This window comes from Cellulomonas sp. (assembly GCF_017744555.1).
Classification (GTDB): Bacteria; Actinomycetota; Actinomycetes; order Actinomycetales; family Cellulomonadaceae; genus Cellulomonas.
The window spans coordinates 1-57,671 of record NZ_JAGIBD010000019.1 but is presented as its reverse complement, the minus strand read 5'-3'; the positions used below and the strand labels follow the sequence as shown (position 1 = coordinate 57,671).

Annotated in this window: 47 protein-coding genes (1 of these 47 running past the window's edge); 28 read left to right on the top strand and 19 right to left on the bottom strand. The window is 73.6% G+C overall.

The genetic code is table 11. The features are described 5' to 3' along the window. The 4 genes from J7523_RS13160 to J7523_RS13145 all read left to right on the top strand — a co-directional run. Positions 1–617, top strand: the 3' portion of a protein-coding gene (locus tag J7523_RS13160) for a DUF4350 domain-containing protein (RefSeq protein ID WP_291887262.1). 583 nt of this gene lie to the left of the window's left edge; 617 of the gene's 1,200 nt are visible here — the last part of the coding sequence; its start codon lies beyond the left edge, outside the window; the stop codon is at positions 615–617. Positions 618–934: 317 nt separating this feature from the next. After that, entirely contained in the window at positions 935–1,948 is a 1,014-nt protein-coding gene (locus J7523_RS13155) for a MoxR family ATPase (protein WP_291887309.1), read from the top strand. 7 nt (positions 1,949–1,955) lie between these two features. Beyond that, on the top strand, positions 1,956–3,248 hold the full coding sequence (locus J7523_RS13150; protein ID WP_291887260.1) for a DUF58 domain-containing protein: 1,293 nt from the start codon (positions 1,956–1,958) through the stop codon (positions 3,246–3,248). Between the two features lie 120 nt (positions 3,249–3,368). Then, on the top strand, positions 3,369–4,553 hold the full coding sequence (locus J7523_RS13145) for a winged helix DNA-binding domain-containing protein (protein WP_291887257.1): 1,185 nt from the start codon (positions 3,369–3,371) through the stop codon (positions 4,551–4,553). Positions 4,554–4,597: 44 nt separating this feature from the next. Here the strand turns inward: J7523_RS13145 and J7523_RS13140 are convergent, their stop codons facing one another. Next, the gene (locus J7523_RS13140) at positions 4,598–5,587 is read right to left on the bottom strand and encodes a stage II sporulation protein M (protein ID WP_291887254.1); all 990 of its coding nucleotides are present in this window, start codon (positions 5,585–5,587) and stop codon (positions 4,598–4,600) included. Between the two features lie 87 nt (positions 5,588–5,674). Here J7523_RS13140 and J7523_RS13135 point away from each other — a divergent pair, with 87 nt between their 5' ends. Then, positions 5,675–6,490: an RDD family protein gene (locus tag J7523_RS13135; protein ID WP_291887252.1), complete on the top strand. Its 816-nt coding sequence runs from the start codon at positions 5,675–5,677 to the stop codon at positions 6,488–6,490. Between the two features lie 69 nt (positions 6,491–6,559). Here the strand turns inward: J7523_RS13135 and ahcY are convergent, their stop codons facing one another. The 6 genes from ahcY to J7523_RS13105 form a co-directional block, all read right to left on the bottom strand. Continuing rightward, positions 6,560–8,041, bottom strand: coding sequence for an adenosylhomocysteinase (gene ahcY / locus J7523_RS13130; protein ID WP_291887249.1), 1,482 nt, complete (start codon positions 8,039–8,041; stop codon positions 6,560–6,562). Positions 8,042–8,094: 53 nt separating this feature from the next. Further along, positions 8,095–9,012, bottom strand: a complete 918-nt coding sequence (locus J7523_RS13125) for a cation diffusion facilitator family transporter (RefSeq protein WP_291887246.1) — start codon at positions 9,010–9,012, stop codon at positions 8,095–8,097. A 99-nt stretch (positions 9,013–9,111) separates the two neighbouring features. Further along, positions 9,112–9,324, bottom strand: coding sequence for a hypothetical protein (locus J7523_RS13120; RefSeq protein WP_291887243.1), 213 nt, complete (start codon positions 9,322–9,324; stop codon positions 9,112–9,114). Next, positions 9,324–10,784, bottom strand: a complete 1,461-nt coding sequence (locus tag J7523_RS13115; RefSeq protein ID WP_291887240.1) for a phosphomannomutase/phosphoglucomutase — start codon at positions 10,782–10,784, stop codon at positions 9,324–9,326. Before J7523_RS13115 ends, J7523_RS13120 begins: the two co-directional genes overlap by 1 nt. 67 nt (positions 10,785–10,851) lie before the next feature. Further along, positions 10,852–11,127 carry a hypothetical protein gene (locus tag J7523_RS13110; protein ID WP_291887237.1) on the bottom strand — a complete coding sequence of 92 codons (276 nt, stop codon included), beginning with the start codon at positions 11,125–11,127 and terminating at the stop codon, positions 10,852–10,854. 4 nt (positions 11,128–11,131) lie between these two features. Beyond that, entirely contained in the window at positions 11,132–11,506 is a 375-nt protein-coding gene (locus J7523_RS13105; RefSeq protein ID WP_291887234.1) for a DUF3499 domain-containing protein, read from the bottom strand. A 62-nt stretch (positions 11,507–11,568) separates the two neighbouring features. Between J7523_RS13105 and J7523_RS13100 the strand changes: the two genes are divergently transcribed. Both J7523_RS13100 and J7523_RS13095 read left to right on the top strand, forming a co-directional pair. After that, positions 11,569–12,078, top strand: a complete 510-nt coding sequence (locus J7523_RS13100) for a metallopeptidase family protein (RefSeq protein ID WP_291887231.1) — start codon at positions 11,569–11,571, stop codon at positions 12,076–12,078. A 12-nt stretch (positions 12,079–12,090) separates the two neighbouring features. Continuing rightward, on the top strand, positions 12,091–12,948 hold the full coding sequence (locus J7523_RS13095; protein WP_291887229.1) for a glycosyltransferase family 2 protein: 858 nt from the start codon (positions 12,091–12,093) through the stop codon (positions 12,946–12,948). A gap of 28 nt (positions 12,949–12,976) precedes the next feature. Here J7523_RS13095 and J7523_RS13090 read toward each other — a convergent pair whose 3' ends face one another. From J7523_RS13090 to J7523_RS13080, 3 genes are read right to left on the bottom strand one after another with little or no spacing between them, the layout of a single operon-like run. Beyond that, entirely contained in the window at positions 12,977–14,668 is a 1,692-nt protein-coding gene (locus J7523_RS13090) for a DUF5719 family protein (RefSeq protein ID WP_291887227.1), read from the bottom strand. Beyond that, positions 14,665–18,192 (bottom strand): glycosyltransferase, encoded by a 3,528-nt coding sequence (locus tag J7523_RS13085; RefSeq protein WP_291887224.1) that lies wholly within the window; start codon positions 18,190–18,192, stop codon positions 14,665–14,667. Before J7523_RS13085 ends, J7523_RS13090 begins: the two co-directional genes overlap by 4 nt. A 50-nt stretch (positions 18,193–18,242) precedes the next feature. Further along, positions 18,243–18,575 carry a WhiB family transcriptional regulator gene (locus J7523_RS13080; protein WP_291887221.1) on the bottom strand — a complete coding sequence of 111 codons (333 nt, stop codon included), beginning with the start codon at positions 18,573–18,575 and terminating at the stop codon, positions 18,243–18,245. Positions 18,576–18,812: 237 nt separating this feature from the next. Here J7523_RS13080 and J7523_RS13075 point away from each other — a divergent pair, with 237 nt between their 5' ends. From J7523_RS13075 to J7523_RS13050, 6 genes are all read left to right on the top strand, one after another. After that, positions 18,813–19,553, top strand: a complete 741-nt coding sequence (locus J7523_RS13075) for a TIGR03089 family protein (RefSeq protein WP_291887218.1) — start codon at positions 18,813–18,815, stop codon at positions 19,551–19,553. Positions 19,554–19,632: 79 nt separating this feature from the next. After that, positions 19,633–20,502 carry a glucose-1-phosphate thymidylyltransferase RfbA gene (gene rfbA, locus J7523_RS13070; RefSeq protein WP_291887215.1) on the top strand — a complete coding sequence of 290 codons (870 nt, stop codon included), beginning with the start codon at positions 19,633–19,635 and terminating at the stop codon, positions 20,500–20,502. Further along, positions 20,499–21,743: an acyltransferase gene (locus tag J7523_RS13065; RefSeq protein WP_291887212.1), complete on the top strand. Its 1,245-nt coding sequence runs from the start codon at positions 20,499–20,501 to the stop codon at positions 21,741–21,743. Before rfbA ends, J7523_RS13065 begins: the two co-directional genes overlap by 4 nt. After that, a complete protein-coding gene (gene gmd / locus J7523_RS13060) occupies positions 21,740–22,762 on the top strand; it encodes a GDP-mannose 4,6-dehydratase (protein WP_291887209.1) in 1,023 nt (340 codons plus the stop codon). Before J7523_RS13065 ends, gmd begins: the two co-directional genes overlap by 4 nt. Before the next feature lie 69 nt (positions 22,763–22,831). After that, positions 22,832–23,761, top strand: a complete 930-nt coding sequence (locus J7523_RS13055) for an NAD-dependent epimerase/dehydratase family protein (RefSeq protein ID WP_291887206.1) — start codon at positions 22,832–22,834, stop codon at positions 23,759–23,761. 23 nt (positions 23,762–23,784) lie between these two features. Further along, the gene (locus J7523_RS13050; protein WP_291887204.1) at positions 23,785–24,969 is read left to right on the top strand and encodes an aminotransferase class V-fold PLP-dependent enzyme; all 1,185 of its coding nucleotides are present in this window, start codon (positions 23,785–23,787) and stop codon (positions 24,967–24,969) included. A gap of 45 nt (positions 24,970–25,014) precedes the next feature. Here J7523_RS13050 and J7523_RS13045 read toward each other — a convergent pair whose 3' ends face one another. Continuing rightward, positions 25,015–26,064, bottom strand: a complete 1,050-nt coding sequence (locus J7523_RS13045; protein WP_291887201.1) for an NAD-dependent epimerase/dehydratase family protein — start codon at positions 26,062–26,064, stop codon at positions 25,015–25,017. 125 nt (positions 26,065–26,189) lie between these two features. Further along, entirely contained in the window at positions 26,190–27,092 is a 903-nt protein-coding gene (locus J7523_RS13040; RefSeq protein ID WP_291887198.1) for a glycosyltransferase, read from the bottom strand. A gap of 84 nt (positions 27,093–27,176) precedes the next feature. Here J7523_RS13040 and J7523_RS13035 point away from each other — a divergent pair, with 84 nt between their 5' ends. The 4 genes from J7523_RS13035 to J7523_RS13020 all read left to right on the top strand — a co-directional run bounded on the left by J7523_RS13035 (position 27,177) and on the right by J7523_RS13020 (position 31,044). After that, positions 27,177–28,463, top strand: a complete 1,287-nt coding sequence (locus tag J7523_RS13035) for a hypothetical protein (RefSeq protein WP_291887195.1) — start codon at positions 27,177–27,179, stop codon at positions 28,461–28,463. A gap of 184 nt (positions 28,464–28,647) precedes the next feature. Then, positions 28,648–29,856: a glycosyltransferase gene (locus J7523_RS13030; protein WP_291887192.1), complete on the top strand. Its 1,209-nt coding sequence runs from the start codon at positions 28,648–28,650 to the stop codon at positions 29,854–29,856. A gap of 61 nt (positions 29,857–29,917) precedes the next feature. After that, a complete protein-coding gene (locus J7523_RS13025; RefSeq protein ID WP_291887189.1) occupies positions 29,918–30,664 on the top strand; it encodes a glycosyltransferase family 2 protein in 747 nt (248 codons plus the stop codon). Beyond that, entirely contained in the window at positions 30,661–31,044 is a 384-nt protein-coding gene (locus J7523_RS13020; RefSeq protein WP_291887187.1) for a DUF2304 domain-containing protein, read from the top strand. The genes J7523_RS13025 and J7523_RS13020 overlap by 4 nt, the downstream gene beginning before the upstream one ends. A 52-nt stretch (positions 31,045–31,096) precedes the next feature. On the opposite strand, the gene J7523_RS13015 is transcribed toward J7523_RS13020, so the two are convergent. Beyond that, on the bottom strand, positions 31,097–33,124 hold the full coding sequence (locus J7523_RS13015) for a hypothetical protein (RefSeq protein WP_291887184.1): 2,028 nt from the start codon (positions 33,122–33,124) through the stop codon (positions 31,097–31,099). Between the two features lie 197 nt (positions 33,125–33,321). Here J7523_RS13015 and J7523_RS13010 point away from each other — a divergent pair, with 197 nt between their 5' ends. After that, positions 33,322–36,117, top strand: a complete 2,796-nt coding sequence (locus J7523_RS13010) for an N-acetylmuramoyl-L-alanine amidase (RefSeq protein WP_291887181.1) — start codon at positions 33,322–33,324, stop codon at positions 36,115–36,117. 19 nt (positions 36,118–36,136) lie between these two features. Here the strand turns inward: J7523_RS13010 and J7523_RS13005 are convergent, their stop codons facing one another. Then, positions 36,137–38,191 (bottom strand): hypothetical protein, encoded by a 2,055-nt coding sequence (locus tag J7523_RS13005; RefSeq protein ID WP_291887178.1) that lies wholly within the window; start codon positions 38,189–38,191, stop codon positions 36,137–36,139. A 182-nt stretch (positions 38,192–38,373) separates the two neighbouring features. On the opposite strand from J7523_RS13005, the gene J7523_RS13000 reads away from it, so the two are divergent. Further along, on the top strand, positions 38,374–38,931 hold the full coding sequence (locus J7523_RS13000; protein ID WP_291887176.1) for a hypothetical protein: 558 nt from the start codon (positions 38,374–38,376) through the stop codon (positions 38,929–38,931). A gap of 2 nt (positions 38,932–38,933) precedes the next feature. Further along, positions 38,934–41,027 (top strand): hypothetical protein, encoded by a 2,094-nt coding sequence (locus J7523_RS12995; RefSeq protein WP_291887172.1) that lies wholly within the window; start codon positions 38,934–38,936, stop codon positions 41,025–41,027. A 58-nt stretch (positions 41,028–41,085) separates the two neighbouring features. Here J7523_RS12995 and rfbD read toward each other — a convergent pair whose 3' ends face one another. Continuing rightward, the gene (gene rfbD, locus J7523_RS12990) at positions 41,086–41,931 is read right to left on the bottom strand and encodes a dTDP-4-dehydrorhamnose reductase (RefSeq protein WP_291887169.1); all 846 of its coding nucleotides are present in this window, start codon (positions 41,929–41,931) and stop codon (positions 41,086–41,088) included. A gap of 120 nt (positions 41,932–42,051) precedes the next feature. Here rfbD and rfbC point away from each other — a divergent pair, with 120 nt between their 5' ends. Next, a complete protein-coding gene (gene rfbC / locus J7523_RS12985; protein ID WP_291887166.1) occupies positions 42,052–42,669 on the top strand; it encodes a dTDP-4-dehydrorhamnose 3,5-epimerase in 618 nt (205 codons plus the stop codon). Positions 42,670–42,678: 9 nt separating this feature from the next. Here rfbC and J7523_RS12980 read toward each other — a convergent pair whose 3' ends face one another. Continuing rightward, entirely contained in the window at positions 42,679–43,803 is a 1,125-nt protein-coding gene (locus J7523_RS12980; protein WP_291887163.1) for a glycosyltransferase family 1 protein, read from the bottom strand. Positions 43,804–43,898: 95 nt separating this feature from the next. Between J7523_RS12980 and J7523_RS12975 the strand changes: the two genes are divergently transcribed. Continuing rightward, positions 43,899–45,008, top strand: coding sequence for a glycosyltransferase family 1 protein (locus J7523_RS12975; RefSeq protein WP_291887161.1), 1,110 nt, complete (start codon positions 43,899–43,901; stop codon positions 45,006–45,008). Between the two features lie 26 nt (positions 45,009–45,034). Here the strand turns inward: J7523_RS12975 and J7523_RS12970 are convergent, their stop codons facing one another. Further along, positions 45,035–47,569, bottom strand: coding sequence for a glycosyltransferase (locus J7523_RS12970; protein ID WP_291887158.1), 2,535 nt, complete (start codon positions 47,567–47,569; stop codon positions 45,035–45,037). Positions 47,570–47,751: 182 nt separating this feature from the next. On the opposite strand from J7523_RS12970, the gene J7523_RS12965 reads away from it, so the two are divergent. Both J7523_RS12965 and J7523_RS12960 read left to right on the top strand, forming a co-directional pair. Further along, entirely contained in the window at positions 47,752–48,657 is a 906-nt protein-coding gene (locus J7523_RS12965; protein ID WP_291887156.1) for an ABC transporter permease, read from the top strand. Further along, positions 48,657–49,853: an ABC transporter ATP-binding protein gene (locus tag J7523_RS12960; protein WP_291887154.1), complete on the top strand. Its 1,197-nt coding sequence runs from the start codon at positions 48,657–48,659 to the stop codon at positions 49,851–49,853. Before J7523_RS12965 ends, J7523_RS12960 begins: the two co-directional genes overlap by 1 nt. Before the next feature lie 38 nt (positions 49,854–49,891). On the opposite strand, the gene J7523_RS12955 is transcribed toward J7523_RS12960, so the two are convergent. Together J7523_RS12955 and J7523_RS12950 are read right to left on the bottom strand one after the other, a co-directional pair. Further along, positions 49,892–51,475, bottom strand: a complete 1,584-nt coding sequence (locus J7523_RS12955; protein WP_291887153.1) for a glycosyltransferase — start codon at positions 51,473–51,475, stop codon at positions 49,892–49,894. Positions 51,476–51,558: 83 nt separating this feature from the next. Beyond that, complete coding sequence (locus J7523_RS12950; protein ID WP_291887151.1) at positions 51,559–52,578, bottom strand: class I SAM-dependent methyltransferase; 1,020 nt, start codon at positions 52,576–52,578, stop codon at positions 51,559–51,561. A 158-nt stretch (positions 52,579–52,736) separates the two neighbouring features. Here J7523_RS12950 and J7523_RS12945 point away from each other — a divergent pair, with 158 nt between their 5' ends. The 4 genes from J7523_RS12945 (at position 52,737) to J7523_RS12930 (ending at position 57,314) form a co-directional block, all read left to right on the top strand. After that, positions 52,737–53,837 (top strand): glycosyltransferase family 1 protein, encoded by a 1,101-nt coding sequence (locus J7523_RS12945; RefSeq protein WP_291887149.1) that lies wholly within the window; start codon positions 52,737–52,739, stop codon positions 53,835–53,837. Beyond that, entirely contained in the window at positions 53,834–54,934 is a 1,101-nt protein-coding gene (locus J7523_RS12940; RefSeq protein ID WP_291887146.1) for a glycosyltransferase family 2 protein, read from the top strand. The genes J7523_RS12945 and J7523_RS12940 overlap by 4 nt, the downstream gene beginning before the upstream one ends. Before the next feature lie 42 nt (positions 54,935–54,976). Then, positions 54,977–55,972 carry a dTDP-glucose 4,6-dehydratase gene (rfbB, locus tag J7523_RS12935; protein ID WP_291887143.1) on the top strand — a complete coding sequence of 332 codons (996 nt, stop codon included), beginning with the start codon at positions 54,977–54,979 and terminating at the stop codon, positions 55,970–55,972. Between the two features lie 73 nt (positions 55,973–56,045). Beyond that, on the top strand, positions 56,046–57,314 hold the full coding sequence (locus tag J7523_RS12930; RefSeq protein ID WP_291887140.1) for an LCP family protein: 1,269 nt from the start codon (positions 56,046–56,048) through the stop codon (positions 57,312–57,314). Positions 57,315–57,671 lie beyond the last annotated feature (357 nt).

Here is a 57,671-nt window from a genome sequence, read left to right as displayed (position 1 = left end):
GCGGCGCGTACGTCGTCGTCGACGGGGAACGGCCGCTCACCGCGCTGACCGACACCGCTCCCCTGACCAACGCGCACCTCGCCGAGGAGGGCAACGCCGCGCTCGTGCTGCGGATGCTCGGCAAGCACGAGCGGCTCGTGTGGTTCGTCCCGTCGCTCGACGACATGAGCACCGGCGGCGGAGGGTCCAGCCCCGCGCTCGGCGACCTCGTCCCACCACGCGTCCGCCTCGTCGGTCTCATGCTCGTGCTGGTCGTGCTCGTCACGGCGCTGTGGCGCGGACGACGGCTCGGCCGCCTGGTCACCGAACCGCTGCCCGTCGTCGTCCGGGCGGGCGAGACCACCCGCGGACGCGGCCGGCTGTACCGGCGCTCGCGCGCGCACGGCCACGCGGCGGCGGCACTGCGCGCCGGCGCGGCGAGCCGATGCGCGACCCGGCTCGGCCTGCCCCGGTCAGCCGGCGCCGTCCCCTTGGTCGACGCCGTGGCCCGGGCCACGGGGCGCGACCCCCGTTCCGTCGAGCACCTGCTGTACGGTCCCCCACCGCGGGACGACGCCGGCCTGGCACGGCTGGCCCTGGACCTGGACCACCTGGAGAGCGAGGTTCACCGACCGTGACCGAGGAGACCCCCGGCATGCCCACGCCCGAGCACCCGCCCGCACCGGCGACCGCGCCCGGCGGCGCGCAGGCGCCCGCCCCCACCGCACCCCCCGCACCGCCGGCACCCGCGTGGCCGGCCGGCCCGGTGGCGGCTCAGGCCCCGAGCGTGCCGCCCGCTCCTGCCGGCCCGGCGAGCGCTGGTGCTGCAACGCCGTCCGCACCCCAGCACCGCGCGCCGCAGTCCCACCCGGCGCCCGGCGTGCCCGCACCCGTGACCCCCACGGCGCCGGCACCGGCGCCGGTCGCGCCCACGCCCACGGCACCTCCGGCGGCGATGCATGCCCCCGCGGCGCCCGCGCCGTTCCCGGCGGCGGGCCACGCGCAGCCGTCCGCCCCGTCGCACGAGCTGCGTGCGGCGCTCGCGGGCGTCCGGACCGAGGTCGCGAAGGCAGTCGTCGGGCAGGACGCAGCGGTGAGCGGGCTCGTCATCGCGCTGCTCTGCCGCGGCCACGTGCTCCTCGAGGGCGTCCCGGGCGTCGCGAAGACGCTCCTCGTCCGGTCGCTGTCGGCGGCGCTCGACCTCGGCACGAAGCGGGTCCAGTTCACGCCGGACCTCATGCCCGGCGACATCACGGGGTCGCTCGTCTACGACGCCCGCACCGCGGAGTTCTCGTTCCGCGAGGGTCCGGTGTTCACGAATCTTCTGCTCGCGGACGAGATCAACCGCACGCCCCCGAAGACGCAGGCGTCGCTCCTCGAGGCGATGGAGGAGCGTCAGGTGTCCGTCGACGGCACCCCGCGCCCGCTGCCCGACCCGTTCCTGGTGATCGCCACCCAGAACCCCGTCGAGTACGAGGGCACGTACCCGCTGCCCGAGGCGCAGCTCGACCGGTTCCTGCTCAAGCTCACGCTCCCGCTGCCCGAGCGGGAGGACGAGGTCGAGGTGCTCGCCCGCCACGCGGCCGGCTTCGACCCGCGCGACCTGACCGCCGCGGGTGTCCGGCCCGTCGCGGACGCCGCGCTGCTCGCCCACGCGCGGGCGGAGGTCGCCCAGGTGCAGGTGTCGCGCGAGGTGCTCGGGTACGCGGTCGACGTGTGCCGGGCGACGCGGCGGTCGCCGTCGCTGTCGCTCGGGGTCTCGCCGCGTGGCGCGACCGCGCTGCTCGCGACGTCGCGTGCGTGGGCGTGGCTGTCCGGCCGCGGGTACGTCACTCCCGACGACGTCAAGGCGCTCGCCCACCCGACGCTGCGGCACCGGGTTCAGCTGCGGCCCGAGGCCGAGCTCGAGGGCGTCAACGCCGAGGCCGTGCTCGACACCGTGCTGGGCTCCGTCCCCGTCCCCCGCTGAGCGCGTCGTGATCTTCACGTGGCGGGCGGTGGTGCTCGCGGCGCTCGGCGTGCCGGTGGTGCTCGTGCTGCCGGCGGCGGGCACCGTGCTGGCGTGGACGCTCGTCGTCGCGGCGGTGTGCGTCGTCGACGCCGTGCTCGCCGCGTCGCCCCGGCAGGTCGCCGTCGAGCGCGACGTGCCTGTCTCCGTCCGGCTGACCGAGCCCGCGGACTCGACGCTCGTCGTGACGAACGTCGGGACCCGTCGGCTGCGTGCGGTCGTGCGGGACGCGTGGCCGCCGTCCGCGTCGGCCCGGACCGACCGGCACACGGTCGACGTGCCGCCGGGCGACGGCCGGCGGCTGCGGACGACGCTCGTGCCCACCCGACGCGGTGACGCGCACGCCGACCGCGTGACGATCCGGACGGCCGGGCCGCTGGGCGTGTCCGGACGGCAGGCGTCGCTCACGGTCCCCGGGCGGCTGCGGGTGCTCCCCGAGTTCGCGTCGCGCCGGCACCTGCCCAGCAGGCTCGCCCGCCTCCGCGAGCTCGACGGGCGTGCGGCCGTGCAGGTCCGCGGGCCGGGCACGGAGTTCGACTCGTTGCGCGAGTACGTGATCGGCGACGACGTGCGGGCCATCGACTGGCGCGCCACGGCCCGCCGGGGCGACGTCGTCGTGCGGACGTGGCGGCCCGAGCGGGACCGGCGCGTGATGATCGTGCTCGACGCGGCGCGGACGTCGGCGGTACGGGTGCTCGACGCGCCTCGCATCGATGCCTCGATCGAGGCCGCGCTGCTGCTCGCCGCCCTCGCGGGGCGGGCGGGCGACCGGGTGGAGCTCCTCGCGTTCGACCGCCGCGTGCGGGCCCGCGCGGCCGGTGTGTCCGGGGCGCGGCTCATGCCGGCGCTCGCAGACGCGCTCGCGAACGTGCACCCCGAGCTCGTCGAGACGGACTGGTCGGGCGTCGTCGGCGAGGTGCGGCGGCGGATGAGCCAGCGCGCCCTCGTCGTCCTGCTCACCGCGCTCGAGCCGGCCGCCGTGGAGCAGGGGCTGCTCGGCGTCGTCGGCCAGCTCACCGAGCGTCACCAGGTGGTCCTCGCGTCCGTGCAGGACCCCGAGGTCGACGCGCTGCGCACCGGCCGTGCCGACGCCGCCGCCGTGTTCGACGCCGCCGCGGCGGAACGCGCGGGGCTCGAGCGGGCGGCCGTGGCCCAGCGGCTGCGGCAGCGTGGCGTGGAGGTGCTCGAGGCCCTGCCCGACGAGCTCGCGCCGCGGCTCGCCGACACGTACCTCGCTCTCAAGGCGGCCGGGCGGCTCTGACCTGCGGTGTCGGCGCCGCGGGTCGCGCCCCCTTGCACGGCCGCCATGGGTCGGCCTCGACGCGGCCCGGGCACGGAGGCGTACCGGCGGTGTGTCGGCGCGTGCCGATACCGTGCCACGGTGACGGTCGACGCGCCCCTGACGAACGCCGAGCTCAACCGTGCGCTCCTCGCCCGTCAGCACCTCCTGGACCGCGCCGACGTCCCCGTGCTCGCGATGGTCGACCATCTGGTCGGCCTGCAGGCGCAGAACGCGTGGTCGCCGTACGTGGGCCTGTGGAGCCGCGTCCAAGGGTTCGTCCACACGAGCCTCGGCGAGACCCTCGTCGACCGCACCGCGGCCCGCATCGCCGTCATGCGCGGCACGATCCACCTCGTCACGGCACCCGACGCGCTGCTGCTGCCCGCGCTGATCGAGCCGCTGTTCCGCAAGGACCTGCTCGTCAACGCGCAGCACGCGGCGCCGCTGCGCACGCTCGACGTCGGCGACGTCACCGCAGCGGCGCGCGCACTCGTGGACGAGCGGCCCCGCTCGACGACCGACCTCGGCGCCCTGCTCGCGGAGCGCTGGCCCGACGTGCCCCCGACGACGCTCGCGTACGCCGCCCGCGGCACGCTGCCGATGGTCCAGGTGCCGCCGCGCGGCGTGTGGGGCCGGTCGGGCGCGACGACGTGGACGACGGCCTGGTCGTGGTTCGGCCCGCAGGCCGCCGCGGCGACGCCCGACGTCACCGACCCCGACGTGCTCGCCGTCGAGCTCGAGCGCCTGGTGCTGCGCTACCTGGCGGCCTTCGGGCCGGCGACGGTCCAGGACGTGCAGGCGTGGTCCGGCCTGACGGGCCTGCGTACGGTCGTCGACCGGCTCGGCGACCGGGTGCTGCAGTTCTCGGCGCCGCCGGCGGCGGGCGGGGTCCGGCCGCGGACCGTCTACGACGTGCCCGACGCCCCTCGACCGGACGGTGACATCCCCGCTCCGGTCCGGTTCCTGCCCGACCTCGACAACGTGCTGCTCAGCCACGCCGACCGCAGCCGCATCGTGAGCGACGAGCGCCGGCGCAGCCTGCAGAGCCGCAACGGCGTCCTGCCCGGCTCGGTGCTGATCGACGGTCGCGTCGGGGCGACATGGGTCGTCCGGCGCACGCGACTCGACGGGGCCGGGCGTACGCGGCGCGAGCTCGCGACGCTCGAGGTCACGCCCCTGGACCCGCTCGACCCCACCCAACGCCGGGAGCTCGCCGACGAGGGTGAGCGGTTCGTGCAGTTCTTCGCTGACGACGCCGCCGAGCACGCCGTCGACGTGCGCTGACGGGAGCCGCCAGGCCGAGCCGAGGGTGCGACCAAGCGAGCGTGTCAGCCGGCGGTGGCCAGCACGTACCCGCCGCGGTCGGCAGTGACGTCGCCCGTCTCCCCGGCCAGGACCGCGCGGCGGCCCAGGACGAGCGTGTAGGCCCAGAACGCCGTCAGGGCGACGACGCCGATGGCGATCTTGAGCCACCACGGCAGGTCGGACCCGGTGACGAAGCCCTCGATGACTCCGGAGACCGCGAGGGTCCCGACGAGCCCGATCGCGACGGTGAACAACGCGCGTCCCTCCTGCGCGAGGGCCCGCGAGCGCGGACGGGGTCCGGGATCGATCCACGTCCAGAAGATCCGCAGGCCTGCGGCCCCGGCGACGAACACCGACGTGAGCTCGAGGAGCCCGTGCGGCGCGATGAGCTGGAGGAACAGCGCGAGCTCGCCGTGCGCCGCCATCATCCCGCCCGCCGCGCCGACCGAGATGGCGTTCGTCGCCAGCATGTACACGGGCAGGATCCCGGTGATTCCGGCGCCGACGCAGACGGCGGCGATCCAGGAGTTGTTGGTCCAGACCGTCGCGGCGAAGCCCGCGCCGGGGTCGTAGTACGCGGCGAACGCGTTGTCGACGTACTCCTGCTGCTGGCTCGGCGTGCCCATCGCCGCGAGGGCCTCGGGCTGCGTCGCGACCCAGACGCCGCTGGCGATCGCGAGGAGCAGGAACGCGGCCATGACGCCGACGGTCCACCACCGGATCCGGTACAGCGCCGCCGGCAGCGACACCTCGACGAAGGCTCGGACGTCGCGCCAGCTCGGCTCGTGCGCCCCGGCGATCGCGGCCCGTGATCGGCCGAGCTGCTGCGACAGCCGGCTCACGAGCTCGGGGTCCGGCGCGGCCGAGCGGATCACCGACAAGTCGGTGGCGGTCGCCTGGTACAGGCGCACGAGCTCGTCCGCCTCCGCGCCCGTCCGCCGCCGCGACCGGGTCAACCGGTCGAGCCGTTGCCACGCCCCGGCGCGGGCCGCCTGGTAGGCGTCGAGATCCATGCGCACAGCCTGCCATCCCGTCGGCCCGATCAACGGCTAGTCTCCCCAGGCGGGGTGCGCGCCCTGCGACGGGACGGGAGGAGGCACATGGACGGCGTCGTCATCGGCGAGGGGGTGCTGCTCGACTCGCAGCCCGCGTCGCCGATCTCCCGCGTCCTGGCCGCGCTCCTCGACCTGGTCGTGCTGGGCGCCGGGCTGTTCGCGCTGGTCTTCGTGGCGGGGATCTCGGGCGTCCTCGACTCGGAGGACGGGTCGGCCATCTTCGGCATCGTGATCATCGCGACGATCACCGTGATCGTCCCGACGACGGTCGAGACCCTGACGCGCGGCCGTTCGGTGGGCAAGCTCGCGGTGGGCATCCGGGTGGTGCGCGACGACGGCGGCCCTGTCGTGCTCCGTCAGGCGTTCGTCCGCGCCCTGGTCGGTGTCGTGGAGCTGTGGATGACGTTGGGCTCGGTGGCGCTCATCGCGTCGATCGTGCACCCGCAGGGCAAGCGGCTCGGCGACATGCTGGCCGGCACGTACGCGTTGCGCGTGCGCGGCGCGACGAAGATGCGTACCGCGGCCCCGATGCCGCCGTGGCTCGCCGGCTGGGCCGCGCGGGCCGACATCGCGCGTCTGCCTGACGGGCTCGCCCTGTCGGTGCGCCAGTTCCTCGTCCGCGCCGCGAAGCTGCACCCCGCCTCGCGCGTGCAGCTCGGCGAGCAGCTCACCGCCGAGGTGCAGCGGTACGTGCACCCGTTGCCGCCGCCAGGCACGCACCCGGAAGCGTTCCTCACGGCGGTGCTGGCCGAGCGCCGCGAGCGCGAGCTGCGGACGCGCCTCACGGCCGCCCACCGGGACGCTCTCGAGGCAGACCTGCTGCACCGCCTCCCGTACGGGGTCCCCGACCCCGCCCAGTGAGCCGGCCCGGCGCCGGCGCCCGACCAGGGCACCGGCACGGCAGACCAGGGCACCGGCGCCGCACCCCCGTCAGTAGCGGTAGTGCTCCGGCTTGTACGGGCCGTCGACGTCGACCCCGAGATACTCGGCCTGCGCCTTCGTGAGCTCGGTGAGCCGCACGCCGAGCGCGTCGAGGTGCAGCCGGGCCACCTTCTCGTCGAGCACCTTCGGCAGCCGGTACACCTGCCGCTCGTAGGCGTCCTGCCGTGTGAACAGCTCGACCTGCGCGATCACCTGGTTCGAGAACGAGTTGCTCATGACGAACGACGGGTGGCCGGTCGCGTTGCCGAGGTTGAGCAGCCGCCCCTCCGACAGCACGATGATCGACCGTTCGGGCCGCCCGTCGGCCGCCGGGAACGTCCACTCGTGCACCTGCGGCTTGATCTCGGTCCGCACGACGCCCGGCACGGCCGCGAGCCCGGCCATGTCGATCTCGTTGTCGAAGTGGCCGATGTTCCCGACGACGGCCTTGTCCTTGAGCGCGGTCAGCTCGGCGACGGTCACGACGTCCCGGTTGCCGGTCGTCGTGATGACGAAGTCGACCTCCCCGACGACGTCCGCGAGCCGGGTCACCTGGAAGCCGTCCATCGCGGCCTGGAGCGCGCAGATGGGGTCGACCTCGGACACGATCACTCGCGCCCCCTGCCCGCGGAACGCCTCGGCCGCGCCCTTGCCGACGTCGCCGTACCCGCACACGAACGCGACCTTGCCGCCCATGAGCACATCGGTCGCGCGGTTGATGCCGTCGGGCAGCGAGTGGCGGATGCCGTACTTGTTGTCGAACTTCGACTTGGTGACCGAGTCGTTCACGTTGATCGCGGGGAACAGCAGCCGGCCCGCCTCGGCGAGCTGGTAGAGCCGGTGGACGCCGGTGGTCGTCTCCTCGCTGACGCCGACGATCCCCTTCGCGATGCGGGTCCAGCGCTGCGGGTCGGCGTCGAGCCCCCGGCGCAGCACCCCGAGCACGACCGTGAGCTCCTCGGACCAGCCGGGGTCGCCGGGCCGCGGGCCGTCCGGGACCGCGCCCGCTGCCTCGTGCTGCACGCCCTGGTGGACGAGCAGGGTCGCGTCGCCGCCGTCGTCGAGGATGAGGTTCGGACCCTCGTCATCGGGCCACAGCAGCACCTGCTCGGTGCAGTCCCAGTACTCCTCGAGCGACTCGCCCTTCCACGCGAACACCGGGACGCCCGCGGGCGCGTCGATCGTGCCGTCGGGACCCACGGCGACCGCGGCGGCGGCCTCGTCCTGCGTCGAGAAGATGTTGCAGGACGCCCAGCGCACCCGGGCGCCGAGCGCGACGAGCGTCTCGATGAGCACCGCCGTCTGCACGGTCATGTGCAGCGACCCGGCGATGCGAGCGCCCGCGAGCGGCTGCTCGGGCCCGAGCTCGGCACGCAGCGCCATGAGCCCGGGCATCTCGTGCTCCGCGAGCCGGATCTGGTGCCGCCCGGCCTCCGCCAGGCTCAGGTCGCGGACCTTGTAGCGGCCGGGGATCTCGCTGAACACGGTCATGTCACTCCTCGCTCACGGTCGGGTGCGTCGTGCGTGGTGCGTCGTGCGGTGGTTCACGTGTGTCGTCGTAGGTCGGGCTCCAGGTAGATCACTGTGGCGATGGGGACGGCGGCCCGCACGCGCTGCTCGGCGGCGTCGATCGCGGCGGCGACGTCGGCGGCGCTCTCGGTGGCGGACACCTCGATCTTCGCGCCCACGAGCAGCTCGTCGGGTCCGAGGTGCATGGTGCGCAGATGGATCACGGACGGTACGCCGTCGCCGACGAGCGCACGCTCGATGGCCGCGACGTCGGCGCCGGTCGCGGACTCCCCGAGCAGCAGCGACTTCGTCTCGACGGCCAGGACGGCGGCGATGCACACGAGGAGCAGACCGATCCCCGCCGAGCCGGCGGCGTCCCACCGGCCGTCACCGGTGAGCAGCGTGAGCCCGACGCCGACCATCGCGAGGACGAGCCCGATGAGGGCGCCGAAGTCCTCGAGCAGCACGACGGGGATCTCGGGGGCCTTCGCCGACCTGACGTACTGCACCCACGACTGCCGGCCGCGCGTGTGGTTCGCCTCGCCGACGGCGGTCCGGAACGAGAGCCCTTCCATGACCATGGAGGCGACGAGCACGACGAGCGGCACCCACCACCAGCGCCCCTCGATCGGGTGCGGGTCCTGCCACTTCTCCCACGACTCGAACAGCGCGAACAGGCCGCCGAGCGAGAACAGCACGATCGACACGATGAACGCGTAGACGTAGCGCTCGCGCCCGTAGCCGAACGGGTGGCTCGGGTCGGCGTCGCGACGGGCACGGCGTCCGCCGAGCAGCAGGAGCAGCTGGTTGCCGGAGTCGGCGACCGAGTGCACCGCCTCGGCCAGCATCGAGCTCGACGACGTGAGCAGGTACGCGACGAACTTCGTCACCGCGATGCCCAGGTTCGCCGCGAGCGCGGCGAGGATCGCGCGCGTCCCGCCGCCGTGCGCCATCCGCAGGTCCCCCGTCCGTGAGGCGCGCCCGGCACCACCGGGCAGCCGCAGCCTAGGCGACGGCGGGCCTGGGCGGGACGAATCGCCCGGACGGGAGCGTCAGGCGGTGACCTTGCGCGCCTCGTCGGCGAGCAGCACCGGGATCCCGTCGCGCACCGGGTACGCGAGCGGGTTGTCCGGGTCGGTCGAGACGAGCTCCGGGGTGCCGTCGGGCCCGACGCCGTCGACCAGCGTCGCGCCCGTCACGGGGCAGCGCAGCAGGTCGCGGGCCCACTGCTCGAGCGGGAGCGCCCCCGTGGCCTCGTCCTCCATCACGCCTCCTGACGCACCAGCGCGAGCACGTCGTCGCGCACCTTCTCCATGATGTCCTCGTCGGCCGCCTCGACGTTGAGCCGGAGCAGCGGCTCGGTGTTGGACGCCCGCAGGTTGAACCACCACTGCGGCTGGCCGTCCCAGTGCGACACGGTCAGGCCGTCGAGCTCGTCGACCGTGACGGGACCGGCACCCTGCTGCGTCACGTACGCCTCGACGACGCGGGCGCGCGCCTCCTCGACGGACGTGACGCGCGAGTTGATCTCCCCGCTCGCGACGTACGGCTGGTACTGCTCGGCGAGCGCGGACAGCGGGTGCGGCTGGCCGCCGAGCGCGGCGAGCACGTGCAGCGCCGCGAGCATCCCGGTGTCCGCGAAGAAGAACTCGCGGAAGTAGTAGTGCGCACTGTGCTCGCCGCCGAACACGGCCTCGTGCTCGGCCATCTGGGCCTTGATGAACGAGTGGCCCACGCGCGTGCGCACGGTGCGGGCGCCCGCGGCCGTGAGCAGGTCGGGCACGACCTGCGACGTGATGAGGTTGTGGATCACGGTCGGCGTGCGGCCCGCCGCCTGCTCGCGCGCCACCTCGCGGAGGCCGACCAGGGCGGTGATCGCGGACGGGGACACCGGGTCGCCGTTCTCGTCGATCACGAAGCAGCGGTCGGCGTCGCCGTCGAACGCGAGGCCGATGTCGGCGCCGTGCTCCACGACCGCGGCCTGCAGGTCGCGCAGGTTCTCGGGCTCGAGCGGGTTGGCCTCGTGGTTCGGGAACGTGCCGTCGAGCTCGAAGTACAGCGGCACGACCTCGAGCGGCAGGGCCGGCAGACCCGCCTGGGTGCCGAGCACCGCGGGCGCGGTGTACCCGCCCATGCCGTTGCCCGCGTCCACCACGACCTTGAGCGGCCGGATCGCCGACAGGTCGACGAGCGAGCGCAGGAAGCCGGCGTAGTCGGCCAGCATGTCCTCGTCGCTCACGGTGCCCTGCGCGTCGGGCGCCACGGTCTGCGGCAGCCCGCTCGCGAGGTAGTCCCCCGCGAGGTCGCGGACGCGTGCGAGGCCCGAGTCCTGCCCGACGGGCCTAGCGCCCGCGCGGCACAGCTTGATGCCGTTGTACTGCGCGGGGTTGTGGCTCGCCGTGAACATGGCACCCGGGATGTCCAGGGCACCCGACGCGTAGTACAGCCCGTCCGTGGACGCGAGGCCGATGCGGAGCACGTCGACGCCACGGCCCGTGAGCCCCTCCGCGAACGCCGCCACGAGGTCCGGCCCGGACGGGCGCATGTCGTGCGCGACGACGACGCGCGGCCGCCCCTGCGCCTCCGGCAGGACGACGACCTCGGCGAACGCGGCGCCGATCGCGCGCGCCACCTCCGGGTTCAGCTCCTGCGGCACGACGCCTCGGACGTCGTAGGCCTTGATGAGGGCGGACAGGTCGACCCGGTCGGGAGAAGGTGAGGTCACCCCGGCATCGTAGTGGGCTCGGCCGCCCCGGCCTCGACCGCGCCCGGCAGTCGAGCCGGCGCACCCGTCACGCGGTGTCGCCGCCGATCTCCCCGCGGCCGAGCGGCACACCCTCGCCGTCGAGCGCGAACCAGTTCGTCTGCTCGCACGAGGGGCACGACACGAACACGGCGAGCCGCCCACCCACGAGCGTCATCCGGATCCGGGTGAGGTCGCGCTCGCCGCACCGCAGGCACGCCTCGGTGCCCGGCACGACGGGACCCGCGGCCTGGCTCAGCGAACCGAGCGGCTCCGCCTGCTGCGCGGCACGAGCCCGCGCGGCGTCCCCCCGCCGCCGCGCCACGACGTCAGCCGCCCTCTCCGCGCAGCACCCGCAGATGGCCGCGTCGCGGGGCCTCCGCGAGCGCCGGGGCGACCGCGTCGGGGACCGGTGACGGCTCGGGTGCACGGCCACGCCCCGCCTCACGCACCGCGTCGGCGAGCGCGAGCAGGTCGTCGCGGCTCGGAGCAGCCGGGCCGAGGTCCGGGGTGAGCCGCACGACCTCCCAGCCGCGCGGGGCGGTGAGCCGCTCCGCGTGCTGGACGCACAGGTCGTACGAGTGAGGCTCGGCGTGCTGCGCGAGCGGTCCGAGCACCGCCGTCGAGTCGGCGTAGACGTAGGTCAGGGTGGCGACGGCGGCACGGCCGCACGCGGTGCGCGAGCACTGCCGGACGGATCTCACGGGCCGACCGTACAACGGGGTGCCGACCCGGCGCGTCGGCCACGCCGGATTACAGTGCTGACGTGACCTCGAACCCCTCGCCGCACGCCCGTCGGCCCGTGCTGGGCCGCCGGATGGGCGCCGCCGCGGCGCGCGCGGGCGGCGGTGCCGTGGTGCAGCCGATCCGCCGCCGTGACCGGCGTGGACGCGGTCCGCGCGGGCCCCTGATGCCGACGACGATGCCCGCCTACCGCACCCGTGCCGAGCGGTTCGACGACCTCGTCCTCGACGCCGTGGAGCGGCTCGAGCGCGGCTGGGCCAAGCAGCTGGACGGGACCGAGTTCGCGGTCGAGGACGTGCCGCCGTCGAACCCCGCGCCATGGGAGCGCGGCGGCGTCCCGCTCGGCCGGTACTTCCCGGCGGACGCGGGGCTCCCCGCGCGGATCGTCGTCTACCGCCGGCCCGTGGAGTCGCGGGCGTCCGACCCGCTCGACCTGGCCGACCTGGTCCGCGACGTCGTCGTCGAGCAGGTCGCGCACATGCTGGGCCGGTCGCCGGAGGACGTGGACCCGGAGTACGGCGAGGGCCACTAACCTGTCCGGACGATGAGCACCGCCACCTCCGCCACCGTCCGCGTCGTCTGCGTCGTCTACCACCCCGGCCCCGAGCTCGACCGGTTCGCCGCGACCCTCGCGAGCGCGACCAGCGCACCCGTCGAGCTCGTGCTCGTCGACAACGGCGACGACCACACCGTCGCGCGGGAGGTCGCCGAGAGGCACGGCGCCCGCGTCGTCGTCACCGGCGCCAACCTCGGCTACGGGGGCGGCGCCAACCGCGGCGCGGACGATGCGACGGGACCGTGGGTCGTCGTCGCGAACGCGGACCTCGAGTGGGAGCCCGGATCGCTCGACGTCCTCCTGGAGGCGGGCGCCGCCGAACCCCGGGCCGGTGCGCTCGGGCCTGCGCTGCTCAACGTCGACGGCACGGTGTACCCGTCGGCCCGCGCGCTTCCGTCGCTCACGCAGGGCGCCGGGCATGCGCTGCTCGTGCGACTGTGGCCCGGCAACCCGTGGACCCGCGCGTACCGCGCCGCGCAGCAGCACACCGGCGAGCGGCGTGCCGCGGGCTGGTTGTCGGGCGCGTGCCTGCTGCTGCGCCGGGAGGCGTTCGCGCAGGTGGGCGGCTTCGACGAGGGCTACTTCATGTTCTTCGAGGACGTCGACCTCGGCGAACGCCTCGGGCGGGCCGGCTGGACGAACCTCTACGTGCCCGCCGCCCGGGTCACGCACGTGGGCGGGACGTCCTGGCGTGCGCGCCCCGCGTCGATGATCTCGGCGCACCACGCGAGCGCGGCCCGGTACGTCGCGCGGCGGTACCCCCACTGGTACCAGTGGCCGGTGCGGACGCTCACGTCGCTCGGGCTCCGGCTGCGCGAGCGGGCGGAGCTCCGCGCCGCCCGCTGAGCCGCGGCGGGTACGGCGGCGCGCGCGCTCAGCGGGTGCCTAGGCGCGCGTCCTCGCGGACGGCGACACTGGGCGCACCTGAGCGGACCGGCACGGGGTCGAGCACCGACACCAGCACGCCGTCCGGGCGGTCCACCTCCGCGACCAGGGCCCAGGACAGGCGCACGGTCGCGCCGGACGAGGTGCGGAGGTCGACGGCACGCACCGCGCCCGTCGTCGGCGCCTGGACGCCTCCCGCCTCCCCCGTCGTGTCCGGCACCACGTGGCCGGTCCCGGCGAGGATCGCATCGAGGGACCACGATCCCGTCGTGCCTGCCGGGACGTCCACCGGTCGTTCGGAGAGCAGCGACCCGTCGGCCCCGAGCAGCCGCAGGGTCCCGGAACCCGTACCGGCGGTGCCGTCGTCGTCCCCGTCCGGCACGGCACCCACCACGAGCGTGCCGCGCGCACCCGCGGGCAGGACGGCGACGCCCCCCTGCCCGGGCGTCACGGACGCGGCCCACGCGCGCTCGGTCGAGGGGGTGTCGTCGAGCGTGCCGGGGCTCCCAGGACGGCCGACGACCGAGGCGGCGACGACCGGTTCGGAGGCGCTCACGAGCACCGTGTAGGACCCGGCGGCCAGGCCGCCGAGCGGGACGTCGGTGACCTCGCCGGGCGAGAGCTCGACGCTCTCGGCACCGGGCAGCTGCTCCGGTCCGCCCGGGCCGAGCAGCGTCACGTGCGCCGTGGTGCCGACGTCGCCCGGGACGAGCAGGCGCAGTGCGGGCGCGTGGGGGTCGTCGACGGCGGACCCGACGACCGAGACGCCGGGGACCACCTGGCGACGCGACGGTGCGGCGCCGGGCACGACCAGGTCGGTGCCCGCGGGCGTGAACCCGTCGAGCGCGGAGTCCTGGACGTGCACCGCGACCCGGCCGCCCGTCGCGCTCACGTGCAGCGCGACCCGGCGCTGCTCGGCCGCGATGCCGCCCAGCGCGACGACGCGCTCGGCACCGGGAGCGACGAGGTACCGCTCGCCGCTCAGGTCGACGCGGCCCGAGGGACCCCACAGGTCGAGCGTGACCTCGGCCGGGGTCGAGCCGGCGTTGTCGAGCACGAGCTGCGCGGTGCTCGTCAGGTCGGTCGCTCCACCGACGAGCCACGCGTCGGCGACGGGCTGCGCGCAGGACGCGGCGGCGAGGCCGCGCAGGTCCCCCGCGGTGACGAGCCCGCTGCTCACGGCGCCGACGCGAGCGGGCTCCGTCCCGGGTTGCGCGTGCACGGCCAGCGGTCCTCCGGGCTGCGCGAGGGTCGCCCCGGCACCCCCGGCCTCGAGCGTGCCCGCCTGGGTGCCGTCGAGGGTGGTCACGGTGCCGGCGGCCACGGCGTCGCCGCTGCCGGCGGGCACCGACGTCACCGCGGTCACGGACGTGATCGGGTCCACGGGGGTCGGGTCGAACTCGGCGTCCCCGCGACCGGTGTCGTCGGGCAGGATCAGCGGCCCCGCGCACACGAGCGTCGTCGACGACGGCGGCACGGCGACGTCGTCCGCAGGCACGGTCGGTGCCGCTGCGATCCCCTGCACGGGCCACTGGCCGAGCGCGACCACGCCCGCGACCGCGCCGAGCACCGCGATGCCGCTCGCGGCACGGGCGAGCCGACCCCGCCACACGCCGGGCGTCCGCGCGACCTCCTTGCGCACCTCGTCCGGGTCCATCTGGTCCGTCCCTGTCCTCGTCATGCGCGCACCGCCCGACGGCGTCGGACCGGCACCGCGAGCAGGACCGTGACGAGGGCGACGAGGCCCTGCGCACCGAGCCACAGCCGCGTGTCAGGAGCGTCGAAACGCACGACCAGCCGGCCCCCCGACGCGGGCAGCTCGAAACCCTGCCGCCAGCCGGCGTCCACGGCGCGCAGCGGCCGGCCGTCCAGCCAGGCGTGCCAGTGCGCGTCCGCCCGGTCGGCGAGCACCACCTGCCGCGTGCCCGTCCCTGCCGGGACGGTCGTGTCGACCGCGCGATCCCCGGACGGCAGCGCGAGCGCCGTCGCGGTCGGGTCGGTGACGTCCACGCCGCCGCCCACGACCCGGGCCCACGCCGGCACGGCCTCCACGTCCGCGGACGTCGCACGGACCCGCCACAGCGTCCCCGCCGCGTTCTGCGTCACGCGCTCCAGGCCCGCCGTCGCGTCGAGCCGGCTGACGAGCTCGTCGCGCGCCGCGGCGGCCTCGCTCGAGTCGGCCTGACCGGCCGGGAGCGCGGGCACCAGGACGTCCGCGACGGCCAGCGACGCGAGCGGTCCCGCGACGTCGCCGCTCGCACCCGACGCGAGCCTCGCCACGAGCTGCTGCACCTCGTCGGTCGCGTCGTCCGCACCCCGCACGGTGGGTTCGGTGAGGTCGCCGCGCAGGGCGCGCGTGGAGACGGCCGCGGCGTCGTCGACCAGGAGCGGCCCGTCGCCCCGCATGAGCTGCCACGACACGGCGTCGGTCCCGACGGCCAGCGCGAGGATGCGCGACCGCAGCGGCGACACCTGCGCCTGCTGACCCACCGCCGGCACCACCGGACCGGCCACGGTGTGCAGCGGGACGTCGTCGCCCGTGCGCGTCTGCCATGCCCACGCCCCCAGGCTCGCGAGCGGGACGACGACGGCGACGGCCGTCAGCAGCGCGACCAGCGGCTGACGCCAACCGAACGACCGGCGTGCCAGACGGTCCCGGACGCGGTCGGCGCCGAGCAGCGCCGCGGCGACGAGGCCCGCCCAGGCCAGCGAGAGCCCGGGACCTGCCCAGCCGTGCACGACGGTCCCGTCGGCCACACCGACCGGGACGGCGACCGCGATCGTCGCCGTCGCGAGACCGAGCAGCGCCACGATCCACGCGGCACGCACGGCACGCGCCGCCGGTGCGCCGCGGAGCAGCGCGAGCACCGCCAGCAGCAGCACGACCCCGCCGAGCGCGAGCGGCCAGGCCGTGGCGAGCAGCCCCGTCACCCCGTCGGGGACCAGGGCGGAGGCGTCGGACGGGACGCCGAGCAGCCGGCTGAGCGGGTCGGAGCCCGTCCACGCGGTCGGCAGCCCCGGCCCCGCGAGCAGCAGGCGCCACCCGCCGAGACCGCGCCGCGCCGCCTCGACGAGCGTCGGTGCGAGCAGCACGACCGCCGGCACCGCCACGAGCAGCAGCCGCCCGCGGCGCCGCCTGGCCGCCAGCACCGTGACGAGCAGGGCGAGCACGCCCGGCACGAGCAGCGACGGCGCACCGGCGACCACGACCGCGAAGGCGAGGGCCGCACCCGCGGCCGCCGAGATCGACCCGGTCGGGTCCGGTGCGCCCACGAGCACCGGTGCCGCGCCGTCGGGGCGCGCAGCGACGGGCACGTCGTCGGAGACGCGTTGCGTCGGGACGGTCGGGACGCCGCGCACGGGCGTCGCGACGTCGGCCTGCGAAACGGCGTCGTCGTCGAGCGGGACACCCTCGTCGTCGTGCACGCGGCGCGCCGTGGCGAGGCCCGACAGCACCTGGTCGACGCGCTGCACGCCGAGGGCCCGCGCCACGCCGAGCGCGGCCCACGGCAGCGCGGCGTGCGCGACGACGGGTCCCAGACGGCCCCCGGTGACGCCGAGCAGGAGCACGGGCGCCGCGGCCCAGACGACCGCGGCCCACGCACGCACCACGGTCGACCGCGTCGCGGCACCGGCGGCGGCCCACGCGCCGACCCCCGACAGGAGGACCGCACCCAGCACGAGCACGGCCACCGCGGCGCCGAGCGAGCCCGCGGCCAGCGCCGTCGGCCCGAGGAGCGCCGTGAGCAGCGCGTCGGCCGGTCCCGGACCGCCCAGCCCGCCGGCGACCCAGCCCGACGTCGCCGCGACCCAGACGTCCCCGAGGTCCGCGACGGCGGGGAGCAGTGCGCCGCCGACGAGGCGGGCGCCACCCGTGACCGGGCCCACGAGCGCCCCGAGCGCCACCGCCGACGCCGCCACGAGCAGCACGGTCACGACGCCGAGCGTCGTCCGGCGGCGGGTGGCGAGCGCGGCCAGCTCGCGCAGCTCGAGCTCGCTCGGCGCCTGCACGACCTTCCGGGCGGCGGCACGTGCCAGCCGGCGGTCGCGCGCCTGCGTCCACACCTCGCGCCAGGTGGCCTGCAGCGGCTGCAGCGTCCGCCGGGGCAGCCGACGCGTGCGCCGCGCCCGCGCGCGGGCCCGCACCACGGCCCGCGGACGCAGGAGCGCCAGCAGCGGGGCGACGACCTCGTCGGTGGCCAGCCCGGGCTGCTTGACGGCGAGCTGCACGCACGACCGGAGCACGCCGGACACGAGCGCGAGCAGTGCCACGACGGGCACCAGCAGGACCGGAACACCCACCAGGCGGGCGTGCACGGCGGCCCGGCGGCGCTCGCGGAACGACCGGCGCGGGTCGGCACGGTCGTCCATGCCGTCGCCGTCGAGGTCCACCGGGACGTCGGGCGCCGAGCCGTCCGCCGGGCGGCTGCGCAGCCCCAGGTAGCCGGCCTGGGCGTGCCGGACGACGGCCGACGGCACGATGACCACGCGGTGCCCGGCGAGCCGAGCCCGACGGGAGAGGTCGGCGCCGTCGCCGAACGGTCCGAGGACGGGGTCGGGGCCGCCGAGGTCGTCCCACACGTCCCTGCGGACCAGCGCCCCGGCCATGCCGACCGAGAGCACGTCGACGCGGCCGTCGTGCTGCCCCTGGTCCAGCTCGCCCGGCTCGACGTCCGTCATCCGCCGGCCGGCGGGCGACGTGCGCACGCCGACCTCGAGCAGCCGCTCGGGGTCGGTCCACGTCCGCTGCTTCGCGCCCGCGACCGCGACCGACCGGGCGTGCCCGACGACGCGCAGGAGCTCGCCGAGAGCCGACGGCGCCGGGGCGCTGTCGTCGTGCAGCAGCCACAGCCACGGAGTCGGCGGCCCGTCCGCGGCGACCGCGGGATCCGCCAGCGCCGTCCGGACCGCGCCGCCGAACGTGCGGGCGCCGGGCACCGCGATCGTGCGCAGGAGCGGGCGGGGCGAGCCGCCGACGGCGGCGAACGCACGGTCGAGCGCGACGGCGACTCCCGCATCGGGACGCTCGCCCACGTCGACGACCAGCACGCGCAGCGGGCGCCGCAGCGAGGTCGCGAGGGCCCCGAGCGTCGGGCCGAGGTAACGGGTGACGCCTCGGGTGACGACGACCGCGGTCACCGGCGTCGTCACCGGTGTCGAGGCGGTCGTCGTGGGCAGGTCCACGGGCGGGATGGTCTCAGTCATGCTGCCGTCATCATGCCGTCCGGGATCGCCAGGCCCGGGACCGACACTCGTCAGACGACGCGTCGCTTGAGCTTGCGGCGCTCCCGCTCCGACAGACCGCCCCAGATCCCGAAGCGCTCGTCGTTGGCCAGCGCGTACTCGAGGCACTCCGAGCGGACGTCGCACCCCGTGCAGACCTTCTTGGCCTCACGGGTCGAGCCGCCCTTCTCCGGGAAGAAGGCCTCGGGGTCGGTCTGCGCGCACAGCGCGCGCTCCTGCCAGCCCATGGGGCCGTCGTCATCGGGGTCACCGAAGAGGGGCAGGACGTTCGAGCGCTGCTGCGGTGCAGGGCTCTGCGCGTCGGAGGGGAAGACCTCGTCCTCGTCGTCGAGCAGGTTCCACATTGCGTGCCTCCGTGCGGGGTCTTTCGTCTGATCGTGCTGCGGTGCAAGGCTCGGCTGGTGCGGTCCGCCGGGGGGCCGGCCGACGCGTCGTGGTGCTCGCGCTCTCGTGAATCCGTTCTAAGGAATTACACGCGTGTCGTTCCGGGTCGTCAAGCGGAGCCGTGGTAGTTGCCCGGATATGTCGGGGTGATATTGCGGCGGACGGGTGAACACGGCGTGTCGCCCTACGCTGTGCGCGTGCTTCCCACGACGATCGCGTCCCTGCTCGCCTCTCTCCAGCAGGAGCCGGGCCGCCCCCGGATCACCTGGTACGGGGGCGACGGCGAGCGCGTGGAGCTCTCCGGCGCGGTCCTCGACAACTGGGTGACCAAGACGACCAACCTTCTCGTCGAAGAGCTCGACGCAGGCCCCGGCACCGTCGTGCTCCTGGACCTTCCCGGCCACTGGCGCACCGTCGTGTGGGCGCTGTCCGTCTGGCGCGCCGGCGCGTGCGTCGCCCTTCCGGGTGCGAGCACCGACGCACCCGACGTCGTCGTGACGCACGACCCCGCCACGCATGCGGACGCACGCGCACTCGTGGCGGTCCCCCTGCCGGCGCTGGCTCGCCGCTTCGACGGCGCGCTCCCGGGCGGCGCCGTCGACGCCGGGTCCGCGGTCATGACGTACGGGGACGTCCTGGGCTGGGCCCCCGCCACAGACCCGTCCGCCGCCGCGCTCGTCGCACCGGAGCTCGCGGTCCCCCACGCCCGACTCGTCGAGACGCTCACCGATCGGCCCGGCAGCGCCCGGGCTCGCACGCTCGTCGTGGCGTCCGACACGGTCGCCCTCGACGACCTCGCGGCGGTGCTCGCGGTGCTCGCGCGGGACGGCTCGGCGGTGCTGGTGGACCGCGCGCTCGCGGGCGAGCTCGAGCAGGACCGCCCGCGGCTGGACCGTCTGCTGTCGGCGGAGCAGGTCACCGGGAGCGCACTCGGCTGAGGCGTGCGCGGCCGTCGTGCGCCCGCCGGCTCGCGCGGCGTTTCACCCCGGTCCGCACGATGCAGCACAATGAGGCCCCATGCGCGGCATCATCCTCGCCGGAGGCTCCGGCACCCGACTGCACCCCATCACCCTCGGTGTGAGCAAGCAGCTGGTCCCGGTCTACGACAAGCCGATGATCTACTACCCGCTGTCCACGCTGATCCTGGCGGGCATCCGCGACGTGCTCGTCATCACGACGCCGCACGACGCGTCCCAGTTCGAGAGGCTGCTGGGCGACGGTTCGCAGTTCGGGATCTCGATCAGCTACCAGGTGCAGGCCGAGCCCAACGGGCTCGCGCAGGCGTTCGTCCTGGGTGCGGACTTCGTCGGGTCCGAGCCCGCCGCGCTCGTGCTGGGCGACAACATCTTCTACGGACCCGGTCTGGGTGCCCGGCTGCAGCGCTTCGAGCAGATCGAGGGCGGTGCGGTGTTCGCCTACCGGGTCGCCGACCCGCAGGCCTACGGCGTCGTCGAGTTCGACGCGGACGGCAAGGCCCTCTCGCTCGAGGAGAAGCCGGCCGCGCCCCGTTCGAACTTCGCGGTGCCGGGCCTGTACTTCTATGACAACGACGTCGTGGCGATCGCCCGTGACCTCAAGCCGTCGGCCCGCGGCGAGTACGAGATCACCGACGTCAACCGCGTCTACCTGGAGGCCGGCCGCCTGCAGGTCGAGGTACTGCCTCGCGGCACGGCGTGGCTCGACACCGGCACGTTCGACTCGCTGCTCGAGGCCTCCGACTACGTCCGGACCATCGAGCACCGGCAGGGCCTGAAGATCGGCGCGCCCGAGGAGGTGGCCTGGCGACGCGGCTTCCTCACCGACGACGAGCTGCGCGTGCGGGCGGAGGCGCTCGTGAAGTCCGGGTACGGCACGTATCTGCTCGGTCTGCTCGAGGCGGAGTCATGAGCGCCGCCACCGCGTCAGAGGCGCCCGCGGTCGCACCGGCAGGTGTGGCGGTCCGCAAGCACCGCATGTGGTCGGTGGGGGCCGCAGAGCTCAGCAGCCGCACCAACGGTCTCAACCTCGTCCGGCTCGTCCTGGCCTACTCGGTCCTCGTCGCGCACGGCTGGTATCTCGCGGGTAAGGGCGTCGGCCCTCAGCTCAACGGCCAGAACATCGGCGGCTGGGCCGTCATGGGGTTCTTCGCGATCTCGGGCTACCTGATCACCGGGAGCCGGCTGACGAAGCCGCTCGGCGACTACCTCGTGCTGCGCGTGGCCCGTATCTTCCCCGCGTTCCTCGTGTGCCTCGTGGTCACCGCTCTCGTGTTCGCCCCGCTCGCCTTCTACAAGGCGCACGACACGCTCGACGGGTTCTTCACCACGCCGTTCACGCCCGCGAACTACATCTTCGCCAACGCGGGCCTGCGGATCATCGCGTTCGACGTAGCCGGGACGCCGACCGGCGTGCCGTACCCGGCCGCCTGGTCCGGATCGCTGTGGACCCTCTACTACGAGTTCCTCTGCTATCTCATCATCGCGGCGCTGCTGTGCTTCACGTGGATCCGCCGGCGCCCGTGGATGGTGCTCGCCGCGATGGTGCTGAGCATCGCCGGCTACGCCGGCTGGGCGCAGATCGCACCGTACTTCGGCGGAAACGCCGACCTCATGTACCTGCTGCAGCTGATCCCGTTCTTCCTTGCGGGGTCGTTCCTTTACATGATCCGCGACCGGATCTCGTTCTCCTGGCCGATCGCGCTGCTCGCCACGGCCGTCGGGCTCGTCGCCGTGCTCAACGTGCCGCGGTGGGGCCCGCAGCTCGCGGCTCCCCTGCTCGCCTACGTGATCCTGTGGGTGGGCGCCGTGCTTCCTTCGCCGAAGCTGGTCCAGAGGCACGACGTGTCGTACGGCGTGTACATCTACGCGTGGCCGGTCCAGCAGCTCCTCGCCCTCGCGGGGGCGTACACGCTCAACCTCGCGCTGTACGACGCGCTGGCGATCATCCTGACCCTGCCGCTCGCCGCCGCGAGCTGGTTCCTCATCGAGCGCCCCGTGCTCCGGCGCGCCCGCAAGGTGACCACCCACGCGCAGCGGGCGGGACAGGTCCCACCCGCGACCGGGTACGCTCCCGTGGTCGAAAGCACGACCGAAACCACGCCGCCCCTGACGGCGGAACCGACGATGACTGGGAGCGGGCACACCCGATGACGACCACCAAGCGAGCCCTCATCACGGGAATCACCGGGCAGGACGGCAGCTACCTTGCGGAGCTGCTCCTGTCGAAGGGGTACGAGGTGCACGGGCTGATCCGCCGGGCGTCGACGTTCAACACCCAGCGCATCGACCACATCTACCAGGACGCCCAGGACCCGAACCACCGGCTGTTCCTGCACTTCGGCGACCTGACCGACGGGTCGCGCCTCGTCACGCTGCTCAACGAGATCCAGCCCGACGAGGTCTACAACCTCGCCGCGCAGTCGCACGTCCGGGTGAGCTTCGACGAGCCCGAGTACACGGGCGACGCGACCGGCCTCGGCTCGATCCGGCTCCTGGAGGCGATCCGCGCCGCCGGCATCTCGCCGCGGTTCTACCAGGCCAGCAGCTCCGAGATGTTCGGGGCCACGCCGCCGCCGCAGGACGAGGACACGCCGTTCTACCCCCGCTCGCCGTACGGCGTCGCGAAGGTGTACTCCTACTGGATCACGCGGAACTACCGCGAGGCGTACGGGATCTTCGCCTGCAACGGCATCCTGTTCAACCACGAGTCCCCGCGTCGCGGCGGCACGTTCGTGACCCGCAAGATCACGCGCGCGGTCGCCCGCATCGCGGCCGGCCAGCAGTCCGAGCTGTACATGGGCAACCTCGACGCCGTGCGGGACTGGGGCTACGCGCCCGAGTACGTCGAGGCGATGTGGCGGATGCTGCAGCACGACGAGCCGCAGGACTTCGTGATCGCCACCGGCACGGCCTACTCGGTCCGCGACTTCCTGCAGTTCTCGTTCGAGCGGGTCGGCCTCGAGTGGGAGAAGTACGTGCGGTTCGACGAGCGCTACCTGCGCCCGACCGAGGTCGACGCGCTCATCGGTGACCCGTCGAAGGCGGGGCGCCTGCTCGGCTGGACCCCCAAGGTCCACACGCCGCGACTCGCCGAGATCATGGTCGACGCCGACATCGCGGCCCTCGAGACCGAGGGCCGCCACTACGTCGACGCCGTCCAGGAGGCGTAGCAACCGGGCGGGCGTCTCGACGAGGCGCCCGCCGGCACGCCCACCATCAGACAAGCTCGGAGGCCGCACGTGCGCGTGCTCTTGACCGGCGGTGCCGGCATGCTCGGCAGGACGTTCGTCGACGCCTGGGGCGCACGCCGGCCCGACCAGGAGCTGGTCGTCGTCACGCGCGACGACGTCGACCTCAGCGACCGGGCCGCCACGAGGGCCCTGATCGAGCGCGTGCGGCCCACCGCGGTCGTGCACGCCGCCGCCAAGGTCGGCGGCATCGCGGCGAAGCTCGCCGAGCCCGCCACCTACCTGCTCGACAACCTGCTGCTCGACACGTCGGTCATCTCCGCGTGCCTCGACGCCGGCGTCCGGGACCTTCTGTACGTCGGCACCGCAGCGGTCTACCCCGACCGCTACGAGCGGCCGTTCGTCGAGGGCGACGCGCTGTCCGGCCGGCTCGAGGGCGCGAACGAGGGGTACGCCCTCGCCAAGGGGGCCGCGGCGCGGCTGTGCGCGTACGCGAGCACCCAGTACGGCCGCTCCTACCGTGTCGCGGTCCCGTCGAACCTGTACGGCCCGCACGACCACTTCGCCGCGGGCAGCGCGCACCTGGTGGCGGCGGCGCTCGGGAAGATCCACCGGGCCCGTGAGGCGGGCGACCCCACCGTCCCCGTGTGGGGCGACGGCACGGCGCGCCGCGAGTTCACCTACGCACCCGACCTGGCGGCCTTCCTCGTCGACCAGGTGGACCGGCTCGCAAGCTGGCCCGACGCGCTCAACCTCGGCTGCGGCGCCGACCACTCCGTGCGCGAGTACTACGAGGTCGCCCGCGACGTCGTCGGGTACGAGGGCACGTTCACGTTCGAGACGGACAAGCCCAGCGGCACGCCCCGACGGCTCATCGACTCGTCCGCCGCCCGGGCGCTCGGCTGGTCCGCCCCCACTCCCCTGTCCGACGGGATGGCCGCCACGTATGCGGCCTACCTGGCCTCCGTGGCCGCGATCTGACCACCAGAGCACGAAGAGAGACGATGTCTGACGCCACCTCCCCCACGTTCCCGCTCGCCACGTCGTCCTGGGACGACGCCGAGCTCGTCGCGCTGCAGAACGTGATCGCGAGCGGCCGCTTCACCATGGGGCCGCTGGTCGCCGAGTTCGAGCGCCGCTGCGCCGCCGCGTTCGGCTCGTCGCACGCCGTCATGGTCAACTCCGGCAGCAGCGCCAACCTGGTGGCGGTCGCCGCGGCGGTCCTGGACCCGCGCAACGACCTGCAGGCGGGCGACGAGGTCATCGTGCCGGCCGTCTCCTGGGCGACGACGTACTACCCGCTGCACCAGTACGGCCTGCGCCTGAAGTTCGTGGACATCGACCTGGACACGCTGAACCTGGACCTGGACCAGGTGGAGGCCGCCATCGGTCCGCGCACGAAGGCCGTCTTCGCCGTCAACCTGCTGGGCAACCCGGTCGACTACCGCCGCCTGCAGGCCATCGCCGACGCGCACGGCCTGCTGATCCTCGAGGACAACTGCGAGTCGCTCGGGGCGACGTTCGAGGGCCGGTTCGCGGGGACCTTCGGCGTCATGGGCACGCTGAGCGCGTTCTTCTCGCACCACATCTCGACGATGGAGGGCGGGATCGTCCTCACGGACGACGACTACCTGCGCCAGATGCTCGTGTCGCTGCGCGCGCACGGCTGGACACGCGAGCTCGCGAACGACAACGTCGTGCACCCGAAGTCCGGGGACGCGTTCGAGGACCTCTTCCGGTTCGTGCTGCCCGGCTACAACGTCCGGCCGCTGGAGATGTCGGGCGCGCTCGGCATCGAACAGATCGCCAAGGTCCCCGCGCTCGTGCAGGGCCGGCGCGAGAACGCTGCGTACTTCCAGCAGAAGCTCGGCGGGCTGGACGACGTCCGGCTGCAGAAGGAGACCGGTGAGAGCAGCTGGTTCGGGTTCTCGCTGGTGCTCGAGGGTGCGCTCGCCGGGCGCCGCGCGGAGGTCGTCACCGCCCTGACCGGCGCCGGCATCGAGTGCCGCCCGATCGTCGCGGGGAACTTCACGCTGAACCCGGTGATGCGCTACCTGGACGCGGACGTCCCCGCGGCGCTGCCGGCCGCGGACAAGGTCCACGTCGACGGCCTCTTCGTGGGCAACCACCACTACCCGGTGGAGCCTCAGATCGACCTGCTGCACGACACGCTCGCAGCCCTGGTCTGACCTGGTCCGCGGTCTGCCGGGTCGACCCGGCAGACCGCGGACGCGTCACGCCAGCGGCGGCAGCGGCTGGGTGTCGATCCAGCCGGCGAGCCGGTCGATGCCCGTCTTGAGGTCGTACTGCGGCGTCCAGCCCAGAGCGGCCTCCGCCACGGAGACGTCCGCCCAGGCGTGGCGGACGTCGCCCTCGCGGAACTGTCCCGTGACGTGCGGTGCCGGGGCGTCGTAGTACCGCGCGATCAGCTCCGCAGCGGTCGCGATCGTCTGGTCCTCGCCCGAGCCGATGTCGACGGGGCCGGCCGGCGCGTGCTCGACGGTCGCGCCGAGGTGCAGCGCCCGGGCCACGTCGTCGATGAGGACGAAGTCACGGCGCACGGCGCCGTCCTCGTACAGCGGGATAGACCGGCCGGCCTTCGCCATGCGGCAGAACAGCGACATGATCCCCGTGTAGGGGTTGATCAGGGACTGGCCGGGGCCGTACACGTTCTGCAGCCGCAGCACGACCGCCTCGACCCCGCGCGAGCGGCACCACACCTGCAGGATGTTCTCCTGCGCGAGCTTGGTCGCGCCGTACACGCTCACGGGCGCCGGGAACACCGTGCGAGCGTCCATCGCGGTCGCCGTCGCGCCGGCGAAGTCCCACTGCCCGTCCTCGAGCGTCTCGCGCGTGCGCTGCGGTGGGTACAGGACGTCGCCGGCGTCCGAGAGCCACGCGCCTTCACCGTAGACGGCCCTGCTGCTGCTGAGCACGATCCGGCGCGGCAGGACCCCGTGGCGCGTGAACGCGTCGAGCATCTGCGTGGTCCCGACGACGTTCACGGAGGCGTGCCGCGTCGACTCGTCCAGCGACTGACCGGTCCCGGTCTCGGCCGCGAGGTGGACGACGACCTCCGGCGTGACGTCCGCGAGGAGCGCGTCCCACGTCTCGGGGATCGTCACGTCACCGACGACCAGCTCGACGCGGGGGTCCAGGCTGTCCGGGCGGCTCGCGGAGGGGTGGATCTGGGGGTGCAGGTTGTCGACCGCGACGACTCGGTCGAACGAGTCGGCGAGGGCCGCGGACATCGCGGACCCGATGAACCCGGCACCGCCGGTCACGAGGCAGGTGCCCGCTCGCTGTGTCGTCCCAGAACTCACTCGCTGCTCATTTCGTCGACGGTCGAGCGCGCCGTCGCGAGCCCGCAGCAGTCTCTCACGGGCCCGGGAACGGACCGAAACCGCGCTCAGGCGGAACGGCGCGTCGGCGCGAACGCGTGGTGCGCGAGCATCCGGACGGTGCCCGAGTCACGTGCGACGAGCACCCGGGGCAGCAGCGTGAGCGCGTGCGCCCGCGACGTCAGGTGCCAGCGCGCCGCGCGGGCCGCGCGACGCCACCCGAGGGCAGCCATCTGCTCGGCGGCCTCGGCGAAGTACCGGCGCTCGCCGTCGAACCTCTTGCCGCCGCCGCTCGTCGCGGACGACGCGCTCGCGTCGTGCCGGCGGTACCGGAAGCAGACGTGCGGCACGAGCAGCAGCGGGCCGCCGGCCGCGATGATGTCGATCTCGAGCGCGAGGTCCTGGATGAGGGGGTAGTCGTCGCGGAAGCCGGCCGCGACCATCGACTCTCGGCGGAAGACGAGCGACGGCCAGTACAGCCAGTCGGCGCGCAGCAGGCTCGCCGCGAGCTCCTCGCCCGCGAGCAGCCGCGGCTGGCTCGCGCGGGGCATGGTCACCTTCTGCTTGACGGTGTCGACCAGCGTGCTGACGACCTCACCGTCGGCGCCGATGACCTCGACGCCGGGCTGGATGATGTGCGCCTGCGGGAACCGGCGGTGGGCGTCGAGCACCGTCGCGACATAGTCCGGCAGCATGACGTCGTCGCAGCCGAGCAGGACGACGAGCTCCTCGGTCGCCATGCTCACGCAGCGCCGGTAGTTGTCGGTGATGCCGAGGTTCTGCTCGTTGCGCACGTAGGTGACGCGCGGGTCGTCGAGCGCTGCGAAGTACTCGGCGACGGTCGGGTCGGGATACGCGTCGTCCACGACCGTGAGCTGCCAGTCGTCGACCGTCTGCGCCTGCACGCTCCGCACCGTCTCCTTGAGGAGCTCCGGGTCTCCCCAGAACGGGACGAAGATGTCGAGCGCCATGGCGGAGTCCTTCGAGGTTCGTACGTGCGGGGTGGATGCGCCAGACTACGGCCCCATGCAGCCGAACCGCGAAGCCGCCCACGCGTGACCGACAACGGGAGCACCACCGGCCACGACGACCCGGGAGCCACGGGGCAGCGCACCATCTCGGGCGGCGGGGCGGCAGGCGTCGGGATCGCGTCGGTCGTCGCCGCGGGCTGCGGCTACCTCGTCCTGCTGCTCGCCGCGCGGACGCTCGACCCGGCGCGCAACGCCGACTTCCTGGTGTTCTGGTCCCTGCTGTTCGGCGTGTACGGGGTCCTCGGCGGCGTCCAGACGGAGTCGACCCGGGCCGCCCACGCCGCACGCGACGCGGCGCCGCCCGACGCCACGCCGGGCGCCCGGCTCGTGCCGTGGGGGCTGCTGCTCGGCGGGTGCGCCGCGGTCGTCGTCGCCGTCACCGCACCGTTCTGGGGCACGCGCGTCCTGGGCGAGAGTTGGTTCTCCGCCGTCCTCGCTGTCGGTGTGGGCGCCGTCATGTTCGCCGGCCACTCGTCGGTCGCCGGGGTGCTCGCTGGGCGCCTGCAGTGGGGCGGCTACTCGGCGCTCGTCGCCGCCGAGGCCGCCGCGCGGCTGCTGCTCGTCGTCGTGGTCGTCGTCACCGGCGCGGCGATGGGCCGCCTCGAGCTCGCGGTCGCGCTGGCGTCCGGCACGTGGCTGGTGCTCACGGTGCTGTTCCGCCCCGTGCGGTCGGCGCTGGGCGCGACCGCCGACGTGCCCGCGCCCCGTCTGCTCGTGCACACCGGCAAGGCCGCGGTCGCGGCGGCGTCGAGCGCGGCGCTCGTCGTCGGGTTCCCCGTCCTGCTGCGGCTCACGTCGACGACCGTGGAGTTCGCGACGGCCGCCCCCCTCATCCTCGCCATCTCCGTCACGCGTGCACCGCTGCTCATGCCGCTCGCCGCGTACCAGGGGGTCGCCATCACGCACTTCATGGCGAACCGCCGGCAGGGACTCGGCGCGCTGACCCGCGTGCTGGCCCTGATCGCCGGGATCGGCGCGCTCGCGACGCTCGCGGCCGCGCTCGTCGGCCCGTGGCTGCTCCGGCTGCTGTTCGGGGCGGCCTACGGCGTGCCCGGCCCTGTGCTCGCCGGTCTCACGCTCGGCGCGACCGCCCTCGCCGTCCTCACGATCACCGGGGCCGCCGTGCTCGCCACCGGCGGCCACACGCTCTTCGCCGTGGGGTGGCTCGCCGCGACCGTCACGTCGTTCACGCTGCTCCTCGTCCCGCTGGGGATCGACGGACGCGCGGTGCTCGCGCTCGCGGTCGGTCCGCTCGTCGGCATCGCGATCCACGCCGCGGCCGTGCAGCGGGCGTCGCGCTCGGTGGTGTGACGAGGTCGGCGCGCCTCGCGAACGGGCCCGTGCAGCCCGGCGGGTAGGCTTCCTGCGGCCGTCGACGCGCTGTCCACGGCGAGGACGCGGAGAGGTGGCACGGTGACGACAGGAATGGCTCAGCGAGCGAGGAACGGCGCGGCCGGCGACGTCCGTGCTGCGCAGGCGCGACCCCGCTCCCGCCGTGGCTGACGCCCGCAAGCCCGTCCTGTGGCTGCACAGCCACTTCATGCTGCCGCTGGGCGGCACCAAGTTCATCTTCGAGGTGACCCGGCGGCTGGCGGAGCGCAGGCCGGTCGAGGTCATGGTCGAGGGCGCGTCGCCGCTGTGGCGCGAGCGGTACGGCGACGCCGGTGTGCCGCTGCGCGAGATCGGCGGTCCGAACTCGACGTCGATGGCGTACTGGGCGGCGTTCCCGGCGTTCCTCGCGCGCGACCGGCGCGCGGTCACGCAGGCCGCCGCGGGTGCGAGCGCGCTCGTGTCGAGCTTCTTCCCGATGCCCGACGTCGCGGCGCACGCGGCGAGGACCCACGGCCTGCGGCACGTGAGCCTGTGCTTCGAGCCGTTCCCGTTCTTCCACGACGCCGAGGTCATCGGGATGTACCCGAAGCCCAAGCAGGCGCTGCTCGCCTTCCTGCGGACCGCGTACGGGCGTGTCGACACCCGTGGCATCCAGGCCGCCGACGCCCTCCTCACGCTCAACGAGGCCACGTCGACGCAGCTCAGGCTCACGTACGGCCGCGACGACGCCGAGTGCACGTACGCCGGCGTCGACACCGAGTTCTTCCGGCCCTATGCGCCCGACGAGGTCGGCGACCTGCGCGCACGCCTCGGGGACGCGCCCCGTGTCGTGCACTCGACGGACTTCTCCCCGATCAAGCGCACCGACCTGGCGATCGACGCGTTCGCCGTGGCCGCCCGCACCGTCCCGGGTGCCCGTCTGGCGATCACCACGACCCGCGAGGACCCGCCGGAGCTCGAGCGCATGATGGCGCGGGCCCGCAGCCTCGGCGTGGCCGACCAGATCGACTATCTCGGCTTCCTGCCGTTCGTCGACCTCCCCCGCGTGTACTCGGTCGCCGACGTGCTGCTGCAGACCGGCACGTCGGCCGTCTCCGGTGCCACCACGATGTCGCTGCCCGTCAAGGAGGCGCTCGCGTGCGGCACGCCCGTCGTGCGCTCGGGCGTGACCGGCGAGGACGTCGAGGACGGGGTCAGCGGGTACCTCGTGGACCCGACGGACAGCGAGACGACCGGCGCGCGGCTGGCCGCCGTCCTCGGCGACCGCGCCCGCGCCCACGAGATGGGTGAGGCCGGCCGCCAGCGCATCGCACGCACCTACAACTGGGACCGCGTCGTCGACGTCGTCGAGCGATCGCTGGAGGCTCGATGAGGGCGTCGGCGACACAGCGGCGCTCGGCGTCCACCACCGGTCGCCGTCATAGGATCCAGGGGTGCCTGTGAGCCCGGAGCCGCGCCTCCTCATCATCGTCCCGGCATGGAACGAGCAGGCGACGGTCGGGGCCATCGTCCGCGAGATCAACGGTGTCCTCCCCGACGCGGACGTGGTCGTCGTGAACGACGGGTCGACCGACCGCACCTCGGAGCTCGCCCGCCAGGCGGGCGCACGGGTCCTCGACCTGCCGATCAACCTGGGTGTCGGCGGAGCGATGCGCGCCGGCTACGTGATGGCGCACCGACAAGGCTACGACTACACGGTCCAGCTCGACGCGGACGGCCAGCACGACCCCGCCGAGGTGCGCATGCTCCTCGAGACGATGGTCGCGGAGTCCGCCGACATCGTCATCGGCGCCCGCTTCGCGGGTGTCGGCGACTACGTCGTCCGCGGGCCCCGCCGCTGGACCATGTCGATTCTGTCGACGGTCCTGTCCCGCGTGACCGGGACCCGCCTGACGGACACCACGTCGGGGTTCAAGGCCTGCGGGCGGTCCGCGATCGCCCTGTTCGCGGCCAACTACCCGGCCGAGTACCTCGGCGACACGATCGAGTCGCTCGTCATCGCGTCCCGCGCGGGACTCACCGTCCGGCAGGTCGGCGTGCGGATGCGGCCACGCGCCGGCGGCCGGCCGTCGCACAGCCCTGTCAAGGCCGCCATCTTCCTGGGCCGGGCGCTGCTCGCCCTGCTCGTCGCCCTCTCGCGCCCGAGCGAGCCGATCGCCGCCGAGGGAGCCGTCGCATGAGCGGGTACGTCTTCGCGCTGGCCCTGTGCATCCTCGTCGTCGGGCTCCTGTTCTTCCTGCTCCGGACCCGCCGCATCCGCGAGAAGTACGCCGGCATCTGGATTGCCCTCGCCGTCGCCGTGAGCATCCTGGCGCTGTTCCCCCGGCTCGCGTTCTGGCTCTCCGACCTCGTCGGCGTCGAGACCCCCGTGAACCTGCTGTTCGCGGCCGCGTTCGTCGTCCTCCTGCTCGTGTGCATCCAGCTGTCCACCGAGGTATCCAACCTCGAGGAAGAGACACGCACGCTCGCCGAGGAGATCGCTCTGCTGCGCTTGGACGTGAACGAGCTCGCGGACCGAGTCACGGGTCCGGCGGAGGCACCGAACGGGGACGGCTCCTGAACCGCGGGGCCCCGGGCCCCACGTCACGGAGCGGACACCCACGAGGTCGGGTCTAGGGCTTCGGCACGACCTCGTAGATGTGGAACGTCGACCCGCCCTCAGGGACCGACTCGACCTCGCGCAGGCACGGCTGGTCGATCGGCTGCTGGCTGAGCACGTGCTCGATGTTCTCCTGGGCGATCGGACCGCACGAGTCGAGCCGCACCTGGACGACGTCCGCGGTGACCAGCACGATCTCGGGGGCTGCCGGGTCCGCGGTCCAGTTGACGTGCGCGTACCGGTTCCACGACTGCTCGTCGTCGCCCTCGGGGTCGAGGTCGTCCCACATCGGCAGCGACGGCCAGCCCTGCACGCCGCTGTACGCCTCGACGCCGGTCTCGCGCAGCACGGCCGTCCCGGCGGGCCCGCCGACGGAGACCCACGACCCCGGGTCCTCCGAGTCGACCTCCTCGATCGCCCGGCCGACGTCGGTGGCGCGCATGTCGAACACGCCGCGGTAGATCGGGTTGACCCAGCCCGCCACGACGAGCGCGACGAGCGCGACGAGCACGCCGGGGACGGTGGCCCGGCCACGCGAGAACATCCCGATCGCGACGGTGAGCATCGCGAGCAGCACCCCCCACGCGATCGAGGCCTCGAGGACCTGCGGCGCGTTCCTCGTCAGGCCGACGTGCACCGCCCAGTGCCAGACCAGCACGGTCGCGACGGACGCCGCGGTGGTCCACACGGGGATCCGCACGTCCTCGAGGTCCCGTAGGCGCGCGACGACGAGGGCCAGGAGCAGGATCGACCCGACGCCCATCCCGATGACGATGCGCGGGCCGACGACCCGGTCGAGCAGCAGCAGGTGGGCGATCGCGTCCCACCCGGGCACGTAGACGAACGCGAAGAGCAGCGCGAGCGACGCGAGCACGCCGACGATCGCCCAGTCCACGCCGCGCCCGCGGCGCCACCGCGACCAGACGAGCCACAGCGCCGAGGGCACCAGGTACAGACCGAAGAAGATGAAGCTCGACCCCTCGGACTGGTTCGCGGCGAACCCGGTGGTGTCGGCGGCGCGCAGACCGATGCCGAACACCCCGGCGAACATCGCGAGGGCCGAGAACGTCGACGAGCTCCCGGTCGGGGTCAGCCGCTGCCCCGGGTAGACGGTCGACACGACCGCGTCGATCGTGTCGCGCCGGGTCAGCAGGAACGCGACGAGCACGAGCCCCGCCACGACGGCGCCGACGGCCAGCGGCGCGACCCGCCGGAGCCGGTCGCGCCACGGGAGGCCCCGGGCGACCAGCAGCCACCCGGCGACGAACCCGACCGCGGGGTAGAGGCACGGGATCAGGTACGGCGGGTACAGGGCGACCACCGCGACGACAACGAGGTAGGAGACGACGGCGGCGACCACCCAGCGCACCCAGGTGCGGTCGGTCCTCAGCATGAGGACGGTGCCGGCGCACGCCGCGACGGCAGCGGCCGGCGGCCAGAAGCTGCCGGACCCGAACCACCACTGGAAGAACGGCGCCGCGGCGAACGCCCCCGCGACGGCGAACGACGCCAGCGGCCGGCGCCACAGCGTGCACAGGAGCACGAACACCGCGGCCGCCATCGTGAGGAACGGCAGCCACCACTTCATGGCGTACGCGTTGTCGAGCGGCAGGAAGAAGAATCCCCACATGTGGGGTCGCAGGAGCACCGACCACTCGCGGTACGGCAGGTCCCAGACGATCGAGGTGTCGAACCCGCCCGGGAACAAGCCACTCGTCCGCGGCAGCCCCTCCTGGACCTGCGCGACGGTGAGCGGCGAGACGACGAGCCACTCGTCGCTGCGGATCGCGCGCGGTGTGCCGCGCAGGATGGCGGGGTCGCGCGTGCCGAACATCTCGGCGTACAGCAGGCCCATCGACGAGCCGTTGATCCCGAACGCGACGAGCAGCACGAGCAGCACGGCGTACGCCGCGAGCCCGATCAGGAGCTGGCGCCGCAGCGGCATGGTGCTCGGTCGGGTCAGGCGGACGTACAGCAGGAGCAGGGAGTGCCGGAGGTCGGCCGCCGGGCGGGTCGTGCGTGTCGACTCGACATCCTGCATTCTTCGTCGACTCCTCGTGGCCGGCCGGTGGGTTGGCCCAGACGCGGGCCCCCGTGAGGATACCGGTCCAGCCTCTGCGTCCCGGTCGCGCGAGCGGTCCGGTGCGACCGACCCCGGAGTGTGCACCGCCGCATCCGCGGTGCCCCATGGTCCAATGGCCACGGTCGCCGCCTGCGGCCGCTCAGGGGAGGAACACGATGATCGGTCCGGTGTCGCGGCTTCTCGCGCTGGCTCTCCTGGTCGGCACACCCGTCACCGCGGGACTGGCCCCTAGACCCGCCCAGGCGGCCACGACGCGCGCGGCCTCGGTCTCGGTCGACGAGCTCGACCTGAGCGGCGTCGACCGGGCCGCCTTGGAGGACCTGCCGGCACAGGCTCCCCCGGTCGTCGAGGACGCCGCTCTCGACGTCGTCGCCACGCCGTCGCCGACGACTGCCCCGGCGGTCGCCCCGGCTGCGGCCTCCACGTCGCGCGCGCGGGTCACCACCGCCGCATGGCGCACCACGGCGGCCGACGCGCCACCGGCGACGCACGTGCCCGCGACACCGTCGGCCACGGCGACGCCGCCTGCGACCACGACGACTCCGACCCCGTCTGCCACGCCGTCCGTGGCCGCGCCGAGCACGACGCCGGACGCAGCCGCACCGGCCGCCACACCGCCGCCGACCGGACCGCAGGGAGCCGACGCGGACGGGCCCGCGCCCGACCCCGACGTGCTCACCGGCGAGCTCGACACAGCCCCGTTCTCCGTGCTGGGTGTGAGCTGGGACGAGACCCGCGGCCTGAGCGACCCCGTGATCCGCTACCGCGTGCGGCAGGCCGACCGGTGGAGCGACTGGGAGGCCGTCGGCCAGTCCGACCTCGCACCCGACGCGGGCGGCGCGGACGACCGTGCCGGCGGTCACCGTGGCGCGACCGACCCCGTCGTGGCGCTGCACGCCGACGGCCTGCAGATCTGGGCCGAGGCGGCGACCGGCTCGATCACCGGGCTGAAGGCGGTCCTGATCGACCCGGGCGAGGACCCCGCCGACGCCGCCGCGAACGGGGCGTCGTCGACGGGTGGCGCCGTCGTCCGGAACGCCTCGCTCGTGCGCAGGACCTCCGCCACGGTCGTCCCGACGGCCGCCGCGGTCGGCCCGGCGATCATCACGCGTGCCGCCTGGGGCGCGGACGAGTCGCTGCGCACGTGCAACGCCGACCTCGCCCCGACGACGCTCGCGGCGGCGGTCCACCACACCGCGTCGACCAACGACTACGGGCCCGACGACGTCCCCGGCCTGCTACGCGGCTTCCTCGAGTACCACACGCGCCCCGAGGCGGCCGGCGGCCGTGGCTGGTGCGACCTCGGCTACAACTTCCTCGTCGACAAGTTCGGCCGCGTCTTCGAGGGCCGCGCGGGCAGCATCACGAAGGCCGTCATCGGTGTGCACACCGGCGGGTTCAACAGCCGCACCATCGGGATCGCGGCGATCGGCGACTACAGCACCGCGGCCCCGTCGGGCGCCATGCTCGAGTCGCTGAGCCAGCTCATCTCGTGGAAGTTCAAGACGTTCCGCATCCTGGGCGGCAGCGCCGTGACGATGGTGTCGGGCGGTGGTGCGTCGAAGTACCCGGAAGGCACGGTCGTCACGTTCCCGACCATCTACGCACACCGGGACGCCCAGCTCACCTCATGCCCCGGGCAGAACCTGTTCGACCAGCTGCCGTACGTCCGCGCACGCGTGGCCGCGCTCGCGAACGACGCGGTGTACGCGTCGCCGATCTGGAGCCTGGACTCGTTCGGCGCCGACTCGTCCGCCATCTACGGGGGCGGCTGGGTCCTCGACCCCGAGAGCACGGAGTCGCTCGAGGTCACGGTCACGGTCGACGGGGTGGACACCCGGTTCGTCGCGGGCGGCTCGCGCCCGGACCTCGCCGGCCCGTTCCCGGGCAACGGCACCCTGCACGGCTTTAGCTTCCGGATACCCGCTCCGGGGGGCTCGCACGAGGTCTGCCTCACCGCGCGCAACGTCGGCGCCGGGAACGACGTGATGTTCGGCTGCGACTGGAAGACGGTGACGAACGCAGCGCCGTTCGGGTCGCTCGACGCGGTCTCGAGCACGAGCACCTCCATCCGCGTGGCTGGGTGGGCGCTCGACCCGGACACGACCGCGCCCGTGGTGCTGCACGTCTACCTGCGTGACAGCCTGACGGCGATCACCGCGGACGGATACCGGCCTGATGTCGACGCCGTGTTCCACAAGGGGCCCCGCCACGGCTTCGACGCAACCCTCCCCGCCTCCCCCGGCGTGCACAACGTGTGTGTCTATGCGATCAACCAGCCCGTCGGCGTCAACCAGCAGCTCGGCTGCCGCACGGTCCAGGTGGGCAGCCCGCCGGTCGGCGTCGTCGACTCCGCGGCCGCGGGCAACGGCGTCGCGACGGTCACGGGCTGGGCGTTCGACCCCGACACGTCCGCCTCCGTCGGCGTCCACGTGTACGTCGACGGCGCCTGGGCCACCGCCACGACGGCCGCCACGCCCCGCCCCGACGTCGCGGCCGCCTACCGGATCTCGGGCGACCACGGCTATGCCGTCAGCTTCCCGATCGCCACGGGCACGCACCGCGTGTGCCTCTATGCGATCGACACCTCCGGTGGCTACAACCCGGAGATCGGTTGCCGCCTCCTCACGGTGACCAACGCGCCCCCGATCGGCGTCGTCGACTCGGTCGTGGCGTCCGGCGGGCAGGTGACCGTCCGTGGCTGGGCGTTCGACCCCGACACCAGCGCGTCGATCTCCGTGCACGTGTTCGTCGACGGCGGCTGGCGGACCGCGACGACCGCGGCCACGCCCCGCCCAGACGTCTCAGCCGTGTACCGCATCGCCGGCGACCACGGCTACGGCGTCACGCTTCCGGTCGCTGCGGGGTCGCACCGGGTGTGCGCCTACGCGATCGACAGCGCGGGCGGCTACAACCCGGAGATCGGCTGCCGGATGGTGACTGTCGGCTGACGCCGTCAGCGGGACGGCCTCACCAGGACTGGACCCTGTCGCTCCAGCCCTCGTCGGCCACCGCGTCCTTGACGGCGTCCACGTACTGCGGGCCGACGACCACGATGACGTCGGGCTCGGCGCGCAGGACCTTGCGCGCCGCGTCGATCGCGTCCTGCGGGCTCGACCCTGTCGGGTTCTCGTTCGGCAGGAGCCGCTGCGTCTGGTCGATCCACCGCCCGGTCAATGCGTCGAACCACTGCGCCGACATCATCGGGGGCACCTGCTGACCCCACGGGTACGGCAGGAACGTGCGCGGCCCGTCGGACTCGGGGCGGGGTGCTCGGGCGGCCGCGACGAGGTCGATCGCGTCCTGCGCCGGGACGGCGGCGTGCCCGAGGGCGACGAAGTCGGCCCGCGCGACGCCGCCCGGCGCGACGCCTCCGCCGAGCGACGTGGGCAGCACCTTCGGCAGGCCGTACACGAGGAGGGCTGCCACCCCGGTGACGACGAGCGCGCACGCACCCACGGCACGGACCCCCACCGTCCGGCGCACACCCACCGGCCGCAGGGCCATGACGAGCGCGACGACGAGGACCACCGACGACACGAGCTCGACCGCGATCGAGTACTTCCAGAAGTAGTAGGCGACGTCGCCCTGGGCCCGGATCTGGGTGAACGCCAGTGCGGCGGCGAACCCGATGCCCGCGAGCGGGACGAGTCCGGTCCACGCGGTGCGCACGGCGTCGCCGCTCCACGGCCCGTGCGGCCGACGGTTCTGGACCAGGAGGAAGACGCACGCCGCCACCGCGCCGACGCTGGTGAGCACGAGCTGGCCGAGCGGGACAGGCGTCACGCCGCCGCCGATCCCGAGCAGGTTGCCGAGGCCGGGCTGGTGCCGCAGCATCGTCCATGCCTGCGCCAGGCCGACGAGCGTGATGAGCGTGATCACGGCCGGCGCCACCCACGCGCGACGGTCCGTGGTCCACCGCAGCCGGGTCCGCGGGAAGAAGACCGCCACGACACCAAGCGCGCCCATGGACAGCAGCAGCGACCAGTTGTGCGCGATGCCGACCGCAGCGCCGCCGAGCGCGGCGAGGAAGACGGGCGAGAGCGGCCGGGTCATCTGGACCACCAGCAGCGGGATCGCGGACACGAACGCCACCGCGACGATGAAGTTGGGGAACCCGTCGTGCAGGAGCATCCCGCCAGGCCCCAGGGTGAACGTCGCGACCACGAACATCAGGGCCGGGAACGCGACGAACGGGCGGCGACGCAGCGCCGGCAGCGAACAGATGCCCGCGAGCACCATGGCCACCGCGAGGAGCACGACGAGCGTCATCGAGCGCGCGTAGGTCGCGAGGACGACGCCGGGGTCCGCGTCGGCGCCAGGCCCGAGCAGGGCCTCCATCACGGTCGCCGTCACGGTGTGGAAGCCCTGCGGGTACTGCGCGTACGACCACTGCCCCAGCGGCCCCGGCTCGATGTGGCTGATCACCACGCCGTGGTGGTAGAGCATCGACGCCATGTCGAAGTGCGCCGAGTTGTCCCACCCGCGCAGCAGGCGCGACAGCGCGACCTCCGGGCTCGAGGGACGCAACGACGGGAGGTAGACCCAGGCCGCGACGAGCACGGCCACCGCCAGGACGCCGTCGACCCAGCGGACGCGAGGCAGGAGCAGCCGCGCGCGGCGCAGGGGCCGCGGCCCGGCCAGGAGCCACGCCCCGACACCACCGACGAGCAGCGCGAGCAGGAGGCCCGCGTGACCGCCGACGTCCGCGAGCGGGAGCTTCCACCACCACAGCATCGGGAGCCCGCCGAGCAGGACGGGACCGGCGACAAGGATCCGGCGCGAGAGCTCGCGCGAGGTGGGGACGAGGAGCGTCGCCACCGCGAGGAGCGCGAGGAGGACCTCCCCGGGGACCGACGCGACCGTCAGCGCGGCCAGCACCAGCACGACACCGGCCACACCGCCGACGAGGGCTCGCCCCCAGAACGGGAACCGCGACCCGCCGGACGCGCGCTCGACCGTGCTCACACCCTGCTCGGGCGCGGGCTCGGTGTCGCCGACGACCGGCGCGGACGTTGTGGTCACGACGCACCAGGTTAAGGCACTGCCCTCCCCGAGCCGGACACCGGCACCGGCGAACCGTGCATCTCGGCACGAATCCGACGCCCTCGCGCTACTCGTGGGTGAGACACGCCCCGGAACTGCGGGTCGACGGCCGCGGATGGCTACCGTGGTGGGTCATCGCTCCCCACAACCGTCGAGGCGACATGTCCCGCCCTGCTCGTCCAGTGCCGCGCGCCGCGTGGCTGCTGCCCGCCCTGGTGCTGCTCGGCGCGTGCACGCCCCAGCCCGGCGGCGCCCCCGGCGCGACGACCTCGCCCCGCACGGCCACGCCCACGGCGTCGCCGACGCTGACGACGACGCCTCCGAGCCCGGACGCGACCGCGCCGTCGACGCCGCAGCAGTCCGCACCCCCGGGGGCACAGCCGGCGCCCGGCGCGACGAGCGCGCCACCCGCCGACCCACGCAAGCGCACGACGCTCGTGGTGACTTTCGGGGCGTGGAACTCCGCGTCCGGTGCCGTCGAGGTCAGCGGGTACGTCCCGCTCGTCGAGGGTGACGGCACGTGCACCCTCACCCTCACTCAGGGCGCGAGCACCGTCACCGCCCGCTCGACCGCGTACCCGGACGCGAGCTCGACGTCGTGCGACCTGCTGAGCGTCCCCCGCGCGTCGCTCGGTCCCGGGAGCTGGCAGGCGTCGGTCGACTACGCGTCGTCGACCTCGCTGGCCACGTCCACCCCCCTGATCATCGAGGTGCCGTGAGCATGACCCACACCCCTGGCCGTCGCGTCCGACGCCTGCTCGGCGCGGTCCTGGTGACCGCCCTCGGCATCGGCTTCGTCGTCGCCTCACCCGCCCCGCAGGCGGCCGTGGCCGCGACCCCGACGGGCTTCGACCCGGGCCTGATCATCAGCGACTCGATCTTCTTCGACCCCACGACGATGAACGCGTCCGACATCCAGGTCTTCCTCGACCAGCAGGGCGCGTCCTGCAAGCCCGGATCCGACGGCACCCCGTGCCTGAAGGACTACCGCCAGGACACCACGACGCGCGCGGCGACGGACCGCTGCCCCGGCGGCTACGCGGGGGCGACGAACGAGAACGCCGCGTCGATCGTCGCGAAGGTCGCGCGGGCCTGCGGGATCAACCCGCAGGTCATCCTCGTGACCCTGCAGAAGGAGCAGGGCCTGGTCCGTGGCTCCGGCACGGGTCTCTACGCGAACCGCTACCGCAGCGCGATGGGCTACGGCTGCCCCGACACGTCGGTGTGCGACTCGCAGTACTACGGGTTCTTCAACCAGGTGTACTCGGCGGCGTCGCAGTTCCGGAACTACGCGTTGAACCCGACGCGCTACAGCCACCGCGTGGGTGTCCTGAACAACGTCGCGTACCACCCGAACGCCGCGTGCGGCACGGCACCCGTCGTCATCCAGAGCCAGGCGACCGCGGGCCTGTACAACTACACGCCGTACCAGCCGAACGCCGCAGCCCTCGCGGCCGGCTACGGGACCGGCGACTCCTGCTCGTCGTACGGCAACCGGAACTTCTGGCTGTACTTCACCGAGTGGTTCGGCCCGACGACTCAGCGCTCCCCGATCGGCGCGCTCGACGCCGCGACGGGCGGTCCGACGACCGTCACGGTGTCCGGCTGGGCGCTCGACCCTGACACCACGGCGTCCGTCTCCGTGCACGTGTTCGTCGACGGCGGGTGGGCGGGCGCCGCGAACGCCGCGAACCCCCGCGCCGACGTCGGGGCCGCCTACGGGAAGGGCGACCTGCACGGCTACCAGATCACCGTGCCGTCGCCCGCGGGCACGCACCGCGTCTGCGCGACCGCCGTCGACGCGACGGGCGGGATGAACACCGACCTGGGCTGCCGCACCGCGACCGTCGTCAACAAGCCGCCGCTCGGCGTCATGGACTCGCTCAGCGTCAACGGCTCGGAGGTGACGATGAGCGGCTGGGCGTTCGACCCCGACACGACCGCTCCCATCGGCGTCCACTTCTACGTCGACGGCGGCTGGGCCGGCGCGGTCGACGCCGCCGCCTCCCGCCCCGACGTCGGCGCGGTGTACCGCAACGGCGACAACCACGGGTACTCCCTGACGCTCACCGTGGCCCCCGGGACGCACTCGGTGTGCGCCTACGGGATCGACAGCAGCGGCGGCCCCAACCCCGCAATCGCATGCCGGACGTTCACGACCGCGACCGTCGTGCAGAAGCCGCCGGTCGGCGTCATCGACGCGGTCACGGTGAACGGCTCCACGGCGACGGTGTCCGGCTGGTCGTTCGACCCGAACACCGTCGCTCCGATCGGCGTCCGGGTGTACCTGGACGGCGCGCTCGCCGCCAGCGGGACCGCGAACATCTCCCGCAAGGACGTCGCGGCCGCGTACGGCAACGGCGACCTGCACGGGTACAACGTCGCGTTCGCGGCCTCGCAGGGCGCGCACCGCGTGTGCGTCCGTGGCCTCGACTCCACGACGGGCGCCGAGCAGGAGCTCGACTGCCGCTCGTTCACCGGTGCTGCCCCGGCGCCGGTGAACGCGGCACCGATCGGCGTCGTCGACGCGATCACGGTCTCCGGGACCACCGCCACCGTGACGGGGTGGGCGTTCGACCCCGACACCACCGCGCCCATCGGCGTGCACTTCTACGTCGACGGCGGCTGGGCCGGCGCGACGACGGCCGACACGTCACGGCCTGACGTGGGTGCCGTCTACGGCAAGGGCGACCTGCACGGGTACTCGGCCGCACTCTCCACGACGGCCGGCCAGCACACGCTGTGCGCGTACGGCATCGACGCGAGCGGCGGACCGAACCCCGCCTTCGCGTGCCGGACGTTCACGGTCGGCTGACCGCGGCCGCCAGGGCGCCCCGACCGGTCGGGGCGCCGCCCGGTCGGGGGGGCCCCGCCTAGGCCAGGACGCCGGCTGCGGCCGCGTCCCAGCGGGCGGACCAGTCCCCGATCGGCGCGACGCCCGCCTCGTGCAGGGCGTCGTGCCCGAGCACCGAGTAGGCGGGGCGTGGCGCGGGCCGGACGAAGGCCTCGCTCGTGGTCGGCGCGACCGCGGACGCGTCGAGCCCGGCCGACGCGACGGCGGCGGCGGCGAAGCCGTGCCACGACGTCTGGCCCGAAGCGGTGCCGTGGTACGTCCCGGCGGGGGCCTGCGCGTCGACGAGCCGGACGACCAGGTCGGCCAGGTCCACCGTCCACGTCGGCTGGCCCAGCTGGTCGTCGACGACGTCGATGGAGCCGCGCTCGCGCAGCACGCGCACGATCGTCTTCGGGAAGCACGGGCCGTGGGCGCCGTACAGCCACGCCGTGCGGACCACGAGGTGGTCGGGCGCAGCGCTGCGGACAGCCCACTCACCCGCGCACTTGGTGCGCCCGTAAGCGGACCGCGGCGCGACCGGCGCGTCCTCGACGTACGGCGTCGACGCGCCGCCGTCGAACACGTAGTCGGTCGAGATGTGCACGACGCGTGCGCCCGCCTCACGGGCCGCCCGCGCCACGTTGGCGGCGCCGACGGCGTTCACGGCGAACGCCGTCGCCTCGTCGGACTCGGCGGCGTCGACCGCCGTGTACGCCGCGCAGTTGACCACGACGTCGTGACCTGCGGCGATGCCGTCCGTCGCACCGGCGTCGGTGATGTCGACGTGCACCCGGTCGAGCCGCGTCACGTCCTGCCCGCGCTCGGCGAGCAGCGAGCACAGATCCTGGCCCAGCATCCCGTTCGCACCCACGACCAACCAGCGCACGCCCACTCCGTCTCCTCGACACTCGTGTCAGCACCGGACCGGCCCGGTCCGCGGTGCGTCGCCAGGCTAGTCGACCTCGGTACGCTTCTCTGCGGCCCCCACCCCGTCGAAAGGACCGACATGCCGTACCGCGAGCTCCGAGTGCCCGGCGCGTGGGAGATCACCCCGCGACAGTTCCCGGACTCCCGGGGCGTGTTCCTCGAGTACTTCCAGGGAGCCCCGTTCGCCGAGAACGTCGGCCACGAGCTCTCGGTCGCGCAGGCGAACTGCTCGGTCTCCGCCGCCGGTGTGCTGCGCGGTATCCACTTCGCGGACACCCCGCCGAGCCAGGCCAAGTACGTGACGTGCGCGAAGGGCGCGGTCCTCGACGTCGTCGTGGACGTCCGGGTGGGGTCGCCGACGTTCGGGCAGTGGGACACCGTGCTCCTCGACGACGTGGACCGTCGCGCGATCTACCTGAGCGAGGGGCTCGGGCACGCCTTCATGTCGCTCGAGGACGGCTCGACCGTGCTGTACCTCTGCTCGACGCCGTACACGCCGGGTCGCGAGCACGGCGTCCACCCGCTCGACCCCCAGATCGGCATCGAGTGGCCGACGACCGCCCGCGACGGCTCTCCCCTCGAGCCGCTGCTGTCCGACAAGGACGCGGTCGCACCGTTGCTCGCGGACGCAGCCGCGAGCGGGCTGCTTCCGACCTTCGAGGCCGTGCAGGCCTACCGGGCGACGCTCGGCTCCTGACCGCGGGCGTCAGGCCACGGAGAGCGCCGCCTCGTACGCTGCCAGGTGCGTGCGGGCGGCGCTCCGCCAGGTGAACTCCCCTGCGCGCGCGGTCGCCTCCGCCGCGAGCTGGGCACGGTGCTCCGGCTCGGTCAGGAGCGTGCGCAGAGCCACGGAGATCGACGCGTCGTCCGTCCCGCAGTAGTCGACCGCGTCGCCGCCCACCTCCGGCATCGACAGCTCCCGCGTCGTGAGGACCGCCGCGCCGCACGACATGGCCTCGAGGACCGGCAGGCCGAAGCCTTCGCCCAGGGTCGGGTACGCGACGACGAGGGCACCGGACAGGTACCCGGCGAGATCCGCGAGCGGGAGGTAGCCCGTGCGTCGCACGACCAGCCCCTCGGGCACCCGGGCGATCTCCGGGTCGACCTCCTCGTCCCAGCCCGGAGCGCCGGCGAGCAGGAGCGCAGGCGGCTCCGGCAGGTCGCGGACCGCGTCCACCCAGCCCCGGACGAGCGCGGGCACGTTCTTGCGCGGCTCGAGCGTCCCCAGGAACGCGACGTACGGCCGCCCGTGCAGGTCGAGGGTCTGCCGGACGCGCTCCTGCTCGGCCTCGTCGACCGGGTGGAAGAGCGCGCGGTCGACGCCGTGATAGGCGACGTGGAACGCGTCGGGCGAGGCATGGGTGTAGCGCACGACCTCGTCGCGGGTCGCCCGGGACGGGACGACGAGCGCGGCCGCCCGTCGCACGGCCGTCCGCGTGGCGCTGCGGAAGAAGCGCGCCTTGACCGGTGAGTGCACCTCGGGGTGGCTGAAGAACGTGGCGTCGTGCAGCGTCACGACGACGGGCACGGGCGAGAACCGGGGCATCGTGTAGTGCGGGCTGTGCAGCACCTGGGCGCCCGTCGACCGCACGAGCGAGACCAGACCGGTCTGCTCCCAGAGAAGTCGGGCGGGGCGGCCCGCCGCCCGCGTCGGGGCCGGGACGACCTCCGCCGACGGCACAAGGCCCGACACGACCTCGGTGTCGCGCGCCTGGCAGGCGACGACCAGGTCGGCACCCTCGGCGACGAGCGCCGGGAGGAGAGCGTCGACGTACCGCCCGACGCCGCCCCGGTCCTCGGGGATCGCCGTGGCGTCGATCAGGATCTTCATGTGCTCCGACTCCGCTCGCGGCCGTCGACGCGTACGACGGCACCGTGAGAGTACCCAAGTCGTCGTCGCGCTCCTCGACGCCCTAGGCTCGGCCGGTGCCTCCGACCGAGCGTCCGACCGTCCGGGCCGCGCTGACCGTCGAGCAGCTGTGGCAGCCGGTGCCTGGCGGCTCCGGCACGTACGTCCGCGAGCTCGTGGCGGCCCTCGCGGCGGCAGGCGAGGTCGACCTCGTCGGGATCGCCGCCCGGCACGACGGCCCGCCGCCGTCGGGAGCCCTCGGCGTGCCGGTCCGGACGTCCCCGCTGCCGCGTCGGCTCCTGTACGAGGCGTGGAGCACCACGCGTCGGCCGCGGCGGTCGGTCCCGCGGGACGTCGACGTCGTGCACGCCACCACGTGGGCGATCCCCCCGCGGACCGCGCCGCTGGTCGCGACGGTGCACGACTTGGCGTTCCTGCGCGCACCCGAGCACTTCACCGCGCGCGGCAACCGGTTCTTCCGCCGCGCGCTCGAGATCGTCCGGGACGAGGCGGACGTCGTGATCACGCCGTCGCAGATCACGGCCGACGACTGTGTCGCGCAGGGCATCGGGCGAGAGCGGCTGCGCGTCGTGCCCCTCGCGGCCGAGGTACCCACGACCACCGCGCAGGACGTCGCGGCGCTGCACCGCGAGCACGGCCTCACCGGCCGCCCGTACGTGCTGTGGTGCGGCACCGTCGAACCGCGCAAGAACCTGCCGACGCTGCTGACCGCGTTCGAGCAGGTCGCGGCCCGCACCGACCTGGACCTCGTGCTTGTCGGGCCGGTCGGGTGGGGGTCGGTCGACCTCGAGGGGCCCGCCGCGCGGCTCGGCGACCGGCTCCGGGTCCTCGGCCGGCTCACGTGGGAGCAGCTGCACGCCGCGTACGCAGGTGCGCGCGCGTTCGCGTTCCCCTCCACGTGGGAGGGGTTCGGGTTGCCCGTGCTCGAGGCGATGGCGCACGGCGTCCCGGTGGTCACGAGCCGCGGGACGTCGATGGCCGAGTTCTCCGCCGACGCGGCGCTGCTGGTGGACCCGCTCGACGACGACGCCCTCGCGGAGGCGCTCGTCGAGGCCGCCGGACCGCGGCACGACGAGCTCGCCGCGCTCGGCCGGGACGCGGCGGCACGGCACACGTGGGCCGCGACCGCTGCCCGGACCGCCGAGGTCTACCGCTCGCTGCGCTGACCTCGACCGGTCCCGGCTGCTCCCGGCTACAGCGGCGGCAGCTGCTCCGCGCCGTCGTCCTGCTGCGGGTTGCGGATCCTGCCGACCCGGCCCCGGGCGCGCCGCACGAGCTCGGACGGGCCGCCCTCCGCGAGGTACTTGCGCGCGAGCGCCACGTCGGACCGGATCGACAGGCGGGGTCCGCGCGGCGGGCGCCGCTTGAGCTGCACCTCCGGGAGCGCGGCGGCGAGGTCCGCGGCACGGCGGGGGAACCGGCAGAACTCGAGCACCGGCTCGAGCACCGTGCTCCACCGGTAGGAGCGAGCGAAGCGCCGGACGGCGTCCTTGGCGCGGGCCGCGGCGTCCTCGTCGTACAGCATCTCCTCGAGCGCGGCCTGGAGCGCCTCGACGTCGCCCGGCGGCACCGTCCGGCCCAGTCCGTGCCGCTCGACGAGGTCGCCGAACGTGTCACCCGTGGTCGACACGATGGGCAGCGACGCCCACAGATAGTCGAGGATGCGCGTGCGGAAGCTGAACGCGGTCTCGATGTGGTGGTGGTGCGTCGAGACCCCGACGTCCGCGTCGAGCAAGTAGTCGGCACGCTCGTCGTACGGGACCCAGCCCTCGTTGAAGAACACGTGCGTGCCCACGAGACCGAGCTCCTCGGCGACCTCACGCGCCTCGGACGCCACGCGCATCGCCGGGACGCCCGGGTTCGGGTGCTTGAGGCCCATGAAGAACAGCCGGATCTCGGGGTGCTCCTTCGCGAGGCGGCCGACCGCGCGGATGAGGGTCACCGGGTCGAACCAGTTGTAGATGCCGCCGCCCCAGAGCAGGACCTTGTCGTCCGGCCCGATGCCCGGCACGACGCCGCGGATCGCGTGCCTGCGCTGCACCGGCGGCGCGTCGGGGATGCCGAACGGGACCACCGCGAGCAGGGAGGCCATGGCCTCGTCCTCGTCGTACGTCGCCGGGTTCACGCGCCCCTGGCCCGCGAGCTGGCCGAGCCAGAAGTCCCGCTGCTTGTCGGACGCGCACAGCACGAAGTCCGCCCGCCGGAGCTGGGCGTTGAGCACCCGGGTGGTCTCCTGCACCGCGTCGACCCGCCCCGCGGGACCGAGGTCGCGCGCCTGCTCGAGCTGCTCGAGGTGCATCGGGTCGTACACGTCGGCGACCAGGATCTTCGACGAGCGAGCGAGCCACGGCGCCTGCGACAGGAGGAACCCCTGGAAGATGATGACGTCCGCCCACCCGGTGGGCTCCCGCAGGCCCGTGCCGCCGGCGTACTCGACCGAGAAGCTCGGGTGCGACGTCTCGGCGGCCACCGTGGAGACCAGCCGCACGTCGTGCTCGGTGGCGAGCGCGGTCGCCAGCTCCCACGCACGGATGGCGGGTCCCGCCATCGTCGCGAGCAGCGGCTCACCCGTCACGACGAGGATCCGGTGCCGGGTCGAGAACGTCTCCGTGATGCCGAACGCGTCGACGAGCGCCTCGTACCCCTCGACGTAGTGCGGCTGCGGGTACGCCGGCTCCATGACCTGCCGGAACAGCGGGAACAGGTCCCGGTCGCTGCGCCGGCGGTGCGCCTGCAGCTCGCGACGAGTCGCCGCGAGAGTCGGGAGCTGCTCGACGAAGTAGTCGATCGCGAGCGGGCCGGTGAGGGCCATCTTCGGGACCGTCGTGTCGGGCTCGTCATCGCCGCCGGGCGACCGCTGCAGGTCGAGCTGGGTCGCGTCGAGGTCCGTGCGGGCGACGCTGCGGCGCACCGCGAGCGCCATCGCGGCGGGCAACGCCTTCGCGAGCGCCTCGTCGCCCAGGTTCTTGTACATCGACAGCAGCGCGTTCCGCTCGAGCAGATAGCTCTCGCGGTAGTTCCCGAACTTGCGCATCGTCACGTGGTGCCGGTGGAAGGCCACGGAACCGGGCACGTACCGCACCCGGTGCCCGAGCAGGTTGAGGCGCCACCCCAGGTCGACGTCCTCGTAGAACATGAAGAAGCGCTCGTCGAACCCGCCGACCTCGCGGTAGGTCTCGGCCCGCACGAACATGGCCGCCCCCGTGCCGAAGAGCACGTCCTTGGCCGTGTCGAACGCGGGCGAGTCCGGCTGCTCGACCTCGCGCTTGTAGCCCATGCCGAACCAGGTGAGGGAGCCGTCGACGTAGTCGACGTGGGTGCCCTCCCAGTCGAGGACCTTGCTCGCGACGGCGGCGACCTGCGGGTCGGCCTCGAGCGCCTCCACGGCCGCGGAGATCCACCCCGGCGCCGGGCGCGCGTCGTTGTTGATGAACGCCACGTACTCGCCCGTCGCGTGGGCGACGCCGAGGTTGCACCCGCCGGCGAAGCCCGAGTTGCTGCCCGCCTCGACGACCGTCACGCCCGGGAGCTCGGTCCGGATCCGCTCCGCGCTGCCGTCGCCCGACTCGTTGTCGACGACCACGAGCTCGAGCCGGTCCGCAGGCCAGTCCACGTCGTCGAACGACCGCAGGCACACGATGGTGTCGTCCGCGCCGCGGTAGTTCACGACCACGACCGAGACGACCCCGGGTCGGACCTCGGCCGGAGCGGCGGGCGAACGAGTCACGGGACCTCCTGGTGGTGGGCGGGTGCGACCGGGCGCCGCTGGACGCTCGCGCGGCCCGCCGTGCATCCTATCGGCGTGCCGGCCGCCCCCCGCCGGGGGCGTTCGGGAGCTCGCCGGTTGTTGGTTACCCTGGGGCCGATCCTCGTTGCCAGCCCGGACACCGAGACGTGACGAGGGGACAGATGGACACGACTGCGGAAGACCGTGCGGCGGCCCTTGCGCTCGAGCCGATGCGGTCCGCAGGGCCCACCTCCGGCTTCTTCCGCGGCACCGCGCAGAGCGTCCGCGACATCGTCGGCCAGCGCGAGTTGCTGCACCTGCTGGTGCTCCGCGAGCTGAAGGCCCGGTACAAGGACAGCGTGTTCGGGTTCGCGTGGAGCCTGATGCGACCGCTCGCGCTGCTCCTGATCTACTTCGTCGCGCTCGGCCAGTTCCTCGGCGCGGCGAAGCAGATCCCGTCGTTCGCGATCTTCGTCTACACCGGCCTCACCGCGTGGACCCTCTTCAACGAGATCGTGCTCATCGGCACAGGCTCGATCGTGATGAACTCGGGCCTCATCAAGAAGGTGTACCTCCCGCGCGAGGTCTTCCCCCTGAGCGTGGTCGGCTCGGCGCTGTTCAACTTCGGCATCCAGCTCGTGATCCTGCTGCTCGCCACCGTGATCGCCCGCCAGTTCCCCCTCGGTGCGCGCTGGTGGTACTTCCCGCTGTCGCTGCTGGTCATCGTCGTCTACGGAACCGCGTTCGCGCTGCTGCTGTCGGCGGTGAACGTGTACCTGCGGGACGTGCAGTACATCGTCGAGATCTTCCTCATGGTGTTCTTCTGGGCATCGCCGATCGTGTACTCGTGGCAGCTCGTGAGCGACCACATCGAGGGGTCCGCGCTGGAGTCCCTGTACCTCGCGAACCCGGTCACGCTCGCCGTGCTCGGGTTCCAGCAGACGTTCTGGGTCGCGGGCGACGGCCAGCCGGTCCCCTCCGACCTGGGCACCCGGCTGGGCGTCGCCGTCGGCATCGGGGTCCTTCTCCTCTGGTTGTGCCAGCGTGCGTTCGCCCGGCTCCAGAGCAACTTCGCGCAGGAGCTGTGATGAGCACGCCCGTCATCCGCATCGACGACCTCTCGAAGCGCTTCGTCATCCGCAAGGAGAAGTCGCTCAAGGAGCGCGTGCTGAACTTCGGCAGGTCCAACCTCCACAAGGAGGACTTCTGGGCGCTGCGCAACGTCGACCTCGAGATCGAGGCCGGCAGCACCGTCGGCCTGGTCGGCCCCAACGGCTCGGGCAAGAGCACGCTGCTCAAGACGATCGGCGGGATCATCCAGCCGACCACCGGCTCGGTGCAGCTCAGGGGCCGGCTCGCTGCGCTGCTCGAGCTCGGTGCCGGGTTCCACCCCGACCTCACGGGCCGCGAGAACGTCTACCTCAACGCGTCGATCCTCGGGCTGTCCCGGCAGACCACGGACACCTTCTTCGACGCGATCGTCGAGTTCTCCGGCATCGAGCGGTTCATCGACACGCAGGTCAAGTTCTACTCGTCGGGCATGTACGTGCGGCTCGCGTTCGCGGTGGCCGTGCACGTCGACCCGGACGTCCTCCTCGTCGACGAGGTCCTCGCGGTCGGCGACGAGCCGTTCCAGCGCAAGTGCCTCGAGCGCATCCGGACGTTCCAGAAGGAGGGCCGGACGATCATCCTCGTGTCGCACGGCCTGGACCAGGTCGCCGAGTTCTGCGACCGCGCGGTCGTGCTCGAGGGCGGACGGGTGGCGGCCGACGGCGCCCCCGAGGACGCCCTCATGGTCCTGCGGGCCGACTTCGAGGAGGCCCGGCAGGCCGACCTCGCCCGGCTCGCGGCGGCGTCGCCCGACGAGGTCGCGGCGCAGGCACGGTTCACGGGCATCAGCGTCCGGTCACGCGACGGCGAGTCTGGTCGCCCGGTCGTCGACGAGGGCGACTCGGTCGTCATCACGATGGCGGTCCACTCGGACGTCGAGCTCCGCGACTGGCTCATCGAGGTCGGCATCGCGACGCCGCTCGGCAACCCGCTCTACACGACCACGAACGAGATGATGGGCGTCTCGCTCGAGCCGCTCCTCGGGACGAGGCAGTACACGCTCACGCTCCCCCGAGTGGCCCTGGGGTCGGGCGACTACGCCGTCCGCACGACGCTCCGCGCCGCCGACGGCAGCGAGATCCACTACGTGCCGGTCGCCGCGCAGTTCAGCGTCCGCGCCGACTCGACGAGCCGCGGGCACGTGTACATGGAAGGGCTCTTCGAGTCCCACTGAGGGTGGCTCGAACGGTGACCGCGGGTACCGCCCGGCGCTCAGAGCTCCGCGCGATACCCCACCGGGAGGTACGGGTCGAGGTCCCGCGTGCCCCAGCGCCGCATGATCGTGTCGTACTCCCACTGGTGCACGGTCGAGTCCCGGGTCAGCGACTCGAAGTGGTACAGCGTCACGTCGACCATCCACAGCAGCCGCAGGCCGCGTGAGCCGATCTTGTACGAGAAGTCGACGTCGTTGAAGTTTCCCGGGAGCCCCTCGTTAAACCCGCCGACGTCCTCGAACGTCGCGCGCGTGACCGCGATGCACGCCGCGGTCAGCCCCGAGCACTCGCGGTTGACGAGGTAGGCGCGGAACGGCCCCTCGTCGTCACCGGGCCCCTTGAACCCGGCGTGCGTCAGGTCGCCGGCCGCGTACACGTGCCCGCCGTGCTGCAGGCTGCCGTCGGAGAACAGCAGCCGTGCGCCGGTGGCGCCGACGCCCTTCTCGAACAACGGTGCGGCGAGCTCGGCCGCGAAGTTCGGGCTGACGAGCTGCATGTCGTCGTTCATGAACACGACCACGTCGCCGGAGCTGGCCAGGTAGCCGACGTTGCACTTCGCGCTGAAGTTGAAGGGCTCGTCGAACAGCACGAAGGTCGCCCGGTCCCCTGCGATCTCGCGCAGCTCGGCCAGCACGGGTTCGGGTGTCGGCTCGTCGTAGACGATGACGAGCTCGAGGTTCTCGTGCTCGCTCAGTGACACGATCGACCGGACGAGCTCGACGACGAGACAGCGGGTCTCACCCCACACCAACGCCGTCCCTCCGCGGGTCGGGATGACGATGCTGACCTTGACCGAGGGGTCGAGCTCGCGGGCGATCCGGTAGGTGCCGGGCTGCGGGCCGCGGCGCGCGCGCCCGCGGATCCCCTGCCGGTCGAGGCTGCGCTGCACGGCGCGCACGCCCGCGTCCCACGCGTACGGCTTGGCCTCGCCGTCCTGCGCCGTCGAGCCGTCGATCGCGCGCCAGTGGTAGTAGATGCCGGGCAGGTGCACGATCTTTCGCGCCTTCTCGGTCACGCGCAGCACGAGGTCGTGGTCCTGGGACCCGTCCGCCCCGACCTCGAAGCCGCCGATCTCGCGCACGAGCGACGTCCGCAGGACCGACAGGTGACCGGTGTACATCTGACCGAGGAGACGCTCCGGCGACCACTCCGGCTTGACGAACGCGTCGTAGAAGTCGCCCTCGTCGCTGACCTTGTCCTCGTCGGTGTAGAGGTAGTCGACGTCCGGCTCGTCGGCCAGCGCCTCCGCGATCGCGGCCAGCGCCCCCGTCGCGAGCATGTCGTCGTGGTCGAGCAGGGCGACGAACTCCCCGGTCGCACGCTCGAGCGCGTCGTTCGACGCCGCGACGATCCCGCCGTTCTCGGTGCGCCGGTGGACGACGATCCGCGGGTCGGACGCCGCGAGCTCGCGCAGCAGCGCGGCGACGTGCGGGGAGGGCGAGCAGTCGTCGACGAGGACGAGCTGCCAGGCGTCGAAGTCCTGGGACCGCACTGACTCGACCGCCGACCGCAGGGCCGCCGCCGGCGGGTCGTACACGGGTGTCAGGATCGTGATCAACGGGGTCGGCTGCCCTGCGCCCACCGTCCGTGGTGCCTCCGTCGTCCTCCTGGCCGTCTCCATGATCTCCCCCGACATGCTGCCCCCCGCCTCGCGAACCACCACCGTCACGCGCTGCCCCGTATCGCACGGCGCACCTTGCTCATCGGCGCGACGACCATCTGGCCGACGCGCCAGCTCGCCGACGCCCGCAGCTCGGCGACGTCGTGCTCCGCCTGAGCGAGCTTTCGCTCCATGATCGCCCGCTCGCGTCGGGCCGTCCCGAGCTCCGCCTCCGCTCCCACCGCGTGGTCGCGCATCGTGAGCACCTTGCGGCGCAGCGACGTGATCTCCGCAGCGAGGGCGGCCTTCTCGAGCAGCAGCGCACGGCCGTTCTCGGCCGCCTCGACCATCTCGGGGAGCACGACCGCCTGCTCGAGCGCCGGGCTCGGTCGCCGGACCTGTCCTGGTGCGATCTTCTCGACCACGAGGATGAACTGGTAGTCGAAGCTCGACGGCTCGGAGCGGACCCACTCGACGATCTCGGGCAGCAGGGCGTCCCGGTCCAGCTCGACCTCGGACGCCAGCGGGTCGACGATCGTCGACCGCAGCCGGGCGACCTGCAGTCCCGCCTCCTCCACGAGCGCCAGGATCGACTCCTGCGTGAAGAACCTGATGTGCGTGCGGTCCAGCAAGCCGGTGTCGCGGTAGTCCCAGCGGCCCTGCAGCAGCGCGAGCCGCAGCGAGCCGTGCGTCACGTTCGGGACCGAGATGACGATCTGACCGCCGGGAGCGAGCAGCGTCGACGCGGCCGCGAGCACCGCGCCGGGCCGCATGAGGTGCTCGAGGACGTCGGCGAGGATGATCCGGTCGTACTGCTGACCCTCGAGCGTGGCGGCCAGGTCTTCGCGATCGAGGTCCATGACGGTCACCGTGCGGAGGCCGCGCTTGCGGGCGATCTCCGCGGCGTCGGGGTCGACCTCGACCCCGTCGACGGTGCAGCCGCGCTCGATCAGGACCTCGCCCAGGAAGCCCGTGGAGCAGCCGATGTCGAGGACCCGGGCCCCGGTGCCGACCTGCTCGAGGACGAGCGCGTGGCTGGTGTTGGCGGCATCAGGATCGACCGACTCGAGATCGTAGACACTCACTGCGAGGCGCTCCGTCCGAGCGAAGGGGACCACCCGGTGCGGCGGCTCGGGAAGATCGTAACGGCTGCCCGGCTCGCCCCGACCTCGCCGGCGGGGCCTCCCCGACGACCCCGCCGGCAGGCTCGGGGAGGCGACGCGACCGTGGCACCATGTGCGACGTGCGGATCACCTTGGACGCGACGCCCCTCGTCGGCGTCCGCACGGGCATCGGCCGGTACGTCGAGCACCTCGTGGCCGCCCTGCCGGGCGCACTCGAGCGCCGGGACGTCGACGCCGAGGTCGTGGTCTCCACGTGGACGGCCCGCGGTGGCGCCGTCGAGGGCCTCCCGCCCGGCGTCGTCCAGACGGGCCGGCGTGTCCCCGCCCGGTTGGTGCGGTCGCTGTGGCGACGCGGCGGGTGGCCGCCGGTGGAGCTCCTCATCGGGCGCACCGACGTGTTCCACGGCACCAACTTCGTATCCCCGCCGACCCGCCGGGCGCGGGAGGTCGTCACGGTGCACGACCTCACCTACGAGCGGCACGCGGCGACCGTCGACGCGGCGAGCCTGCTGTACCGCGAGCTCGTCCCCCGCGCGCTCGCTCGCGGGGCGCAGGTCGTGACGCCCACGGAGGTCGTCGCGGCGGACGTCCGGGAGCACTACGGCCTCCCACCGCACCAGGTGACCGTCACGCCGCTCGGCGTCGAGGAGGCCTGGTTCAACGCCACCCCCGCGCCGGCCGCCTGGCTCGCGCAGCGCGGCCTGCCCGGCGAGTACGTCCTGTTCGTCGGGTCGCTCGACCCGCGCAAGAACCTGCGGCGTCTGCTCGACGCGCACGCGCTGCTGCGCACCCGCGACCCGGACGTCCCCGACCTCGTGCTCGCCGGGCCCGCCGGCCGCGAGCGCGACCTCGCCGACCGGCCGGGTGTGCACCTCACGGGGTGGCTGAGCGACACGGAGCTGCGCGGCGTCGTCGCGGGGGCCAGAGCGCTCGCGCTCCCCTCGCTCGACGAGGGCTTCGGCCTGCCCGCGCTCGAGTCGCTCGCCGCTGGCCGGCACGTGCTCGCCGCGGACATCGCCGTGCTCCACGAGGTCGCCGGCACGCTCGCGGTGTACGCCGAGCCGCTGGACGTCGACGGGCTCGCGGACGGGCTGGCCGAGGTGCTCGCCGTCCCGGACGGTGCGCCTGCACGCGCGGCACGCCAGGCCTGGGCCCGGGGCTTCACCTGGGCACGGACCGCTGAGCGCACGGTCGACGTGTACCTGGACGTGGCGTCGTGACGACGTCGCCCGCGGACGTCACCGTCGTCACGGTCTCCTGGGAGGGCCTCGATCTCACGCTGGCATGCCTCGACGGGCTGCGGGCACAGGAGCTCGGCGACGTGCGCATGGACGTCGTCGTCGTCGACAACGGGTCGACGGACGGCACCGCCGCGCGCGTCGCGGAGCTGCACCCCTGGGTGCGCGTCGTGCGCTCGGAGGTCAACCTGGGCTTCGCAGGCGGCAACGACCTCGCCCTGCGGGAGGTGCGGACGCCCGCGGTGATCCTGCTGAACAACGACGCCACCCCGGAGCCCGGCTTCGTCCGCGCATTCGTGACCGCGCTGCGGGAGGCGGACGAGCAGGTGGCCGCCATGGCCGCGACCGTGCTGCTCGCCGAGCACTTCCGGCCCGCCACACCCGACGACGAGCCGGCGAGCGTGGTCAACGGGCCCGACGGCACCTGGGTGGCCGACCCCGACGGACCGGTCCGGCTGGTCAACTCGACCGGGAACGAGGTCCGCACCGACGGGTTCGGCGTCGACCGCGGGTGGCTCGCGGACGCACGGACGCACGCCCCGGCCGCCGCCGTGTTCGGGTTCAGCGGGGCCGCCGCGATCCTGCGCACCGCCGCGCTCCTCGACGTCGGGTACTTCGACGAGCGCCTCTTCATGTACTACGAGGACACCGACCTCTCGTGGCGGCTGCGGCTCGCGGGCTATCGAGTCGAGCACGCCCCGGGCGCCGTGGTCTCGCACGTGCACGCCGCGTCGTCGCGGGAGGGCAGCGACTTCTTCCGGTTCCACGACGCCCGCAACCGGCTCGCGATCACGACGAAGAACGCGACCGCGCGGTTCGCGCTGCGTGTCTGGGGCGCCTTCGTGCTCACCACCGCGTCCGTGGCGCTGCGCCGCCGCCAGCCGTGGCGGGTCGTGCGGACGCGCCTGCGGGCGCTCGCGTCGTGCGTCACGCTGCTGCCGCACCTGCTGTCGGAACGCCGACGCGTCGGCCGGCGAGCGGTCGTCCCGCGCAGCGCGGTCGAGGCGCTGTTCATCGCCCCGGCCGTGACCGGCGCCTACCGTGCGGGCACACGCGGTCCGTCCGGCGCGACACGTTAGGCTGGCTGGCCGGTCGCCCGAACACTCAGGAGGAACCCTCGCATGCGCGTGCTCGTCACCGGCGGAGCCGGCTTCATCGGCTCGAACTTCGTCCACCAGACGGTGCGTGAGCGTCCGGACGTGCACGTGACCGTGCTCGACGCGCTGACCTACGCGGGCGACGAGCGCAGCCTGGACCCGGTGGACGGCAAGGTGGTCTTCGCCAAGGGCGACATCGCGGACCCCGACATCGTCGACAGCCTCGTGAAGGACGTCGACCTCGTGGTGCACTTCGCCGCCGAGTCCCACAACGACAACTCGCTGCACGACCCGTGGCCGTTCCTGCGGACCAACGTGATCGGCACCTATCAGCTGCTCGAGGCGGTGCGCCGGCACGGCGTGCGCTACCACCACATCTCGACGGACGAGGTCTACGGCGACCTGGAGCTGGACGACCCGGCGAAGTTCACGCCGGACACGCCGTACAACCCCTCGTCGCCGTACTCCTCCACCAAGGCGTCGTCCGACCTTCTGGTCCGCGCGTGGGCCCGCAGCTTCGGCGTCCAGGCCACGATCTCGAACTGCTCGAACAACTACGGCCCGTACCAGCACGTCGAGAAGTTCATCCCGCGGCAGATCACGAATGTCGTCGACGGCGTGCGGCCCAAGCTGTACGGCAAGGGCGAGAACGTGCGCGACTGGATCCATGTCGAGGACCACAACAGCGCCGTCTGGGCGATCATCGACCGCGGCCGCATCGGCGAGACGTACCTGATCGGCGCGGACGGCGAGGAGAACAACAAGACGGTCGTCGAGACGATCCTCGAGATCATGGGCCAGCCGGCCGACGCGTACGACCTCGTGAGCGACCGGCCCGGACACGACCTGCGGTACGCGATCGACTCCACGAAGCTGCGCGAGGAGCTCGGCTGGGCGCCGCGGTACGAGAACTTCCGGGCCGGCCTCGAGGCGACCGTCCAGTGGTATCGCGACAACGAGGCGTGGTGGCGACCGCAGAAGGACGCCACCGAGGCGAAGTACACGCAGCTGGGCCGCTGATCTGCACAGGTCCTCCACCGCGTCGCTGCGTGGGCTCCGCGGCGAGGGCCTGATGCGCTCCTAGGATCATCCGGTGACCTCCCGCCACGCCGCTACATCGCGCCCTCGTGCCGTCCGGCACGCCAGGACCTTGCACTCGCACCGGGTCCTGCGCGTCGTGTCGCTCGCCACTGTCGGGGTCGTCGCGTTCGGCGTCGCGGGCGCGGCGGCGACGCTGCACAAGTTCGACGGCAACGTCAACCGCGTCGACGTGTCGGACCTGGTCGGCGCTGCGCCGAGCCCGAGCACGACCCCCGACCCCGACGACCCGAACGCGGGCCAGGCCGTCAACCTGCTCGTGCTCGGCTCCGACCAGCGCGACGGCGTCAACGCCGAGATCGGCGGCGAGGCTGCGGGCATGCGGTCGGACACGACGATGCTCGTGCACATCTCCGCGGACCGGACGCGCGTCGAGGCCGTCTCCATCCCCCGCGACTCCCTGGTCGACATCCCGTCGTGCACGATGTCGAACGGCAAGACCTCGAAGGCCACCCACGGCATGTTCAACTCGGCGTTCGCCACCGGCTGGGACATGGGCGGTGACATGGCGTCGGCCGCGGCGTGCACGATCCGCACGGTGGCCGCCAACACCGGGATCCAGCCCGAGCACTTCGTCGTGGTCGACTTCGCGGGCTTCCAGGCGATGGTCGACGCGATCGGCGGTGTGCCGATCTGCATCCCGAACGACATGACGTCGAAGGACGCCGGCCTCAGCGTGAAGGCCGGCAACCAGACCCTGGACGGCTCGACGGCCCTTGCCTTCGCCCGCGCACGCAAGGGCAAGGGCGTCGGCGACGGCTCCGACACGAACCGGATCGGCAACCAGCAGCGCCTCGTGGCCGCCATGGTGCAGGAGGTCCTGTCGAAGAACGTCCTCACCGACGTGCCGAAGCTCGCGGGCTTCCTCAACGCGGCGACGAGCTCGTTGACGGTGGACGACGGGATGTCGACGAGCACGATGGTCGGCCTTGCCTACAACATGCGCACCATCCGCGGTGGCAGCATCACGTTCATGACGGTGCCGTGGGGGCCCGCGCCGAGCGACCCGAACCGGGTCGTCTGGCTCCCGGCGGCCAAGCAGATGTGGCAGAACATCGCGAACGACGTGCCGGCGCTCGGCGAGACGACGGCCACGACAGCGCCCACCACGGCACCGCCGACCGCACCGACGACCCCGACGACTCCGTCCACCGAGACGACCGCACCTCCGGTCCAGGCGGAGCCGACGCCCGCGCCGACGAAGAAGGCGGGCCGCGAGGCGTTCACCGTGGACGACACGACCGCCGTCTGTGCCGCAGGGTGAGCGCACGATGACCCCTGACGACCGGCCCCGCCGGCCCGCTCCTCCGTCGTTCACGCCGTCGTCGGCACCCTCGAGGCCGACGGACGCCGGTGACGACGCGATCGTCGTCGGGAGCGGCGCACCGCGAGCGGCGCGCCCGGCGCCGGCCACGACCGCGAGCCCCGCGACTCCGCCGCGCGGCATGCCGAGCCGGCCTGCGTCGTTCGCACCGTCGGACCGCGGCGCCCGTCGCCCCCCTGCCTCGTCGGCGACCGAGACGGGCGGCCGGCCCGCACCGGCACCCGCGCCCACGAGCCCGGCACGGCGGGCGACGCCGGCGCGGCCGGCGTCGATCGCGCCCGGGCGACCCGCGAGCCC

Coding starts and splice junctions, on each gene's coding strand:
- ahcY (WP_291887249.1), bottom strand. CDS start 8,041: ATGACCGTGTTCAGCGAGATCCCCGGCCGCTACAAGGTCCGCGACCTG.
- J7523_RS13050 (WP_291887204.1), top strand. CDS start 23,785: ATGTCTGACGCCACCTCCCCCACGTTCCCGCTCGCCACGTCGTCCTGG.
- J7523_RS13135 (WP_291887252.1), top strand. CDS start 5,675: ATGGACGGCGTCGTCATCGGCGAGGGGGTGCTGCTCGACTCGCAGCCC.
- J7523_RS12965 (WP_291887156.1), top strand. CDS start 47,752: ATGGACACGACTGCGGAAGACCGTGCGGCGGCCCTTGCGCTCGAGCCG.
- rfbA (WP_291887215.1), top strand. CDS start 19,633: ATGCGCGGCATCATCCTCGCCGGAGGCTCCGGCACCCGACTGCACCCC.
- J7523_RS13155 (WP_291887309.1), top strand. CDS start 935: ATGCATGCCCCCGCGGCGCCCGCGCCGTTCCCGGCGGCGGGCCACGCG.
- J7523_RS13080 (WP_291887221.1), bottom strand. CDS start 18,575: ATGTGGAACCTGCTCGACGACGAGGACGAGGTCTTCCCCTCCGACGCG.
- J7523_RS13095 (WP_291887229.1), top strand. CDS start 12,091: ATGAGCACCGCCACCTCCGCCACCGTCCGCGTCGTCTGCGTCGTCTAC.
- rfbC (WP_291887166.1), top strand. CDS start 42,052: ATGCCGTACCGCGAGCTCCGAGTGCCCGGCGCGTGGGAGATCACCCCG.
- J7523_RS13010 (WP_291887181.1), top strand. CDS start 33,322: ATGATCGGTCCGGTGTCGCGGCTTCTCGCGCTGGCTCTCCTGGTCGGC.
- rfbB (WP_291887143.1), top strand. CDS start 54,977: ATGCGCGTGCTCGTCACCGGCGGAGCCGGCTTCATCGGCTCGAACTTC.
- J7523_RS13000 (WP_291887176.1), top strand. CDS start 38,374: ATGTCCCGCCCTGCTCGTCCAGTGCCGCGCGCCGCGTGGCTGCTGCCC.
- J7523_RS13090 (WP_291887227.1), bottom strand. CDS start 14,668: ATGACGAGGACAGGGACGGACCAGATGGACCCGGACGAGGTGCGCAAG.
- gmd (WP_291887209.1), top strand. CDS start 21,740: ATGACGACCACCAAGCGAGCCCTCATCACGGGAATCACCGGGCAGGAC.
- J7523_RS13120 (WP_291887243.1), bottom strand. CDS start 9,324: ATGGAGGACGAGGCCACGGGGGCGCTCCCGCTCGAGCAGTGGGCCCGC.
- J7523_RS13040 (WP_291887198.1), bottom strand. CDS start 27,092: ATGGCGCTCGACATCTTCGTCCCGTTCTGGGGAGACCCGGAGCTCCTC.
- J7523_RS13065 (WP_291887212.1), top strand. CDS start 20,499: ATGAGCGCCGCCACCGCGTCAGAGGCGCCCGCGGTCGCACCGGCAGGT.
- J7523_RS12960 (WP_291887154.1), top strand. CDS start 48,657: ATGAGCACGCCCGTCATCCGCATCGACGACCTCTCGAAGCGCTTCGTC.
- J7523_RS13020 (WP_291887187.1), top strand. CDS start 30,661: ATGAGCGGGTACGTCTTCGCGCTGGCCCTGTGCATCCTCGTCGTCGGG.
- J7523_RS13140 (WP_291887254.1), bottom strand. CDS start 5,587: ATGGATCTCGACGCCTACCAGGCGGCCCGCGCCGGGGCGTGGCAACGG.
- J7523_RS13085 (WP_291887224.1), bottom strand. CDS start 18,192: ATGACTGAGACCATCCCGCCCGTGGACCTGCCCACGACGACCGCCTCG.
- J7523_RS13015 (WP_291887184.1), bottom strand. CDS start 33,124: ATGCAGGATGTCGAGTCGACACGCACGACCCGCCCGGCGGCCGACCTC.
- J7523_RS12995 (WP_291887172.1), top strand. CDS start 38,934: ATGACCCACACCCCTGGCCGTCGCGTCCGACGCCTGCTCGGCGCGGTC.
- J7523_RS12980 (WP_291887163.1), bottom strand. CDS start 43,803: ATGAAGATCCTGATCGACGCCACGGCGATCCCCGAGGACCGGGGCGGC.
- J7523_RS13125 (WP_291887246.1), bottom strand. CDS start 9,012: ATGGCGCACGGCGGCGGGACGCGCGCGATCCTCGCCGCGCTCGCGGCG.